The following is a 55,188-nucleotide window of genomic DNA, read 5'->3' as shown; positions in this document are numbered from 1 at the left end:
CAACGCGCCGACCGCGGCGAAACCGACCAGCACGACCTCGGCGACGACGTCGTGCCTACCGCCGGGCCGCAGCGAATCGCCCTGGTCAGTGCCGGGCAGCAGCGTGTCGCCCACCCGGCTGCCGGGCTCGGCGACGAGGTCGATGACCTTGCCGTGCTCGACCACCCGGCCGTCCTCCAGCACCGCGACGTCGTCGGCGATCTTGCGCACCACGGCCATGTCGTGGGTGACCACCAGCACGGTGACGCCCAGTTCGGCGCGGGCGCGGTCCAGCACCGTGAGCACCGAGTCGGTGGTGCTCGGGTCGAGCGCCGAAGTCGGCTCGTCGGCCAGCAGCACCGACGGCTTGGCGGCCAGCGCACGCGCCACCGCGATCCGCTGGCGCTGCCCACCGGAGAGCTGGTCGGGGTAGACGGAGGCCTTGTCGGTCAGGCCCACGAGGTCCAGCAGCTCGCCGACGCGAGTGCGTCGCTGCGGGCCGCTGACACCGGCCGCTTCCAGCGGCAACGCGACGTTGCCCGCGGCGGTGCGCTGGCGCAGCAGCGAATCGCCTTGCGGCACAACGCCGATCTGGCGACGCGCCGCGCGAAGCGCCTTGCCGCCGAGGGAAACGAGGTCGGTGCCGTCGACGCGGATGGCGCCGCCGTCCGGCTTCTCCAGCAGCGCGATGCACCGGGCCAGGGTCGACTTGCCGGCCCCGCTCGGACCGACCACCCCGCACACCGCACCGGCCGAAACCTCCATCGACACGCCGTCGAGGGCGCGGACGGTTCCGTTGTTGTGCTGGAAGGACTTGGTCAGGTTCTCAACTGTGATCACGATCGGCTCCACATCAGCTCGCGACGGCCGCGCGCACGACAGGGCGGCAGGCCAAGGAACTCCGGAAAGGGAGGAAGAGCTGGGTCACATCTCGCGACGACAGGCGGTGGTGGTGCGACGCCCGTGGTCGATGACGCGACGCTGCGTCAGCAGCCTCCGGATGTGGTTCTGCCGGGATCGGACCAGCTGAGCTCGGGTCTGACCCGCAGGCGGGCTGGCTAACAGCGCGTTGGAATCCACAACAACTCCATCGGTCCTGGCGTTAGCACCTGCCCATCGGGTGGTTGCTGCGGCGTCGCGGAGCCAGGTCTCTCGGCCGCTCGGGATGGATTTCCCGAATAGTAGAACCCACTGGCGGATTCCAGCGCAAGTTGATAGTCGTCACTTTCCGAAATCGTCCGTCAAATCACACACCCGGACGAGCGGGAATTTTCCTGGCGCGCCAGGTGTTCTCGGTGACTCCGAGTAGTGGATCGACCTCGGTTGGCAAGCGCCCGGACGGGTGGTTCAGCGACCGCTCTCGGTAGCCGCGGCCTCCGCGATGCGCGCGAAGTCGGCGATCTCCAACTGCTCACCGCGAATCGACGGATCCACCCCGGCGGCCCGGAGGACTTCCTCCGCGCGCGCCGCGGACCCGGCCCAGCCGGACAGCGCGGCGCGCAACGTCTTGCGCCGCTGGGCGAACGCCGCGTCCACCACCCGGAAAACCTCCGCGCGCGGCGCGGTCGACGGCGGTTCGACGCGCTCGAACGACACCAGCCCGGAGTCCACATTGGGCACCGGCCAGAACACCTTGCGCGGCACCGGACCCGCGCGCCGCACGTCGGCGTACCACGCGGCCTTGGCGCTGGGCACGCCGTAGACCCGGCTGCCCGGCTTGGCGGCCATCCGGTCGGCGACCTCGGACTGCACCATGACCAGGCCGTGCCGCAGGCTCGGCAGTTCGGCCAGCAGGTGCAGCACCACCGGCACGGCGACGTTGTACGGCAGGTTCGCGACCAGCGCGGTCGGCGGCGCCGGGAAGTCCGCGGCGGTCACCCGCAGGGCGTCGGCCTCGATCACGGTGAGCCGGCCGGCCAGCGCCGGGGCGAACTCGGCGGCGGTGCGCGGCAGCCGCGCCGCGAGCACCGGATCGATCTCGACGGCCGTCACGGCACCGGCGGCGGGGAGCAGGGCGAGCGTCAGGGAGCCCAGGCCGGGGCCGACCTCCAGCACGACGTCGTCCGCCGTGACCGACGCCGAGGCCACGATGCGGCGCACCGTGTTCGGGTCGTGCACGAAGTTCTGGCCGAGCTTCTTCGTCGGGCGGATGTCGAGCTCCTCGGCCAACCGGCGCACGTCGGCCGGGCCGAGCAGAGTCGCCTGCTGGTCGTCCACACGGAAAAACTACCCGCGCCCCGAAGCCACCGTCCCCGCACCCCGACCAGCAGAACCACGAAAGGCACCTACCACCGGATCAGCCGGCGAGAGGCGCCCTTCATCTCGCGCAGCTCACATGATCGACGCCCGGGCGAAGCCGCTTCGATCATCCGCTCACCCGCGACGCTCAGTCCGCGTGATCGAAAGCCGCCGCAAGCGGCGTAGCCGCTTAGCCCACCTGTGCAACCGGCACCGCCGCGGGTTCTCAGGCGTCGTCTGACGAGGACAGCCCCGACGCGACGTATTGGACATACGTGCGTCGGGGATCCCGGAGTCCAGACGGCGACCGCAATTCCCGCAGGGGGGCCGCCACATGCACCGCCACGCAAAATGCGTCTGGAATACCGCTTGTCAGCCGAGGCCCAGCTTGGAGGAGCAGCCCGGCCAGGCTCCGTAGCCGCCGCCGCGGGCCGCGCGGACCTTCTCCGCGACCGCGATCTGCTGCTCGCGGCTGGCCTGGTGGGGGTACGGCGCGTACTGGTCGCCGCCGTAGGCGTCCCAGGTGGACTTGTTGAACTGCAGGCCGCCGTAGTAGCCGTTGCCGCTGTTGATCGCCCAGTTGCCGCCGGCCTCGCACTGCGCCAGCTTGTCCCAGACCCCGCTGTTCGGCGGCTGCTTCCCGCCAACGCGCACGACCTTGGGCTGCGCTTCCTTGGTGATCTTCTCGCCGACGGCTTCCCGGCCGGTCTCGTCGCCGTTGCGCGTGGTGACCCGGGTGAACACGATCTTCTCGCCGGGCACGCCGGGGAACTCGACCCGCTCCTCGCCCTTGAACATCGTGTTGTCGACGATCTCCTGCACCGGGGGCGCGACCGGCATCGTCACGTTGATGACCGTGCTGCCGGTGCGGTCGATGCGGATCTCGGCGCCGGTGACCAGCCGCTGGTCGCCGCCGGGCGTGATCGTGTCCTCGGGGCCGAGTTCGAGCTTCTGCTCCTTGACCAGCTCGTCGATGTTGACGGCGGTCGTGGTCAGCTGCCGCGGCTCGTTGCCACCGTCGATGACGGTGATGTTCTTGCTGGTCTTGACGACCAGGTCCAGGCCCTGCTCGGGCACGGCCATGGTGCGGTCGGCGGAAAGCCACGCCCCGTCGGCCTGCACGCCGAGCTGGCGCAGCGCCTGGTCCACCGTGACCGAGCGGACCCATTCCTCGCGCGGCTCGCCGTCGACGGTCAGCTTCAGCAGCCGACCGCGGTCGAGGGTGATGGTGTCGCCGTGGCTGACCTTGGCCTGCGGCGAGGGGCTCAGCGCGTCGTGCTGGCCGACGGCGATGCCCTCGTCCTCGAGCACGTCGGCGACGGTGCCCTCGTAGGTGCTGACGGTGCGCTCGTGCCCGTCGACCTCGACGGTCACCGACTTGTCCATCGCGGCGGCCGCGCCGCCGGTGCCGGTGAGGGTGAGCAGCACGCCGGCCACCGCGCCCTTGAGGAAGCGCCGCTTCCAGGTGGCGATCGCGTCGACGACCTCCTGCGGCGGGGTGTCGTCCTCCTCCGCCTCCGGCAACGCGTCCGGGATGACCAGCGGCGGCAGCACCGTGGTCTCGGCGTTGATCAGCCGGATGACCTCGTCGACGTCGATCTCGGCGGTCGCGAGCATGTCCGCGGCGTCCGGGCCGAGAACGTCGTAGATGTCCGCCGGGGTGATCTCGAGCGAGCCCGGCGGGAAGCTCGGGTGGTCCTCGGCCGGGTACCGCTGCGGCTCCGGGCGGTCCAGGAGTCCGACTGCGGTGTGCTGCTCGGCCTGGACCGGGGTGAACCAGTCCGTCGCAGGCTCGAAGGATTCGGCCCAGTAGCCGTCGTCCGACCGGTAGGCATGGCCGGGATAGCTGGGCTCGCCGCGTCCGTTCACAGGGTCGTTACCTCCCGAAGGCGGAAGTCGCGCTCGCGTGATGCGGAGCGGAGGTGGCGTCGGGCGAGACCCATGTCGTCGCTCAACTCCCTCGCTCCTCGCGTGCACACAACCTTCGTGCTTCGTGTCTGTATCCGACTCCCGCAGCCAAGCGCCGTCCTAGCCGACCGAGGCTCCGTTGCCCACGGCCCGCTTCCCCGACGTACACCGGCGAGACTTACGGGCGTTCCCCATGACTGGTTGTCATCGGTTACGAGGCCGAGACTTTAGCGTGATCAATGCAGCCAGCCAAGGACCCCGATCAGGCTTGTGATCTGCGTTACACTGATTTGCCGAGCAACCGAGCACGATCAGTAAGCGAGATCGCCCGCATTTGGTCCGTTCGGGGGTACCGTCGCCGTCCCGTTAACTGGGCGACCAGGCTCTTGGGTGACATATCACACGCCCCCGACACCTGCGGTTTCCATGACCGGCACGCGGTTTCCGGGCCGGGAACCGGACCCGGCCCGAGCACTCAACGCGCTCGGGCCGGGCCTCCCTCCCCTCACCCGAGGGATCTGTGCCCCCGCAGCGAGTTGATCACCTCATCGCGGCAGGCCCAGCTTCCGCGCGCACGCGGGCCAGGCGCCGAAGCCGCCGCGCGCCACGCGCAGCGCCTCCGCGATGACGATCTGCTGCTCCCGCGACGCCCGGTGCGGGTACTTGTGGAACCGGTTGCCACCGTGCGCGGCCCAGGTCCGGCGGTTGAACTGCAGGCCGCCGTAGTACCCGTTGCCCGTGTTGGCGGACCAGTTGCCGCCCGACTCGCACTTCGCGAGCCGGTCCCAGACGCCCGACCGCGCGGCCGGCGGCGCGCTCGGAGACGCCGCCGCCATCGGCGCCGCACCGCAGACCACGATGCTCGCCACTACCGTCGCCTTCGCGAACAAACCGAACTTCATCGCAATCCTGACTGCCGTGCCTCCGGGTAGGAGGTTCTCCGCCCAGCGGGGCGGAATTTCGGGGTGCTGGCCCCCATCCCGGCTTCCGATGTGGACGGTAGGGACGACGTAGCGGACTGCAAGCGGGCGCGATTCGGCGCGCAGTAGCAAAGAACTGCGAGTGAAAGGAATACGGGTGGGGTTACGCCTGATCGAGCCGGAACACTCGCTCGGCCGTGGCCGTGGTCGCCACCACGAGTTCTTCAAGCGTCATTCCACGGAGTTCGGCAAGATCCTGAAGGGTGTAATTGACGCAGTACGGCTCGTTCGGGCGTCCGCGGAACGGGTGCGGGGTCAGGAACGGGGCGTCCGTCTCCACCACGAACTGGTCCAGCGGCACCAGCTGCGCGGCCTCCCGGAGCGCCTTGGCGTTGGCATTGCGGAACGTCGCGGTCCCGGCGAAGGACAGCACGTAGCCGGCGTCCACGCAGGACCGGGCGAACTCGGCGTCCCCGGAGAAGCAGTGGAACACCACGGTTTCGGGGGCGCCCTCTTCGGCCAGGATCCGCAGGATGTCCTGGTGCGCCTCGCGGTCGTGGATCATCAGCGGCTTGCCGACGCGCTTGGCCAGGTCGATGTGCCAGCGGAAGGCCTCCTGCTGCGGCTCCGGCGGCGAGTAGTCCCAGTAGTAGTCGAGCCCGGTCTCGCCGACCGCGACCACCCGGGGGTGCGCGACGAGCCGCTCCAAAACCTGCCGGTCGGCGTCGTCGAAGTCCTTCGTCCGGGTGGGGTGCAGCGCCACCGCCGCGAACACCCGGTCGTCCCAAGTGGACGCCTCGACGGCCCACTCGGCGGAGGAGATGTCGTCGGCGACGGTCACCACCCGGCCGACCCCGGCTGCCTGCGCGCGGTCCACCATGGCGCGCACCTCGTCGAGCGTCTTCGCGCCGCAAGCGTCGAGATGGGTGTGCGCGTCGACCGCGGGCGCGGGCAGCGCCTCCGGCACCGGCGGCAGCTCACGCTTCCGGTCCCGCTTGCTCATCGCACCTCTCCAACGCAGGCAGCACTCGGTTGGGTCGACCGCAGTTTCAATTGAAACTGCGGTCCACCGAGGGTTGGGGCACCGACTGACTCCGTCATGGGTGCCCCAACCCTCGGGTGATCAGCTTTCGATCGGGGCCCATTCCGGGCCGGTCTCGCCGAGCTTCGGGTCCAGCTTGGCGAACAGCGGCGTCGGCTTCTGCAACGGCCGGCCGACCTCGATCTCGGTGGACCGCCACGCAGCCTGCTCGCCGGCGTAGTCGCCCATCAGCACCGGGTACTCGATGCTCGGGTCGTCCAGGTCGGTCACCTCGCGGATCTCCGGCTGGGCCGACCAGACACCGGTGCCGCCGAGCAGCTCGTGCACCTTCTGCGCCGAGTGCGGCAGGAACGGGGTGAGCAGCGTGTTGGCGTCGGAAACCACCTGCAGCGCCGTGTGCAGCACGGCGTCCCGCCGGTCCGGGTCCTCCTTGAGCTTCCACGGCTCCTGGTCGGACAGGTACTTGTTCGCCGCCGACACGACCCGCATGGCCTCCTGCGAGGCGGCCTTGAAGCGGGACCGCTGCAGGTGCCCGCCGACGGTGTCGAAGGCGTTGCGGGACAACGCCTTCAGCTCCTCGTCGGCGGCCTGGGGCGCGGTCGGCGCGGGCACCGCGCCGTTGTTCTTCGCGGCCATCGAGATGGACCGGTTGACCAGGTTGCCCCACTCGTTGGCCAGCTCGAAGTTGGTGCGCCGGACGAACTCGTCCCAGGTGAAGTCGGTGTCCTGGTTCTCCGGCCCCGCGACCGAGATGAAGTACCGCAGGGTGTCCGGGCCGAACTCGCGCAGGAAGTCCCGCACGTAGATCACCGTGCCGCGGGAGGTGGAGAACTTCGACCCGCTCATGGTGAGGAACTCGCTGGAGACGATCTCGTCCGGCAGGTTCAGCTCGCCGTACGGGCCGACCTCGCCGCCGCGGTCGCCCTGGCCGTTGTGGCCCATCAGCAGCGTCGGCCAGATCTGGGCGTGGAAGGTGATGTTGTCCTTGCCCATGAAGTAGTAGCCCTGGGCGGCCGGGTCGGTCCACCACTGCTTCCAGGCGTCCGCGTCACCGGTCCGGCGGGCCCACTCGACGCTGGCCGACAGGTAGCCGATCACCGCGTCGAACCAGACGTAGAACCGCTTCATCGGCTGGTCGCGCCAGCCGTCCAGCGGGATCGGCACGCCCCAGTCCAGGTCCCGGCTGATCGCCCGGGGCCGCATGTCGTCGACCAGGTTCTGGGCGAACTTGAGGACGTTGGGCCGCCAGCCGGTGCGCGTGGACAGCCACTTGCCCAGCGATTCGGTGAACGCGGGCAGGTCCAGGAACAGGTGCTCGGTCTCGACGAACTCCGGCTTCTCGCCGTTGATCCGGGACACCGGGTTGATCAGGTCGGCCGGGTCGAGCTGGTTGCCGCAGTTGTCGCACTGGTCGCCGCGCGCGCCGTCGTAGCCGCAGATGGGGCAGGTGCCCTCGATGTAGCGGTCGGGCAGCGTGCGACCGGTGGACGGGCTGATCGCGCCGGTGGTGGTCTTCGGCAGCACGTAGCCGTTGCGGTACAGCGCGAGGAAGATCTGCTGGACGACCTCGTAGTGGTTGCCCGTGGTGGTGCGGGTGAACAGGTCGTAGGACAGGCCGAGGCCCTGCAGGTCCTCGGCGATCACCCGGTTGTACTTGTCGGCGAGCTGGCGGGTGGTCAGCCCCTCGTTCTCGGCCTGCACCGAGATCGGCGTGCCGTGCTCATCGGTGCCGGACACCATGAGCACCCGGTTGCCGGCCATTCGCTGGTAGCGAGAGAAGACGTCCGAGGGCACACCGAAACCGGAGACGTGGCCGATGTGCCGTGGACCGTTCGCATAGGGCCAGGCCACAGCGGTCAACACAGAGGCACTCATGGTGCTTAGCCTACGGTTCGAGGGGTCGTGACCTCGAACCGGTTCTCGTTAATGAAGGTGTTCCGGGCTCGCCCCGCGCAGCTGTGCCGGTAGCGGTGCGAGTGACGAGGGTGGCGGCCGGCGACGACCGGGATCAGCACCGCACGGGCTGGGCGCCGGCCGGGTCGAGGGCGTTGAGCACCATGCGGCCGACGTGCGGGTTGAACGCCACCGCGACGTGCTCGGAGAAGTCCTGCGGGCAGACGTCCTGGAGCAGGATGTTGGTCGCGTTCGGCGCGTCCAGGTAGCCGCTGGTGTACGGGGTGACCAGCTGGTCGTACTTGGTCATGATCGTCGTGTACTCGATGCCGGGCACCGCGGCGCCGTCGGCGTTGAGCTTCGTCATGAACTCGGAGTCCTTGAAGAACTGGCGGCACGAACCGCACAGCTCGTCCGGGATCTGGCCGACGACCGGCAGCTCCTCGGCCAGCCGGTCCAGCAGCTCCGAGGTGTTCTGCAGCGTGGTGCCGTCGTAGAGCGGCGTGATCGCGACGTAGCGCTGCACCTTCTCGGCACCGCCCAGGAACTTCAGGTAGTACTGCGGCATCACGGTGCCCTCGGAGTGGCCGACCAGGTCGACCTTCTCGGCGCCGGTGGCGGCCAGCACCCGGTCGACGAAGTCGGCGAGCTCGGGCGCGCTCTCCTCCATCGGCGCGAATCCGCCGGTGATCTGCGGGACCCCGGGCGGAAGGCCGTAGGTCAGGGCGAAGGCGCAGTAGCCCTGGTCGGCCAGCACCGGCCCCAGGTACGCCCAGTTCGTGGTGGCGGCACCGCCGAGGCCGTGCACCAGGACCACCGGCGTCGGGTGTTCGGCGCTGGGCTGGCAGCTCCAGTCGTTCACGCCGGACGGCGCGGCGGCCGCCTCGGGCTGGGCCGTCGCGGGCGTCGCCGCCGCGGTGACCGCGAGCAGGGCCGCGAGGGCGGCCAGGACACCTCTGATGCGCATCTTCAACCTCGCCTCGTCGTGCGGTTTTTCGATGCACAACGGGCCCGGAACCAGGAAGTGACGCGGCCGACCGCAACATCATCCCGACGGCCCAGCCGCCAAGAGCACGCGCGACTTCAAGACCCGTGCGCACTTTGTGCTGCTACAGCGGCTGTTTTGGATGTCGTGGTGTGAGGTGCGGTACCGCGGGGTCTTGTCTTTGAAGCGGCGCAGCCGCTCGCAGCTCGCACCGCCACGCAGAGCAAGTTTGGAAACAGGCTCTACAGCGGCAAGAAGTGCGCACGGGTTTTGCGCTGTTCGATGCGGCGGCTGGTCAGGCCAGGTCGGCGCGGAAGAAGTCGACGTTGTACGGGCCCCACTGGGTCAGGGTGAAGTAGATCGCCGGCCGGTCCGCGGCCCACGGGTGCAGGAAACCGCCGTAGAGCCCCGGGCAGTCGGCACCGGACACCACGACCTCGCCGCCGGTCCACGGCCCGGTGAGCTCCGGAGCCGTGCGCAGCACGATCGCCGCGCGCCGCTCGTCGAGGTGCACCGCGAACCACCGGTCGAAGCGCCGGTTGTACTGCACCGACAGCTCGGCGACCGGCGCGGGCAGCACGGGCGCGGCGGCGAGCGGGTCGTCGCCCCAGCCGGTGCCGGTCCAGTACTCGTAGGCCGCTGGGTCGAGCAGGTCGTCGGCGCCGACGCGGGCGAGGTGCCCGGCGCCGAACCGGCCGCTCGGGGTGCCCAGCAGGTGGGCGCGGCCGTCCAGGACTCCGGCGAAACCGATCATCTGGAACGGATGGCCACCGGGGTCGCGGCGCCGGAACCGGCTCAGCCAGGGCTGCCGCGAGTTCCGCCACACCGCCGTCTCCGACTTCGTCCAGGCCGCCCCGCCGTCGTCGGAGTACGCGAGCGCGCCGTAGTTCGTGTGCCACACGCCCGGCATCCCCCACCGCCGCACGGACATGTAGTGCAGGTAGTTGCGGCCGCCGATGGCGATCCCCGCGGTCGGGATCACGGTGTGCTCGCGCACCCCGTTCCGGTCGCCGGGCAGCGCCTGCCCGGCCATGCCGTCCTCGCGCGACAGTACCGAGTCGAACTTCAGGCCCGCGTCCAGATCGGTGTTGGTGGACCGCGCGATCACGTTGTACCGCCAGTCGGCGCTCTTGGGGCCCGCGCCGTGCCCGCCCCAGCCATCGCCGTAGGTGTCGCCGAAAGCCGCGAGCACGCCGCCCCGGCCGTCGTCCCACATGATCCCGAGGTCCGTCGCGCGGATGCCGAACCGGCTGGCCGTGCTGTTGCAGGAGTCCTCGCCGGTGATCCTCGTGAGCCTGGTCGCACCGATCACACTCACCACGCGTCCACCGTACGCACGGCAGACGCGTCGCGCGGGGAAGGCGTTCGCGCAGGTGGCCGCCGCGAGCTCGCGGCGCTGCCCGGCGGCTCGGGATCCTGGCCGGGACATGACCTCGGCCACTCCCCAAACCGCGCCCCACCTGATTGACCAGCGCAAACAGCGGTAGCCGGGGCTGTGGTCCCGGCTCGGTGCGCGGTCATACTGTCGGCGTGCCGCTCTTCACCCGTCCGATTGACGGCGAGGCGAGCGCAGCCCAGGTGCTGCGGCGCCTCGCGGCCCGCGCGCGCCGCCGCGGGCTGCCGCCGCCGGCCGCGCTGACCGGCGACTGGTTCGGCGGCTCCGCCGTCCTCGCCCCGTCCGTGCGGATCGACGCCACCGCGCCGGACCGGGCCTTCACCACCACCGACACGCCTGTCGGCCAGGCCGGACCCGGCCCGGTCGGTGGCGGCTGGATCGGTTACCTCGGCTACGGCCTCACCGACCCGGGTCGGCACGCCGAACCCCGCCGGCTGCCCCTCGCCGCGTGGGGCTGGGCCGATCACGTGCTGCGGCTCGACCCGGACGGGCAATGGTGGTTCGAGGCGCTCGGCGCCGCAGAACCGGGACTGGTCGCGGAGCTCGCCGAGGTGGTCGCCGGAGGCGATCCGCCGCAGGTCTCCTGGGAGGCGGGGCCGGTCGGCAGACCGGACGCCGACCGGCACGGCAAAGCCGTGCGCGGATGCGTGGAGGAGATCGCCGGAGGCGAGATCTTCCAGGCGAACATCTGCAGCCGGTTCGCGGTGCCGTTCCGGGGCGATCCGCTGGAGGTGTTCGCCGCGGGCAGCGCGCGGTTGCAGCCCGCGCGGGCCGCTTACGTGGCCGGGTCGTGGGGCGCGGTCGCGTCCTTCTCGCCCGAGCTGTTCCTGGCCCGGCACGGCCGGGTGGTGCGCTCCAGCCCGATCAAGGGCACGCTGCCGCGGCGGGGACCGCAGGACGACCGCAACGCCGAACTGCTCCGTTCGTCCACAAAGGACGTTGCGGAGAACGTGATGATCGTGGACATGGCGCGCAACGACCTCGGGCGGGTCGCCGAGGTCGGGCGCGTGACGGTGCCCCGGCTGCTGGACGTGCAGCCGCACCCCGGCGTGTGGCACCTGGTGTCGGACGTGCGGGCGGAAATCCCCTTGGAGCTGCCGAATTCGGCGCTGCTGTCGGCGGCGTTCCCGCCCGCGTCGGTGACCGGCGCGCCGAAGGCGCGGGCGCTGGAGCTGATCGCGGAGCTGGAATCGCAGCCGCGCGACGTCTACTGCGGCGTGGTCGGCATGGTCTCGCCCGTCGCGGGCATGGAGCTCAACGTCGCCATCCGCACCCTGGAATTCGCCGACGGCGTGCTGCACCTGGGCGTCGGCGGCGGGATCACCGCGGACTCCGACGCGGACCGGGAATGGCAGGAAGTGCTCACCAAGGCCGCCCCGGTCCTGTCCCTGCTCGACCGCTAGATGTGGTGTCTCGGGACCTTGGTTGCGCGAAGTCCTCGAAGGTGGGCTGCTGCGGGATGTCCGCGAGTGGTTCGGGCGGCTGGTCGCGTCAGCGTGCGAACTTTTCGATGGCCGCTGGGGTGACGGGGGTGAAGAAGTTGACGAGGTTGCCGTCGGGGTCGCGGAACAGCAGCGACCGGTTGCCCCAGGGCATCGTGGTGGGCTCGGTGACGAAGCCGGTGACGAAACCGGTCAGGTTCTGGTGAACGCGGTCCACGTCATCGACGAGGAACTCGGTGATCACGCTGTGGTTGTCCGCCGGGCGGGCAGAGCCCGGGGCGAACAGAGGGACGGTGCTAGTGCCGGCGATCGCGAGGGTGGCGCCCGCGGTGTTGAGTTCGGCGAAGTCTTCGGTGGCCCACGTCGCCCGCACCCCGGTGGCTCGCTCGTAGAACTCGACGAGGCGCGCTACGTCGCTGGTGATGATGCGGATCGAGACGAACTCCATGGGGATCTCCTTGGCTGTGCTGGAGGCGTGCACCGCGCAGGCTAGGAGAAATAGTGGACAGAATCGGTCCTGTATTCGCGTTAGGTTGTGCGCATGCCCCGACCCACTGCCCGCGTGCTGATACTCCTGGAGCTGCTGCAGTCGGGCGGTACCCGGACGGTGGCCGAATTAGCCGACCGGCTCGGCGTCGAAGGGCGCACCGTGCGGCGGTACGTGGACCAGCTGATCGACCTGGATGTGCCCGTGGAATCGGTGCGCGGCCGCTACGGCGGGTACCGGCTCGCTCCCGGGTACCGCTTGCCTCCGCTCATGCTCAGCGACGACGAGGCGCTTGCCGTGCTGCTCGGCCTGGTCGCCGGCCGCCGAGCAGGGCTGACGACGACGCAGCACACGGCAAACGAGACGGCATCGGCGAAGATCCGGCGGGTGCTGCCCGAGCACATCGCCCGCCGGCTCGACACACTCCTGGAATCCCTCGCCTTCACGGACCAGCCCGGAGAGTTCGACACCCCGGACGCCGGGGTCCTGCTCACCATCGCCGATGCGGTGCGCCACCGCCGACCGGTCTCGATCCGCTACACCGACCGCGACGGACGGCGCAGCGAACGCACGCTGCACGCGTACGGGATCGTCGCCCATGCGGGCCGGTGGTACGTCACGGGCAAGGACGCCCAGATCGGCGAGGACCGAACCTTCCGGCTCGATCGCATCGCAGACGCGCGGGCCCTGCCCGGATTTTTCGAAGCGCCTGTGGGTCCCGATCCGGCACAGCGCGTGTTGTCAGCGTTCGCCACGGCCGAGTACCGGCATGAGGTGACCTTGCGGATCCACGGGACAGTTGAGCAGATCCGCGCCCACCTGCCCGCCAGCGTCGCGAGCCTGGAGGAGCACGAGTCCGCGGCAGGCCAGGACCGGGCGACCGAGCGCTGGCTGCGCGTCGATCTGCGGGCGGAGCGGCTCGACTGGTTGCCTCCAGTGCTCGCCTCACTCGACCGGCCGTTCGTCATCGAGCGCCCGGATGAGCTGCGCGACCTCGTCACCGCGCTCGCCGATCGCCTTGCGTCCTACGCTCGCCAAGCCTGACCGCGAGGAACCAATGTCATGAGATGGCACAGCTAGCCGCAGGCGACGCCGTTTTCGCGCGAAAACGCCACCCGGCAGGGGGTGTCAGCCGAGCAGGGCCAGAGCCTCTTCGGCGGTGAGGCAACCCGCCGTCGCCAGGTCGAGGTTCGCCAGGGACGCGGCGTGCACCGCTTCGTCGGCCGCCGCCACGCAGTCGCGCACCACGTGCACGGTGAAGCCGAGGTCGGTGCCGTGCCGGGCCGTCTGCTCGACCGTCAGGTTCGTGGCCACCCCGGTGATCAGCAGGGTGTCGATGCCCTGCTCGTGCAGCCACGGCACGAGGTCGTTGCCCGCCAAGCCGGAGAGCCGCTGGTTGTCCACCACCCGGCCGCCCGAGTCCGCCATCGCCGCGATCAGCCCGGAGCCCGGCGCGTCCGGCCGGAACGCTTCTTGCGCATCGCCGACGGCGCGCATGAACGCCGTGTTGCGCACCAGCTCACCCTCCCCGACGGGCACCGTGAACCGGGTGAACACCAGCTCGGCCCCGGCCTCGCCGGCCGCCCGGTGGAACCGCGCGGCGCGCTCGACCACGCCGCTGCGGGCAACCGGTTCGGCCAGCATCCCGCCGAAGAATCCCTCGGGCTCGATCACGTTGACCTGCCAATGCAGGCCCAGCACCGCACATCGCATCATTCGATCTTGCCCGAGAGCCCGGCCGGGTCTCTACCGCCGGGCGGCGAGGACCGCGTCGTACAGCTCCTTCTTCCGCACGCCCGCGAGCTCCGCGACCTCCGCTACCGCGTCCTTCAGCCGCACGCCTTCGGCGGCGCGCTCCTCCACCTGCGCCACCAGCTCCGCCGGGTCGGTGGCCGCCGGCGGCTCGGCTCCGCCGAGCACCACCGTGATCTCGCCGCGCACGCCTTCGGCGGCCCAGGCGGCGAGCTCCGCGAGGCTGTCGCGGCGGATCTCCTCGTAGGTCTTGGTCAGCTCGCGGCAGACCGCCGCCCGCCGCGAGCCGCCGAGCACCTCGACGGCGTCGGCCAGGGTGTCGGCGAGCCGGTGCGGCGCCTCGAAGAACACGCAGGTGCGTTCCTCGGCGAGCAGCCGGCCGAGCCAGCGGCGGCGTTCGCCCTGCTTGCGGGGCGGGAACCCCTCGAAGCAGAACCGGTCCGACGGCAGCCCGGACACCGCGAGCGCGGTGGTCACCGCGGACGGCCCCGGCAGGCAGGTCACCGGCAGCTGTTCGGCGACGCAGGCCGCGACCAGCCGGTATCCGGGGTCGGACACGCTGGGCATCCCGGCGTCGGTGACCAGCAGCACCGTGCGGCCCTCGCGCAGGGCGTCCAGCAGCATCGGCGCCCGCGCCGCTTCCACGCCCTCGTAGTAGCTGACCACCTTGCCGCCGGGCGTGACGCCCAGCGCGCTGGCGAGCGCGCGCACCCGCCTGGTGTCTTCCGCCGCGATGACGTCGGCCGAGCTGAGCGCGTCGATGAGGCGCGCCGAAGCGTCGCGGGCGTCGCCGAGCGGGGTGGCGGCGAGCAGGAGCGTGCCGGAGTCCATAACCGCACAGCGTATTTCCGCGGGCGCGCCGCCCGGGGCGGCGGGCCACCGACTTCGCGGCTGGTCTCCTACGATCGGGGGCTGTGAGCGTCCTCGTCCCCAATCCGGGTGGCCGCAGCGCCGACGAACTCGTCAACGTCGGCCGCAGGCCACCGGCCCGGCAGCCGGGCGAGACCGACCCGCGTCCGCTGCTCGACGTGACGATGCCCACCGACCGGCTGCGCGGCTGGCTGGTGACGATCGCGGTCACGGTCGTCGCGGGCCTCGTGCGACTGTGGGACCTCGGGCGCGCCACCAACGAGGGCACCCCGGTCTTCGACGAGAAGCACTACGTGCCGCAGGCGTGGCAGATGCTGCGCAACGGCGGCTACGAGGACAACCCCGGCTACGAGCTGGTCGCGCATCCGCCGGTCGGCAAGCAGCTGATCGCGATCGGCGAGTGGCTGTTCGGCTACAACCCGTGGGGCTGGCGGATCATGGCCGCGCTCTGCGGCACGGTGATGGTGCTGCTCGTCGTGCGCATCGCGCGCCGCATGACCCGATCCACGCTGCTCGGCGCGGTGGCCGGCGTGCTGCTGATCTGCGACGGGCTCAGCCACGTGCAGTCCCGGGTCGGGATGCTCGACGTGTTCCAGGCGATGTTCCTGCTCGCCGCGTTCGCCTGCCTGCTGGCCGACCGCGACCAGGTGCGCAGCCGTCTGTGGCAGGTGTGCGTCGAGGGCCGACTGGACGCGAGCGGCTGGGGCCCGCGGCTGGGGTTCCGCTGGTGGCGGTTCGGCACCGGGCTGATGCTCGGGCTGGCCTGCGGCGTGAAGTGGAACGCCATCTACTACATCATGGCGTTCGGCCTGCTCAGCGTCATCTGGGATGCGCTGGCGCGACGCGCGGCGGGGGTCCGGCGGCCGTGGCGGGCGGCGCTGGTGCGCGACACCGCGCCGGCGCTGTGGTCGCTGGTGGCGATCCCGCTGCTGGTCTACTTCGCGACCTGGGCAGGCTGGTTCGCCAGCGAGACGGCGACGGACCGGCACGCCGTGATCACCGCCGACGACGTAGGCTTCGGGTCGCTGCCCGACGCGCTGCGGTCGCTGCTGTACTACCAGCTCAACGTGCTGGACTTCCACACCCACCTGGTCACGCCGAAGAACCCGCACCCGTGGGAGTCGAAGCCGTGGGCGTGGCCGATGGGCATGCGCCCGATGCTCTACTACTACGAGTCCGGGATCTCGGGCTGCGGCCGGTCCAACTGCATCGGGGCGACGATGCTGATCGGCACGCCGGCGATGTGGTGGCTGGCGCTGCCCGTCGCGGGCTGGGCGGTCTGGCGGGCGACCAGCAGGATGGACTGGCGCTACGCCGCGGTCCTGGTCGGCTACGGCGCGGGCTACCTGCCGTGGTTCACCAACCTGGACCGGCAGATGTACTTCTTCTACGCGACGCCGCTGGCACCGTTCCTGGTGCTGGGCATCGTGCTGGTGCTGGGCGAGGTGCTGGGCACGGCGCGCGACCACCTGGAACGGCGCCAGACGGGGCTGCTCGCGGTGTCGCTGTACGTGGGGCTCGTGGTGGCGAACTTCGTGTGGCTGTGGCCGATCCTCAACGGCGAGCCGATCACCCAGGAGCACTGGCAGGCCGAGCTCTGGCTCCCCTCCTGGCGCTGAGCCCGCAGCTGCGAGGCCGTGAGCGTTTTGGGGTGATCTCCACCACACTCACGGCCCGTGACCAGCCGGAACAGGATCAGGCGCGTGGCTCCCAGCGGAACCAGGCGCGGGCCAGCAGGCCCAGCACCGCGGTCCAGGCCACCAGCACGCCGAGCGCCGGAAGCCCGCCCAGCAGGTCCACCCCGGACATCGCGCGGTGCACCAGGTCCCCGAAGGCCCCGCCGGGCAGCAGCACCACGGCCGGCGAGCTGCTCAACGACGCCCACACCGCGCTGCCGAGCAGCACGAGGAGCCACGGCATCGTGGTGATCTGCGCCTGCTCCGCGGTGGACGTCCGGCCGCTCGTCGCCGCCCCCGCCGCGACGGCGAGCGCGACTCCCGGGATCATCGCGAGCACCAGCGCGACCGGGCTCGCCGGCAGCGGCGCGCCCAGGCCCACCGAAATCCCGAACAGCACGATCATCTGGCCGAACCCGAGCAGGACCGCCGGGCTCAGCAGCCCGGTCAGGATCGTCGCGGCCGACTGCTCGCTGCTGCGCAGCCGCTTCAGGTACAGGTCCTCGCGGCGGCTGGTCAGCGCGGTGGTCACCGTGAAGTAGACGGTGAGGCCCTGCACCGCCAGCAGCTGCGTGGTCAGCGTCGCGGACCAGACCCGCAGGTCGGCGCTGCCGGGCACGCTGGTGCCCAGGAACAGGCCGAGCAGCAGCGGCATCAGCGTCGCGCTGAGCGCCACGGTCTTGTTGCGCATCAGCAGCTTCCACTCGGCGCTGCTCAATGCGAGCACGGCTGTGCTCATGGGACGGCCACCTCCTGGCGGACGGATTGGAAGATGTCTTCGAGCGACGCCTGGTGCGCGCGCAGGCCCGCGAGGTCCAGGCGTCCGTCGGCCCAGGACAGCAGCGCGTGCAGGTCGCGCTGCAGGGCCGGGGTCCGGACCTCCACGCGGGTGCCGGTCCACGTCGCCGTCCCGGCCAGCGGCGGGAGCTCGACGCGGTCGCCGGGATCGAAGCTGATCCGCGCCTGCTGGGAGGCCAGCACGTCGACCAGCCTGCCGGACACCGCGATGCGGCCCTGGTGCATGATCGCCAGCCGGTGCGCCAGCCGTTCGGCCTCCTCCAGGTAGTGCGTGGTCAGCAGCACCGTGGTGCCCCGCGCGAGGCGGGCGCGCACCATTTCCCAGGTGGCGCGGCGGGATTCCGGGTCCATGCCGGTGGTCGGCTCGTCCAGGAACAGCAGGTCCGGATCGCCGAGCAGGGCGAGCGCGAGGTCCAGCCGGCGCCGCTCGCCGCCGGAGAGCTGCTTCACCCGCGTCGCGCGCCGGGCCGCCAGCCCCACCGCCGCCAGCGATTCGTCCACATCGGACTTTCGGGCGGTCAGCGCGGCGCCGAGCCGGGCGGTTTCGAGGACCGTCAGATCGCCGGCGAAACCGCCCTCCTGCAACATGATCCCGGTCCGGCGGCGCACCGAGCGATCCCGCCGGGGGTCCTGGCCGAAGACCCGCACCGCGCCCGCGGTGGGCGCCCGGTGCCCCTCGATGGTCTCCAGGGTCGTCGTCTTGCCCGCCCCGTTGGTGCCGAGCAGCGCGAACAGCTCACCGGAGTGCACGTCGAAGTCGATCCCGCGGACCGCCTCGAAATCGCCGTAGCGGCAACGCAGTCCGTTGACGCTGATCACTGGTGTCGTCATGCCGTCAAGGCTCGCCGGATCGCATTCGCGCCGGTAGAGCGTTCCGTCAGCCCCGATCGCGAGTCATGTCAGGGAAATTGATGACTGATGTCATGCCGGAATCGGCGAACGGGGCGGGACGGATGCATGATGCTGGACCGGTGAGCGATCCCGACCCCGTCCAGTTCGATCCGCGCCGCATCGTGCGACTGCGCCGCTACACGTGGTGGTCGCTCGTGCCGCTGATGCCGGTGTACGCGTTGTTCCCGGTGCTCAACCTCATCGCCGGCGCGCGGCAGGGCTTCTACGGCACGCCCCAGATCGTCGCCCTGGCGCTGGCCATGGTCGTGATCGCGGTGGACGGCACGATCCTGTCGATCAGCCTGATGCGTGGTCTCGGCCAGGGCACCTCACGCCCGGTCCTGCACGGTGCGGTCTTCGTGCTCGCCCTCGCCGCCATGGCGTACGCGCTGAGCCAGGACGGCAGCGGGATGACCTGGTCGGTGCTGGTCAGCGGGCTCGCCGCGGCGCACATCGCGGCCAGCCCGCACCGGTTCCGCTGGCAGCTGGCCGTCGCGGCCACGTTGCTGATCAGCACGGTCGCCGGGCTCGCGGCCCTGCCGCGGATGCCGCACCCGATGCTCGCCGTCATCACCGGCTTCACCGCCGTGGTCACCGTGGCCGCGGTGATCTTGCTGGTCTTCGTCGCCGCCTGGTTCTGGGACATCGTGCTGGAGCTGGACCGGGCCCGTGCCGTCAGCGCCGAGCTCGCCGTCGCCAAGGAACGCCTCCGGTTCGCCGCCGATCTGCACGACATCCAGGGCCACCACCTGCAGGCGATCGCCTTGAAGGCGGAGCTGGCCGAGCGCCTGGTCGGCGTCGACGACGACCGGGTGCGCGCCCAGGCCGCCGAGGTGGCCGAGCTCGCGCGGACCGCGCTGAAGGACACCCGCGAGGTCGTGCAGGGCTACCGGCGCAGCAACTTGATCACAGAACTCGACAACGCGCGCGAAATCCTGGAGGCCGCCGGCGTCCGGACCACGGTGCGCGGTGACGCGACGATGGTTCCGCCGCCGCTGCAACCGCTTTTCGGCGCGCTGGTGCGCGAAGGCACCACCAACATCCTCCGGCATTCGCGCGCCGAGAACTGCGAACTCGTCATCGCCGTCGACGGCCCGCGCACGCAGGTCGTGCTGTGCAACGACCGCCCGAACCCGCCGAACGGCGACGCCGGGTCCGGCATCGACGGGCTGCGCCAGCGGTTCGGCACGCTGGGCGGGCGGGTCGACGCGAACCGGGTGGCGGACCGGTTCGAGCTGCGCGGTTCCGCCGACGAACCCGGGAGGACTTCGTGATCCGAGTGGTGCTGGCCGACGACGAGGACCTGATCCGGGGCGCGCTCGCCGCGCTGCTCGACCTGGAGCCGGACCTGGAAGTGGTCGCCCAGTGCAGCAACGGGGCGGAAGCGCTCCGGGCGGTCGGCGAGCACGCGCCGGACATCGCGGTCTTCGACCTGGAGATGCCGGAGCTCGACGGCGTGCAGGCCGCGCAGCGCCTCGACGGACAGCTCCCGATCGTGCTGGTCACCCGGCACGCCCGCCCCGGGGTGCTGAAGCGGGCGCTCGCCGCGGGCATCCGCGGCTTCGTGCCCAAGACCACGCCCGCATCCCGGCTGGCCGTGATCCTGCGCGACGTGCACGCCGGCGCCCGCTACATCGACCCGGAGATCGCGGCCAGCGCGCTGACCGGCGGCGCCTGCCCGCTCACCGACCGGGAACTCGAACTGCTCGGGCACACCCTGCAGGGCGGCACGATCGCCACCATCGCGGCGGCGGTGCACCTGGCGCCCGGCACGGTCCGCAACTACCTGTCGGCGGCGATGACCAAGCTCGGCGTCGAAACCCGGCACGAAGCGGCCCGCCGCGCCTGGGAAGAGGGCTGGATCTAGCGGCGATCTCGCGCGAAATCGCCGCCCGGCCCGGGTGGGTGCCGACGGTTTCGCGCGAAACCGCCGGCGCCCGAAGTGGGTGAAGCCGCGCGTGGTCGCTCCGGGCTGGGACGACCACGCGCGGGTCCCGCCCCTCAGGCCAGGTCGGCCAGGGTCTTGCGAAGCGCGGCCACCGCGTCGACGATCTCCTCCGGCCGGACCGAGAGCGGCGGACGGCAGCGCAGCGCGTCCGGACCCGACGGCAGGAACAGCGTGCGGTAGCTGTCGCGGGCGATCGCCAGCGCGCGGTCGCGCTTGGCCGGGTCGCGGAAGGTGATCGCGCACATCAGGCCGCGGCCGCGCGGGTCGCGGATCACCGACGGGAATTCCGCCGCCAGGTCGCGGAGCTCGCCCAGCAGCAGCTCGCCCATCTGCCTGCTGTGCTCGAACAGGCCCTCGCGCTCGACGACCTCCAGGATCCTGGTCGCGCGGACCATGTCGACCAGCGAACCGCCCCAGGTGGAGCTGATCCGGCTGGCCTCGCGGAAGGCGTTGTCGGCGACCTCCAGCACGCGGCGCCCGCCCATCACCCCGCACACCTGCAGGCGCTTGCCGAAGGCGACCAGGTCCGGCTCCAGCCCGAGCGCCTCGTGCGCCCAGGCCCGCCCGGTCAGCGCGCCGGTCTGCACCTCGTCGGCGACGGTGAGGACGTCGTGCTCCCGGCAAAGCTCCTGCACCGCGTGCAGGAACTGCGGCCGCAGGTGCCGGTCGCCGCCCTCGCCCTGGATCGGCTCGTACACGAAGCACGCGATCTCGTTGCCGTACCGGCGCAGCGCGGCGCGGGCGGCGTCGAGCGCGATCGTCTCCTCCGGCAGCAGCTCGGCGCTGTCCCACCGCTCGCCCGGCTCGATCGCGGGGCTGGGGATGCGCGGCCAGTCGAACATCGGGTAGTCGCGGATCTTCGACGGATCGGTGTTGGTCAGCGAGAGCGTGTAGCCGCTGCGGCCGTGGAAGGCCCGCTCCAGGTGCAGCACGCGGCTGCCGCGCACCGCGATCCCGTTGCGCGCGTTGACCTTGGTCTTCCAGTCGAAGGCGACCTTCAGCGCGTTCTCCACCGCGAGGGTGCCGCCGTCGATGAAGAACAGCAGCGGCAGCTCGGGGACGCCGACCACGCGGCGGAAGGTCTCGGCGAAGCGGGCCTGCTCGGCGGTGGCGAAGTCCGGGTTGGACGGCTTGACGCGCCCGACGCGCACCAGGTCCGCCTCGAACTCGGACGTGCGCAGGCCGGGGTGGCCGTGCCCGAGCGGCGCGGAGCTGAAGAACATCGTCAGGTCGAGGTATTCGGTGCCGTCTCGGGCGTCGCGGAGCCGGCAGCCGTCGCCGGCGTCGAGGTCCACGACGATGTCCATCAGGTCGCCGGTGACGTGCGCTTTCAGCGCCGCGACGACGTCGGTCGCCGCGTCTCGCTGGCTCGGGACTTCGGTCGGTACGACGTCGCGAACGGTCTCGTGCTGAGCGGTCATATTCGGCCTCCCGGCGCCGTGTGGTGCGGTGTCGAGCATCACTTGTCAATAAGAATTACATCAGGATTCCGCAGATAAGCAACATCCTTCAGTAAAGACTGCGCTTCGGAGAAAGATTTTCTTTCGCTGCAGCATGCGTGGGCCGCGTACCGCTGCTGGGTGAGCTCGAACGGTCAGGCGAGGCGGGAGCCGGACCACCAGCCGCGAACGGGCGGCACCGGGTCGAGCAGCGGATCGGCCTCGGTCAGCGGCGCGGCTGTTCCGCACACGTCGGCCAGCCGTTCCGGCGTCAGGCAGTAGGCCCGTTCCGGCGCCGAGACCGCCCAGTCGGCCAGTTCCGCCGCCGGGAGGCGGCTCTCCGAAGCGACAACGACGACGTTGCCGGACTGACGGCGCGCCAGCACGCGGGGGTGGGCGAAGACCAGCACGTGCGCGAACACCTCGCAGGCCGCGGCGATCGCGCGCAGGGCGAAACCGAGCTCGGCGGCATCCCACAGGTTCGCCGCGAACAACCCGCCGGGCCGCAGCACCCGCGAAACCTCGGTGAAGAATTCGACGGTGGCCAGCCCGGTGACGACGTCCCCGCCTTGGAAGGCGTCCAGCACGACGAGGTCGGCACTGCCGTCCAGCGCGCCCTCAACGCCGGCCCGACCGTCCTGCACCCGGACCTCCAGGCCAGGCACCTCGTCGAGTCCGAGGTGCTCGCGCACCAGCTCGACCAGCTTCCCGTCGAGCTCGAACACGAGCTGCTCCGAGCCAGGTCGCGTCACGGCGAGGTAGCGGGGCAGCGCGAAACCACCGCCGCCCACGAACAGTGCGGACACCGCACGCGGCGGCCAGTGCCGGTCGATCGCCTGGGCGATCCAGTCCGTGTAGGGCATCTTCAGGTGGGCCGGATCATCGAGATCCACATAGGACTGGGAGACGCCGTCGACGGAAACGGTCCACCCGCCGGCCCGGAGGCCATCTGGGATCAGCTCGGCGACACCGAACCGGACGGCCGCCTTAACCCGTTCGCGCGTCCCCACGGAAGCCTCCCCTCGGCTGAGCCCGCCAGCCGGAAGCAGCACCTCGATCCTAGCCCCGCCGCGACGACACCCGGCGCCATCGAGCCCGGGCTGCGACGGCGGGGCGGCCGGACGAAGCAGCGCGGGCGGCATGGTGGAGCCATGCGAAACGTGGTGCGAAACGGGGAGATTCGGCGGCACCCCGGGGCGCTGACGCCGCCGAGCTCCCGAAAACGGCGCCGGCAATCTTCGCCACATATGCCGGAACCACCCAGCGCATTCCCGATAAGCTCCGCGGTCGAATTTATTCAGCCGGATGCACACGCGAAACACGCCCCCGGGAAGCAATGCCGTTAAAGCCAGCTGCTCCGTTCGGGTACGCGTGGCGACGGCAATGGATTCCTTTCCGCACGGCGCGGTAGATTGCACGACGGCCAACTCGTGGGGGTTCCACAGGAAAGGGTGGTCCCATCATACTCACCGCTCATGAAATGCGTATCGCCGAGTCGATCGTCAACGGCAGGTCGAACCGCGAGATCGCCGGCGAGATGCGGGTAGCACAACGAACCATCGAATTCCACATCACAAATATCTACCGCAAGCTGGGAATATCGCGCCGGGTGCAGCTGCCCGACGCGTTGACCCGGCTTTCGGAACGAGATTCGAACCCGCGGTGAACCGCGCGTAACGCAATCCCCGGCTCATCGCCCTTCACCGCAACCGAACCCGCCACCCAACGCCGAGCGGCGGGTTCGCCGCATTCTCCGGACGCCACCGGGAGAGATTCGCCGACTCCTGCGGAATACCGTAGGGACACGCTGTTGCGGCGGTCCTACGTTGAATTCCGGCCGCAGTGGCGCGGTCGGATCGAATCCTGATCGCACTTCGATCGGCCGCGTTCCGGAAATCCGGTGATTTCTCGTCGGCGCGGCCGTCACGGTGCACCCCCTGCGCGAGTCGGATGGTCGTCGCGCGTGCACAACCTTGGATTCCGGAGTTCGGCGGAACATCGTTGGCGACGAACATTGGAGCGGCCCGGCGAGGTGAACCGCGCGCTCGTCCAGCGGCTGCACTACGGGCGACAGATCAAGAGACCGTCCCGGATGCGGTGGGCGGCCGCTGAGATTCGGCCACGCAGAACGAGCCGTCAAGCGCCGTCGGCGCGGCGGCGGGCGCGGTAGCTCCGGGTCTTCATCCGGTTCCCGCAGCCCGCCGTGGCGCACCACCTGCTGTTGCGGGCCTTGGCGCCGTCGTAGAACACGATGCGGCAGTCGGGTGCCGAGCACATCTTGACCCGGCACCAGGAACCTTCGGCCTCGGCGATCACGATCGCCGAGGCGATGTCCGCCAGCGCCCCGCACACGCCGTCCTCGACGGCCCGCAGCCGGATCGCGCCGCTCTCGTCGAGGCTGGGGCACAGCGGGAAGTCGAGCGCGGCCGACAGCTTCGGCCCGTCGCCCCGGACGGGAACGCCGGGCTGGTGGGAGGCGGCGATCTCGCGGATCGCCGAGCGCAGGGCCAACGCCCGCGCGAAGTCCTTCTCGGAGCACGCGTTCACGGCGAAGCCGCGGTCCCGCAGCCAGTCGGCGAGGTCGCCGGGGGTGACGAGGAACTCCTGCGGCGTGAACCGGCCGAAGTCCCGCTGGTCGACGGTGTTCGCGAAGTCCACCGCGAGCGCGACCTCCGCCGGAGCACCGCGGTGGACGGACCAGTCCTCGAACGCATGCGTGCTCACGGCGTCCCTCCACTCCCGATGGTCGGCCGATCCTAGCCGCCGCACCTCCCCACGACGGCGCCCGTCGCGGCGCGCACCCGCGCGACGGACAGCCTTCGTTCGCGTGCCGATCTGCTCGGGCTGCGCCGCGTGCTCGTCGTGGGCATGGTCGTGTTCGGGCTGGCGTCGATGGCCAACGCCGCGGCGACGAGCTTCGCGGTGATGCTTCGTCCTGCTGGTCTCGATCGCCGGCACCCGCACCAGCGGGCTGATGAGCGGCGGAACCGACGCCGCCGCCGCGACGGCCGACGGCTACGGATTCGCCTTCACGATCGCCGCGGCCGCGTACGCCGCGGCGATCGCGCTCAACCTGCCCGCCCTGCGGCGGAGATGAGAACTCGTACCCCGGATTCCCCCAGGGACGCACGGACAGACCGTGGCGGAAGACGTCGTATAGGAGGCCAGCAGCAGCGCGTCCGGGTTGCGGTAGTCCGATGTGGTCAGATGGCGGTAGATCGTGGCGACCTGCTCCGGCAGCGACGGAGGAAGGGAGTCGGATCGCCAAAAAGCCAGGACCCGACCACACCAGCAATCAGCCGCAGCCCAGCGAGTCTCGGAGTCGACATCGGACGGCTGGTAGGTGAGCAAGCCGGGAACGCTCCCACCGCAAGGAGCCGGCGCGAAGAATCCACCGCACCGTGGGGGGTTTGGGGGGGTCGGCCCCTAGCAAAAAAGGAAGATCCCCATCTGCGCCTTCTGCAGATGGGGATCTTCCAGATCGTCCGTGGAGCTGAGGGGAATCGAACCCCTGACCTTCTCGATGCGAACGAGACGCGCTACCAACTGCGCTACAGCCCCTTGTTGAGTGCTGACGAAAGCTTAGCAAGGCCCGAAATCAGCCTTCGCAGCACCCCCCTCTAAAGGGTCACGGCCTACTCGCCGGAGGCTCGCCGGTAGGGCTCCCAGGTGCGTTCGTCCAGCTCATCGAACATGGGGTCCTCGTCGTCGATCTCCACGCGCACGGCGTTCGAGTCCGGTCGGCGGTCCGCGGGGCGGCCGTCTTCGCGGTCGTCTTCCTCGTCGTACTCGTCGACCAGCTGGTCGTCGACCTCGGCGTCGTCGTACTCGTCGTACTCGCCGTGCTCACCGCTCATCCGGGCCAGCCGCCGGCTGCGGACGTCCTCTTCGATGCGGACCTGGCGGCGCAGGTACGTGAGGTAGCCCACGGTCGACAGGTCGGTGATGCCGTGCACCCACCACAGGACCGGCCACACCATGGCGGCCAGCAGCGCGGTCGTCACGGCCAGCAGCAGCATGACGAGCACGATGCGCTGCCGACGGGCGTACTTCACGCGCGCGGCCAGCGCGGCGGCTTCCGGATCGAAGCCACCGCGGCCAGGGCGGTACCGGCGCCCGGCCCGGACGTCGTCGCTGTGCACGCGTCGCCACGAGCCGTCGGCCTCGTGCTCTTCGATCCCTTCGAGGGCCTCGTCCCGGTCGGTGTCAGGCATCCCGAAAGCCTCCTCCACCTCGTCGGTTGTCGCGGCTCCGGGCGTCGCCGGTCGCCGCCCGCTGCCTCGCCGCACAACTCGTGCGGCGAGCGCGGAATCGGTGGTCTTGGACACTTCTTGGCGACGGCGGGCGAACATCGGAACCAGTACCACCAGCCACGCCGCCGCCAGTGCAGCGAAGATCAACGAGCTGGGCATGCCTCGCCACCTCCCCCTGGCCACCGGCAGCACACAAGTCTGCGATCGCCACGCTAATCACATCAGCCCACTTCTGTCTCGGAGCCACGCCGAGTCACAGTGGTTCCCCAGGGACAAGAAAACCGCACGTTCAGAGCAGCCAGCGGCAACATCGACACCGGCGTGTCGGCTTCCGCACCGCCGAATGCCTACGATCTTGCGTCCATTCGGGTCAATTTCGGCCGGTAATCGCGGGTTCCGCGGTGACGGTGCGTGATCAAGATCTCGGCGTTCAGGGCCGCCTCGCGCCGCCGGACTCGATCAGCCGGTGCACCGCGCCGCCGGGGATCTCCTCGATGGTCAGGGCGTACACGTAGTGGTCCCGCCAGGCGCCCGCCACGTCCAGGTACCGGTGGAACAGCCCTTCGCGGCGGAAACCGGACTTCTCCAGGACCCGCACGCTCCGCTGGTTCTCGGGCCGCACCGTGGCCTCCAGCCGGTGCAGTCCGACCGCGCCGAAGCAGTGGTCCACGGCCAGCGCGACGGCAGCCGTGGCGATCCCGCCGCCGGCCAGCTGCGCGGCCACCCAGTAGCCGATCCACCCGGAGCGCAGCGCGCCGCGGACGATGTTGCCGACGGTCAGCTGGCCGGCGAAATCGCCGTCGACGGTGATGCTGAACGGCAGCGCCTGGCCGCGGCGGGCCATGCCGCGCAGCGCGCTCCACTGCGCGGGCCAGGCCATCCGCGCGTTCCGCTCCTGCCAGCCGCCGACCGCGGTGGGCTCCCATTCCTGCAGGTAGACGCGATCTTGCAGCCTGATCCGGCTCCAGGCGGAGCCGTCGCGCAGCCGAGGCGGGCGCAGCGCGACGGCGCCCCGCGCGGTGATCAGCGGGCCGAGGCGCGCCGGCCAGCCGGGGTGGCGGCCGATCGGGAACCCATCGGCGTCGGCGGGCTGCATCGGTGGCTCACGCGCGCTGCGAGAGGAACCGGACCTGCACGTCTTCGCCTGCCGCGACTTCGGTGGTGTCCTCGTCGACCACCACCAGGCAGTTCGCCTCGGCCAGCGACGCCAGCAGGTGCGAGCCGGAGGTGCCCAGCGGTTGCACCAGGTAGGAGCCGTTCTTCGGGTCGCGCAGCAGCTGGCCGCGGAGGAAGCCGCGGCGCCCCTTCGCGGAGCCGATCGGGGTGAGCAGCTCGGCGGACACGGTGCGGCGGTGCGGGTTGATCTTGCCGAGCGCGGCGCGGATCAACGGCCGCACGAGCACCTCGAAGACGACCAGCGCGCTCACCGGATTGCTGGGCAGCACGAAGGTCGGGATCTCGTCCGGGCCGAGCCGGCCGAAGCCCTGCACCGAGCCGGGCTGCATGGCCACCCGGGTCGCGTCGAGCTCGCCCAGGTCGGCCAGGGCCGCCCGGACCTCGTTGCCCGCCGCGCCGCCCGCGCCGCCGGCGATCACCACGATCTCGGACAGCAGCAGCCGCCCTTCCACGACCTCGCGCAGCCGGCGCGGGTCGCTGTTGACGATGCCGACGCGGGTCACCTCGGCGCCCGCATCGCGGGCGGCGGCGGCCAGCGCGTAGGAGTTGACGTCGTAGACCTGACCCTGCCCGGGCGTGCGGTCGACGTCCACCAGCTCGTCGCCGACCGAGATCACCGACACCCGCGGCCTAGGGTGCACCAGCACCTTGTTGCGGCCCACCGCCGCCAGCAGCCCGACCTGCGCCGCGCCGATCGGTGCGCCGCGGCGCACCGCCACGTCGCCGGTCTGCACGTCCTCGCCGGTGCGGCGGACGAACGCCGCCGATGGCACCGCCTGCCGCACCGTGACCTTCGCCGGGTGCTCGTCGGTGTACTCCAGCGGCACCACCGCGTCGGCCAGCGTCGGCAGCGGCGCACCGGTGACCACCCGCACCGCCTGCCCCGGCTGCAACCGGCGCGGCTGCCGCGACCCGACCGGGATCTCCCCGACGACCGGCAGCACTGTCGACTCGTCGACGGCCGTCTGCACGTCGACGCTGCGCACCGCGTAACCGTCGACCGCGGCCTGGTCGAATCCGGGCAGCGCCTGCTCGGCGACGACCTCTTCGGCGCACAGCAGGCCCTGCGCCTCGGAGATCGCGACCCGGACGGGCGCGGGCCGGACGGCCGCCGTGAGTACGCGTGCGAGCTGCTCGTCCACTGACCTCATGGCTGACCTCTTCCCGCGTGCCCGAGCCGTGGCCTGGCGCAGCGTGTTAGCTCCTGCTCATCCGTTGGACGAGCCAGTCTCGCAAGTCCGGCCCGTACTCGGGATCCTCCAGCGCGAAGTCCACCGCAGCTTTGAGGAAACCGCCAGGATTTCCCAAGTCGTGTCGCCCACCGCGATGAACCACCACGTGCACCGGGTGCCCTTCGGAGATCAACAACGCTACGGCATCGGTGAGCTGGAGCTCGCCTCCGGCACCTGGCTCGATGCGCTTGAGCGCGTCGAAGACCGCGCGGTCCAGCAGGTAGCGACCGGCGGCGGCGAAGGTGGACGGGGCCTCGTCGGGCGCCGGCTTCTCGACCATGCCGCGGACCCGCTTGACATCGTCGTCATCGGTGTCGGTGACGTCGAAGATGCCGTAGGCGGAGATCTGCTCGCGCGGCACGTCGAACGCGCACAGCACGCTGCCGCCGAAGCGGGCGCGCACCTCGGCCATCCGCGTGAGCACGCCGCTCGGCAGCACGAGGTCGTCGGGCAGCAGAACCGCGACCGCGTCGTCGTCATCGGTCAGGTTCGGTTCCGCGCAGCCCACGGCGTGGCCGAGGCCGAGCGCCCGCTCCTGCACCGCCGTCTCCGCAGCGATCAGCGCCGGCCCGCGGCGGACCTTCGCCAGCAACTCGTCCTTGCCGCGGTCCTTCAGGGTCTGCTCCAGCTCGGGTTGCGGCCGGAAGTACTCGGCGACCGCCCGCTTCTCCGGCGAGGTCACGATGACCAGGCGTTGCGCACCGGCTTCGGCGGCCTCGGCAGCCACCAGTTCGATCCCGGGGGTGTCGACGACCGGGAGCAACTCCTTCGGCACCGCCTTCGTCGTCGGCAGGAACCGGGTTCCCAGGCCGGCTGCGGGCACGATGGCGGTCCGGAACGCTTTGGGCGTGCTCGTCGGGCTGCTCATGGCCAGGGAGCCTATCGGGCAGCCCTAGAGTGGACTTGTGAGCTCACTGGACGAATCGCTTACTACCAAGTCCGAGTGGCGCCGCGCGTTGCTCCAAGCGCGCCGGAACGTCGCCGAGGACGCTCGATCGTCCGAGGCCACGGCGCTGCAGGAGGCGCTGCTGCGCTGGCTGGACGGACAGCAGGTGCGGACCGTCACGGCGTACGTCCCGGTGGGCGGCGAGCCGGGGGCGCCCGGCACGCTCGACGCGCTGCGCGACGCCGGGCTGCGGGTCCTGCTACCGGTCGTGGTCCGCGACGGGCCGCTGGAGTGGGCGGAGTTCACCGGCCCGGACTCGCTGCGACCTGCGGGTTTCGGCCTGCTGGAACCGGCAGGCGAGCGGTTGGGCCCGGCCGCGATCGGCGAGGCGGACGCGCTGCTGGTGCCCGCGCTGGGCGTGGACCACCGGGGTGTTCGGCTGGGACGTGGCGCCGGTCACTACGACAGGTCGCTGCCGCTGGCCGCGCCGAACGCGCCGCGCATCGGCATCGTCCGGGACGATGAGTTCGTCGCCGAACTGCCCGGGGAACCGCACGACGTGCGGATGACGGGCGTGCTGACACCCGGTCGTGGGATCGTGGCGCTACCCATGTGACATAGGAGTATTTGCGCTGGGCACCCAACGTGACGCATTATCGTATTAGCACTCCTGCAGTTCGAGTGCCAGGACAAGATGTCGGAGGTTCACGGCCGTGCCCACTTACCAGTACGCCTGCACCGAATGTGATCACCGGTTCGAGGCGGTGCAGTCGTTCAGCGAGGACTCCCTCAGCGAGTGCCCGAAGTGCACCGGCCGGCTCCGCAAGCTGTTCAACGCCGTGGGCATCGTGTTCAAGGGCTCGGGCTTCTACCGCACCGACAACCGGTCGAACTCGTCGTCCTCGACCACGAGCAGCGGCTCGTCGTCCTCCTCGTCGTCGAGCAGCAGCAAGTCCTCCGAGTCGAGCTCGTCGTCTTCGAGCAGCAGCTCCTCGACCACCACGGCCGCCGCTTCCTGATCCCCGCCTCCGGTTCGCCGACCGCAGTCACGCGGTCGGCGATTTTCGTGTGCGCGCAGTGTGATCCCCTCCGCCGGGAGGGCAATCCGTCCGGGTGAACCGAGTTGTCCACAGAGGACCGGTTTGTCCACAGATTTCCGCTTCCCCCTCCCGCCCGGGCCGGCGACTCCTTAACTTCGGAGTTCGTCGACCGCCGCGAGCGAGGAGTGGATCATGGCAACGAAGGACCGTCTCAACTCGACAGTGCCGCACCGCATCGGCGCGCTTTTCCTCGGCCGGCCGGGCTTTCGCCTGCACGCCTTGCGCAGGGCGGCCGCCGTGGCCCTGCTGCTGCTCGCCGCCGGGCTGTCCGTGCAGCCACGTCATGGACCGCCGGAGTCACGCGTCGCGGTTCTCGTCGCCGCCCGCGATCTGCCGCCCGGCCGGATCCTGTCGAAGGCGGACGTGGCGCGCCGCGAGCTGCCCGCCGACCTGGTGCCGGACGGCGCGTTGCGCGACATCGCCACCGCCGAGGGCCGGGTGCTCGGCAGCGCCGCGCGCAGCGGCGAGCCGCTGACCGACGCCCGGTTCAACGGTCCCGCGGTGGCCTCCGGCGGAGGCGGGACGGCGGCCGCGCCGATCCGCCTCGCCGACCCCGAGGTAGCGGACTTCCTGGTGCCTGGCAGACGAGTGGACCTCGTCACAAACCTCACTCGATCGGGTGCGGCTTCGGTGCTTGCGGAGGACGTACGGGTCGTCGCGGTGCAAGCCCCGCAGGGCCATCGGGACCAGGGCAGACTCATCTTCGTGGGGCTGCCGGAGCAGGCCGCTGCGACAGTCGCCGCGGCCGCTCTGAGCCAATCGGTCACCGTTACCCTCCGCTGAGTACACGTCACGCGCCGATCTCTATCGATTCGGCGCGTCATCCATCCGTGCCGCAGACGTCGCACCTTTCGAACCGGCGTTCGCCCGGACAACACCCATGATGTGGAGAGGAGCTCCCAGCGTGCTCAAGGGCTTCAAGGACTTCCTGATGCGCGGCAACGTGATCGAGCTGGCCGTGGCCGTGGTCGTCGGTAGCGCGTTCACCGCGCTGGTCACGTCGTTCACCACCAGCATCATCAAGCCGGTCATCGCCGCTACCGGGGGCGGCAACGTCACCGGCCTGAGCATCCAGCTGCGCGTCGGCAACGAGGCGTCGATCATCGACTTCGCCGCGGTGATCAACGCGGTGATCACGTTCTTCATCACGGCGGCGGTCGTGTACTTCCTGTTCGTGCTGCCGATGAAGAAGCTCACGGAGCGCCGCAAGAAGGGCCAGGAGGAGGCCCCGGTCGACCCGACCGACGTCGAACTGCTGCAGGAGATCCGCGACCTGCTGCGCCGCGAGCAGGGCCTGCCGAAGATCGAGGGCCTCGCCGTGAGCGAGGAGAAGACGAGCGCCTCGGGCAACGGCCAGCAGAAGTAAGCCGGCCGCCGGGCTCAGCGCGCGTCGTGGTGCGGCGGCCGGTTCTCCCGGTACCAGCGCTCGTCGTCGCCCGCGGGGGCCCGGTCCGGGCGGTCGTCGGAGGTGGTCTCGGGGAGGACGTCGCCGAAGATCTCGGCGAGCTTGCGCCGCCGTTCCCGCTCGGCGGGATCGGAGGTCTTGCCGGAATCGTTCGCGGTCACGCCCCCATCGTCCCCCATCGCCGCGAGTGCGCGTGCGGACCGCAGGACGCAGGTGTGAAGTCGGTTACAGTTAAGACTGCTAGACGTCGAGGCGGCGGGAGCGGCGCCAGGCGTGGCTCACCGGGTGTCGAAGCCACGGGAGGCGAGAGATGAGTTTCCTGGACAAGGCCAAGGAACTGGCCAACCAGGCCAAGGGCAAGGCCGAGGAACTGGCCGAGAAGGCGGGTCCGAGCGCGGCGAAGGGGCTCGACGCGGCCAAGTCGAGCCTGGACAAGGCCACCGGCGGGAAGTACCACGACAAGATCGAGAACGTCAGCCACAAGGTCGAGGGCATGATCAAACGGGACCACCACCCGGACGGCCAGCCCCCGAAGGGCCCCGACGAGAAGGGCCCGGAAGGCGGCGCGGAACCGCCGAAAACCCCCTGACCCGAACGAAAAGCCCGTGAAACACGACGGTGGCGGCCCCCAACGGGAGCCGCCACCGCCGTTCTCACCCGGCTCAGGCCGTTTCCAGGCCCGAGAGTTGTTCGATCACGTGGGTCACCAGGGGCGTCAGGGTGGCCATGCCGTCCCGGACCGAGGCCCGGGAACCCGCCAGGTTCACCACCAGCGTGCTGCCGGAGACCCCGACCAGGCCGCGCGACACGCCCGCCTCGACCGCGCCCGCCGCCAGGCCGGAGGCCCGCAGGGCCTCCGCGATGCCCGGGATCGGGCGGTCCAGCACGCCCGCCGTCGCATCCGGCGTGACGTCCCGCGGCGACACCCCGGTGCCGCCGACCGTGATCACCACGTCGACCCCGCCGATCACCGCGGTGTTCAGCGCGTTGCGGATGTCCACTGTTTCCCCGGCCACCGCGACGGTGCCGTCGACGATGAAACCGGCTTCCTCCAGCAACTCGGTCACCAGCGGACCGATGTTGTCTTCCTGCTCGCCCTGGGCGACCCGGTCGTCCACCACGACGACGAGGGCCCGGCCCAACCGCTGCGCGCTGCGTTCCATGCCGGTAACCGTAGTGCCAAGGAGTGCCCCGTTCAGATCCAACGAGCCGGTGAGATCGACCATTCGCACGGCCCGTCGCGGAACCACGGTGCCTGTTTCGTCGGACATGTTCCTCCCAGTTCTGCAATGCCCCCGAGCGGTTTTCGACCGTTTTGCGAAGCCTGCGCCGCCGACCGCGCCGAGCCGCCCGGAGGGGGCAGAGCGGCCCCGGCACGGCCGACGCGGAACGCGGCCGGCGAACGGCCGCGCGTTCGGATCACCCCTTCTGGCCGGCCAAGGTGGCGTCCACGGTCCGGTCCCCGCCCGGGCCGGTGACGGTGATCGGCAGCCGATCACCGGGCGCGTGGGAGCGGACCGCGGCGATCAGCGAGTCGGTGTCCAGGACCACCCGGTCGCCGATCCTCGTGATGACGTCGCCGGACCGGATCCCGGCCTGCTCGGCAGGCCCGCCAGGGGTGACGTCGCGGACCTGCGCGCCCGCCTGCTGCTGCGAGTTGGTGATCACCACTCCCAGCGTGGTCTGGGTGGCCGAGCCGGTGTCCTTCAGCTCGGTGGAGATCCGCTTGGCCTGGTCGATCGGGATCGCGAAGCCCAGCCCGACCGAGCCGGCCTGCTCCTGGCCCGACCCCGGGCTGTAGATCGCGGAGTTGATGCCCACCACGTTGCCGTCCATGTCCACCAGCGGGCCGCCGGAGTTGCCGGGGTTGATCGCGGCGTCGGTCTGCAGGGCGTTGAGCACGGTGTCCTGGCTACCCGACTCGCCACCGGCTCGCACCGGGCGGTCCTTGGCGCTGATGATGCCGCTGGTCACGGTGCCGGAGAGGCCGAACGGCGAGCCGATGGCCACGACCGGCGCGCCGACCGGCAGGTCGTCGCTGCGGCCGAGATCGGCCGCGGTGAGGCCGGTGATGTCGGCCTTCACCACCGCGAGGTCCGACTTCGGGTCGGTGCCGACGACCCGCACCGGCGCCGAGCGGTTGTCGTGGAACAGCGCCGTGAGCCGACCGTTCTGGCCGCCCTCGACGACGTGGTTGTTGGTGAGGATGTAGCCGTCGCTGCTGATCACGATCCCGGAACCCTCGCCGCCGCCGCGCGCGGTCACCAGCTGCAGCTGGACGACGCTGGGCAGCACCTTCTCCGCGACCTGCTGCACCGAGCCCGCCGGTGCGGTGCTGGCGCTGCGCGCCGGACGCGACTGGTCCAGCGACGTCACGGCGCCCTTGTCACCGCCGAGCTGGTATCCGACGAATCCGCCGATGCCACCGCCGACGAGGCCCGCCACCAGCGCGAGGACCGCTGCGCCCGCGATCAGCCCGACGTGCCGGTTCCGCTGCTGCGGCACCGGGGCGGCAGCGGTGTAGCCGCCGGACGGCCAGGGCTGCCCGTGCGAGAACTGCTGCGTCGCGTGCGGCGGCTGCGCAGCGTGCTGGGGCTGCTGCGCGGCCTGGGCGTGCGCTTGCTGCTGGGGCTGTTGGTAGGGCTGCTGCGGAACCCCGGCAGGCGGCGTGTCGCCGGTGCCCGCGACAGGCCCGTCCGCCTGCGGCTTCGGTTCGTCCGGCTGATCGCCGGAGTAGCCCGGGGGGTGATCGGTCATGACTCCACTCTGCTCCAGACGTCTGAGAAGTGCCTGAGACTAGGCTGTGCGACAGCCTGAAAACCGGCCGGGGAACTGTGATCTGCGACTGGCCGAGGGCCAGCGCTCACCGCAGCCGGGCGGCGATCTGCTCCGGCGTGACGTCGTTGATCCACACGCCCATGCCGGATTCCGAGCCCGCGAGGTACTTCAGCTTGTCCGCCGAGCGCAGCACCGAGAAGACCTCCAGGTGCAGCCACGAAAGCTCCCGGCCGGTGCGCACCGGCGCCTGGTGCCAGGCCGCGATGTAGGGCAGCGGGCGGTCGTAGAGGCCGTCGAGGCGGCGCAGGACGTCCAGGTACGTCACGGCGAAGTCGTCGCGCTCGGCGTCGGAGAGCGCGGCGATGTCCGGCACCTGGCGGTGCGGCACGAGGTGCACCTCGACCGGCCACCGCGCGGCCGCGGGCACGAACGCGGTCCAGTGCTCGGAGTCGGCGACCACCCGCTCGCCCGCGGCGCGCTCGGCGGCGAGCACGTCGCCCTGCACGTGCCGCCCGTGCTGCGCCAGGTACTTCTCGGCGACCTGCAGCATCTTCTCCGTCTTGGGCGTGACGAACGGGTAGCCGTAGATCTGGCCGTGCGGGTGGTGCAGCGTGACGCCGATCTCCTCGCCGCGGTTCTCGAAGCAGAACACCTGCTCCACGCCGGGCGTTCCGGCCAGCGCGGCGGTGCGGTCCGCCCAGACGTCCACCACGGTGCGCACCCGGGCCGGGCTGAGCGCGCCGAACGACGAGTCGTGGTCGGCGGTGAAGCACACCACCTCGCAGCGGCCCCGCGCGGGCGCGACCGGCACCATCGGCATGCCATCCACAGTGGACTCATCGCCGGGAATGCCTTGCGCGAACGACGGGAACTGGTTCTCGAAGACGACGACGTCGTAGTCCGGTTCCGGGATCTCGGTGGGCCGTCCGGGCACGCTCGGGCACAGCGGGCAGAGCTCGGCCGGCGGCTTGTAGGTCCGCGCCTGCCGGTGCGCCGCGATCGCCACCCACTCGCCGGTCAGCGGGTCGCGCCGCATCTCCGAAGCCGGGGCCTGCGGCGGCAGCGCCCTGGTGTCCTCGGCCACCCGCTCCGGCGCCGGGTCGGCGTCGAAGTAGATGATCTCCCGGCCGTCGGCCAGGCGTCGCGCCGTCCGCTTCACCGCTCCTCCTCCACATCCCGCTGATCGGCCAGCAGGAGTTCGACGTGCTCGGCCAGCAGCTCGCGCGCGTCGGCCGGCAGCCCCTGGTCGCTGATCAGCAGGTCGACCTCGTCGAAATCGACGATCGTGGAGATCCCGACGGTCGACCACTTGGCGCTGTCGGCGACCACGATCAGCCGCCCGGCCGCCTCGGCCAGCGCCCGGTTGGTCTCGCTCTCGTTGAGGTTCGGGGTGGTGAAGCCGGCCCGCGGCGCCATCCCGTGCACCCCGAGGAACACCAGGTCCAGGTGCAGGGAGCGCAGCGCCTGCACGGCGACCGGCCCGACCAGCGCATCCGACGGGGTGCGGACGCCGCCGGTGAGCACCACGGTGCGGTCGGTGCGGCCGCGCTGCTGCAGGGCGTCGGCGACCCGCACCGAGTTGGTCACCACCGTCAGGTCGGCGACGTCGTCGAGGTGGCGCGCGAGCGTCCAGGTGGTCGTGCCGGCGGACAGGCCGATCGCGGTGCCCGGCCGGACCTGCTCGGCGGCCAGTCGCGCGATCGCCTCCTTCTCGGCGAGCTGGCGCACCGACTTGGCCTCGAAGCCCGGCTCATCGGTGCTGCGGCCGATCGTCGAGGTGGCGCCGCCGTAGACCTTCTCCACCAGACCGCGCCGGGCGAGCGCGTCGAGATCGCGGCGGATCGTCATGTCCGACACGCCGAGCCGCAGCACCAGCTCGCCGACCTGCACCGCTCCGGTGCGCCGCACCTCGTCGAGGATCACTTCCTGGCGTTGCCGCGCGAGCACAGCACCGTCCCCTCAGACCGTCGAGCGGCCGCGCGGGGCTCGTGGGTGTTCGCTCCGGTTCTTATCGGAACGAACACTCACGAGCCCACCCGCGCGACCCAAGCAAACAAGAACCAACACTACCCGAACGGGCTTTCGGCGCATGTCGCTTGCTCCGAAGCAGCGCCCGGGGCATTGCTGTTCATTGCTGTTCGATGTACTGGGGACTGCCCGGCAGCGTCATGCGCAGCAGCGCGCCGCCTTCGGGGGCCTCGCCGGCCCAGACCGTGCCGCCGTGCCGCTCGGCGACCTGCTTGACGATCGACAAGCCCAACCCGGAGCCCGGCAAGGTCCGGGCGTCGGAGGACCGGTAGAAGCGCTCGAACACGTACGGCCGGTCCCCGGCCGCGATGCCGGGCCCGCTGTCTGCGACCTCCAGCACTGTGGTGCCGCCGGCCGGCTCGGGATGCAGGTCCACCCGCACCCGGCCGCCGTCCGGGCTCCACTTCGCGGCGTTGTCCAGCAGGTTCAGCACCGCGCGCTCCAGCGCCGTCGCGTCGCCCATCATCACCCACGGCTCCAGGCGGACGTCGAACTCGATGCGCGGGGCGCGGCGCCGCGCGCGGTTCAACGCGCGCTCCACGACGTCGACCAGGTCCACCGGCTCGTGCACGGCCTGCGGGGTGTCCTCCCTGGCCAGCTCGACGAGGTCGCCGACCAGCGCGGACAGCTCCATCACCTGGGCCTGCACGTCGGCGAACATCTCCGCCCGGTCCTGCTCGGACAGCTCCGGCGCGTCCGGCCGGGCCGAGGCCATCAGCAGCAGCAGCTCCAAGTTGGTGCGCAAAGACGTCAGCGGGGTGCGCAGCTCGTGCCCGGCGTCGGCCACCAGGCGCCGCTGCCGCTCCTGCGACTCGGCAAGGGCGCCGAGCATCCGGTTGAAACTGGTGGTCAACCGGGCCAGCTCGTCATCGCCGCCGACCGGGATCGGCCGCAGATCGCCGGTGAGCGCGACGCGCTCGGTGGCCGCCGTGAGCCGCTGCACCGGCCGCAGCCCGGCGCGGGCCACCGCCGTCCCGGCGGCCGCCGCGAGCAGGATCCCGGCGCCGCCCATCACCACCAGCACCACGCTCAGCTGCGCGAGCGTCCGCTGCGTCGGGTCCATCGACGTGGACATCACCAGCGCGGCGTTCTGCCCGGTCGGCACCGCCACCACCCGGCTGTTGGTGCGCTGATCGGTGCGCAGCGATTCCCGGGACTCGCCCTTGGCGACCGCGAGCTCGTCGATGCTCATCGGCGGCCGGTCGGCCGGGCCTACCACGACGCCGTCCGCGGACAGCACGCTGATCTTGAAGTTCTGGGCGACGAAGAACGCCACCGGCACCTGCTGCAGGTCGGCGGTGCGCACCAGCGGGCCCTCCGCAGCCTCCACCGCGCGCTCGACGAGGTTGTCGTCCAGCTGCTGGTAGAGGCTGTCCCGCACGGTGACGAAGGCCGCGACGGACACCAGCGCCACCGCGCCGGCGACGCAGACCGCCGCCAGCCAGGTGACGCGGTTGCGCAACGAGACGCGCTGGAACCGGCCTTTCGGACGCTCGTGCGGCTCCAGGTCCGGCGGGGGTGGTGCGGGAACCGTCACGGCGGCGTCTCGCGGAGCACGTAGCCGACGCCGCGGACGGTGTGGATCAGCCGCGGCTCACCCTCGGCCTCGGTCTTGCGGCGCAGGTACCCGATGTAGACCTCCAGGGCGTTGCCCGAGGTCGGGAAGTCGTAGCCCCACACGTCCTCCAGCAGGCGGCTGCGGGTCAGCACCTGCTTCGGGTGCGCCATCAGCAGTTCCAGCAGGGCGAACTCGGTGCGGGTCAGGCTGATCGGGCGCTCGCCGCGGCGGACCTCGCGGGTGCCCGGGTCCAGCTCCAGGTCGGCGAAGCGCAGCGCGGGCGGCAGCTCGTCCAGGCCCGCATCCGGCGGGCTGGCTCGGCGCAGCAGGGCGCGGAGCCGGGCCAGCAGCTCTTCGAGCGCGAACGGCTTGGGCAGGTAGTCGTCGGCGCCCGCGTCGAGCCCGGCGACCCGGTCGGACACGGCGTCGCGCGCGGTGAGCACCAGGATCGGCAGATCGTCGCCGGTGCTGCGGAGGCGGCGCGCGACCTCCAGCCCGTCCAGGCGGGGCATCATCACATCGAGCACCATGGCGTCCGGGCGGTTGCCCGCCAGGAAGTCCAATGCCTGTTGACCGTCCGCAGCGAGCTCGACCTGGTACCCGTTGAACTGCAACGACCTTCGCAGGGATTCCCGCACGGCACGATCGTCGTCGACGACGAGGATGCGCATGGGCACAGTGTTACCCCTGGCCCTGAGAAGCAGCTGAGAACCCGCCGTGCGTCGCGGCACTGCGTGACATCCATCTCCACCCGAGTGCCATTCCGGCGCGCACCATCACCCTGGGTGATCGCGCGCGCCGGTTCGGTCACCGCTGTTGGAAGTGCCGGATGAGCGCGCGCGGCACCAGCTTGCGCTCCCCGTCGACGACGATCGGCACCAGGTCGGGCGCGGTCGCCTTCCACTGCGATCGGCGGTGGCGGGTGTTGCTGCGGGACATCTTCCGCTTGGGGACGGCCATGTCGGTCCTCTCGTGGTTCGGGTGGGGTGAACGGCCTGTTCACCTCTGCTACCGAGGCGAACGGGCCGTTCACCTCGGAACGGCTCGGGCGCGAGGCCGCCGGTCAGCGGGTCCGGTCGCCGTAGCGGCGGCGGAACTTCTCGACCCGGCCCTGGGTGTCGAGCACCCGCTGGTTGCCGGTCCAGAACGGGTGCGAGTAGGCGGTCACGTCGATCACGATCAGCGGGTACGTGTTGCCGTCCGCCCACTCCGTCCGCACGTCGGACGTGGCGGTGGAGCGGGTCAGGAAGCGGTCGCCGGTGGTGCGGTCCTGGAACACGACCGGCCGGTATTCGGGATGGATCCCGGGTTTCACGAGTTCTCCTCCAAGGTCGTTCGAAATCGGTCCCCTGCGGCACGAGCCCCGTGCGGGGTGGGGCGGTTTCGCGCGAAAACGCCGTCCCGGTGATGCGCCCAGCGGGCGCTACGCCTTGCCGGTCTCGCCGGTGGCGTCCGCGGTGGTCTCCGCCGGGTCGTCCCCGCACGGATCGGTGTGCCATTCGCCGAACGGGTCGTCGTAGCTCGCCCACGCCCGCTGCCCCGCCGCGAGCTCGTCGTCGGTGAGCAGGGCGCGGCGCAGGGCGTGGACGATGTCCCGCGGATCGGCCTCGTGGACGATCACGACGAGCTCCTGCATCCGGTCGCCGTAGTAGTCATCCCAGGTCAGCGAGGCCCTGACCTGCCGCTCGGCCGAGACGTCCGCCCAGTCGCCGGGCTCCAGCGCGGCCAGCCACGGCCCGGCGTGCGCGACGCCGAGCCCGCCGCCGGCGGACTCCAGCCACAGCGCGACGTCCGGCTGGCTGGCCACCCAGACCCGGCCGCGGGTGCGCACCACGCCGTCCAGCAGCACGTCGATCGCCTCGTGCAGCCGCTCCGGGTGGAACGGCCGCCGCTCCTCGAACAGCACCACCGACACTCCCGCGTCGGTGTCCAGCGACGGCTGCCCGCGCAGCAACCGCCCCTGCGGCCCGTCGACCGCACCGCGCCGCGCGTCGGCGGGCACCTTCCCCAGCAGCGCGGAAACGTCCAGGTCGTCCAGGTGCGCGGCGGGTGCGTTGGGCGTGAGCCGGGCGATCACCGCCTCGGTGCGCACCCGGTTCCACTGGTCGCCGGAGCGGCCGGCGAGCACGATGGCGTCGGCGAACTCGACCTGCCCCACCGCGACCTGGGCGACGGTGCGCTCGTCGTCCGCGCTGCCGCCGAGGCCGCGCTCGACGAGTTCCTCCTCGCCGGTCGCGTCGGCCAGCCAGGTGGCCAGGTCGACGGTGGTGACCACGGCCCGGACCTCGACGTCGTCGACCAGCGGGTGGTCGTCCACCAGGACGTTCTGCAGCGCCCAGCAGATCGTTTCGGGTTCCAGCGCCGGATCGAGCTGCACGACGACCCGCGTCACGTCAGGCGCGGCGGACAGCCTGCGCAGCAGCGGCAGCATGTCGAGGCGCAGCGTGCAGGACACGCAGCCGTGCGCCAGCTCCAGCACCTCGGTGGTCTCGGCGTCTCCGTGCCGGACCAGGCGCCGGACCACGCCCTGGGTGACTTCGCGCAGGTCGTGGTGCACGAGCGCGGTGCCCGCCGGGTCTTCCCGCCACGCCGCTCCGGCCGCCGCCGCGACCTGCTCCGCGCGGATCCCGGCCACCATGATCAGCGGAGTCCGCCGGTTCGCGGACGACTCGGTTCCCATCCCCACCTCAATCGACAACGGTTTTCATCTGACGCGAACACACGCTACCCTCGTCGGCGACGAAATGAAAATGGATGTCATTATCGAAAGGAAGGTCATGTCCATCCGCTGCCAGGTGACCGGGAAGAAACCCGGCTACGGCAACCAGGTCTCCCACTCCCACCACCGAACCCGCCGCCGCTGGCTGCCCAACGTGCAGCGGAAGCGCTACTGGCTGCCGTCCGAAGGCCGCTGGATCCGGCTGGGGGTGTCGACGAAGGGGATGAAGACGATCGAGAAGCAAGGCATCGAGGCCGTGGTGGCCGCGATGCGAACGCGAGGGGAACGCGTCTGATGGCCAAGAGCACCGACGTCCGCCCGGTGGTCAAGCTGCGATCCACGGCAGGCACCGGCTTCACGTACGTGACCACCAAGAACCGCCGGAACAACCCGGACCGCCTGGTCCTGCGCAAGTACGACCCGGTGGCCCGCAAGCACGTCGAGTTCCGCGAAGAACGCTGAAGGAATCAAGCGTCGCGGTGGCGATTGCGCTCGTGGAAGGCAGCGGCGGCTGCGCAGCTTGCTCGACGGGAGTCATGGTCGAGCGCGCTCGCTGCCGATCTTCCTATCCCCTTACCCCCTGCTCGTGAGCGGTCGCTCCGGTTCTTACCGGAACTTTCGCTCACGATCTTCGAGCAGTGAAAGGAACGGCCGAGTGGCCAAGAAATCCAAGATCGCGCGCAACGAGCAGCGCCGCGAGATCGTCGCCCGGTACGCGCAGCGGCGGGCCGAACTGAAGCAGATCATCGTCGCGCCCGGCAGCAGCCCCGAGGAACGCGTGGCCGCTCAGCGCGAGCTGCAGCGCCAGCCGCGCGATGCGAGCCCGGTTCGCCTGCGCAACCGGGACGCCGTCGACGGGCGTCCGCGCGGCTACTTCCGCAAGTTCGGCGTCTCCCGGGTGCGGCTGCGCGAGCTGGCGCACGCCGGCGAGCTGCCCGGCGTGACGAAGTCGAGTTGGTGAGCCGTGGTGTACAACGACCGGCGCAGCGTGCGCCGCAAGCCGAACCTGCTCCAGCGCGAAGGCGTCGTCCAGGTGGACTGGAAGGACACCGCGCTGCTGCGGAAGTTCATCTCCGACCGGGGCAAGATCCGCTCCCGTCGCGTCACCGGCCTGACCACGCAGGAGCAGCGCGAGGTGGCGCGGGCGATCAAGAACGCCCGCGAGATGGCCCTGCTCCCCTACCCCGGGAACGGCCGGAAATGAACCATTTGCCCAGGTAGATGCTCGTGAGCGTTTTGGATCGCCAGAGCGCTCCAAAACGCTCACGACACCTGATCAGGCAAAACCCTCCGCCGGTGCCCCTCGCCCCGCGACCCTCGGCGCCAGCGGCAGGATGGTCGGCGATGACGATCGCCGGACGAGCCTCCAAGTTGACCGACACCGCCCCCGCCGCCGACCTCTACGACGTGATCAACCGCCGCCGCGACGTGCGCCGGGAGTTCACCGGCGGCGAGCTCCCCGAACCGGTGCTGCGTCGCGTCCTGACCGCCGCGCACAGCGCGCCCAGCGTCGGACTGTCCCAACCGTGGGACTTCGTCCTGGTCCGCGACGACGCCACCCGCCGCGCCTTCCGCGAACATGTGCTGGCCGAGCGCAGCGTCTTCGCCGCCGGGCTCGACGGGGAACGCGCCGAGACCTTCGCCAAGATCAAGGTCGAGGGCATCGTGGAATCGTCGCTGGGCATCGCCGTCACCTACGACCCGAACCGCGGCGCACCGCAGGTGCTCGGCCGCCACGCGATCGCCGACGCCGGCCTGTACTCGGTGTGCCTGGCCATCCAGAACCTGTGGCTGGCCGCCACCGCCGAGGGCCTGGGCGTCGGCTGGGTCAGCTTCTACCGCGAGGAGTTCCTCCGCCGGCTGCTGGGCATTCCGCAGGGAGTGCGTCCGGTGGCATGGTTGTGCGTGGGGCCGGTGCGATCCCTGGCCGACACGCCGGACCTGGAGCGGCACGGCTGGCGACAGCGGGTGCCGCTGGAACAGGTCGTGCACTACGACAAGTACGGGCAGGGTCGCAGCCGGTAGCCTGGACGGCACGAAACCGTCGGCACGCGGTTCCACTACAAGTTGCGCTCCCTGCGAGGACGCGGTGCAGCAGGATGATCCGCTGATGGTCGGCCACCTGCCGGCCCACGACCGCCATGTGCGGCTGTTGCTGGACTCCGGCCGCTTCGCCGAGGCGAACGCGGCGTTCGACGAGCTGATCAAGGCCGGGACCAGCGACGTCGGCGAGCACTGGAACCGCCCGACCGTGCTGGTGCACCGGGCGTCGCTGGCGTGGCGGCTGGGTCGCATCCCGCTCGCCTTGGAACTGATCGCCGAGGGCTGGACCGATCTCGACGTCGACCGCCCGGAAGGCCCGGCGGCCGCGCACACCATCAGCATGCTCGGCTACCTGCTGGAGACCATCGGCCACCGCGGCCCGGCGCTGGAGCTGATGGCGCTGTCGGTGCAGATCGCCCGCGACTCCGACGACCAGGCGGCGCTGGCGCACTGTCTGAACCGGGAGGGCAACGCGCGGGTGTTCCGCGCCGTGACCCGACCCGACGAGACCAGCAGAGCGCAGTTCGAGCTGGCCCGCGGCCTTTTCGACGAGGCGCAGGGGCTGGCCAAGCCCGGGCAGGTGAAGCGCTCGGCGCTGGCCGGGTTCGCGCGGTCGCTGGCCGGCGTCGGCGAGACGGCCGCCGCCGAGCGGGCCGCCCTGGAGGCGCTGGCGCTGGGGCGCGGCGCCGACGACTGGTTCACCACGGCGATAGCGAACTGGGTGCTGGCGGTGGTGCGCCGCGAGCAGAACCGGCTGGAGGAAGCCCGCACGTTCGCCAGCCGTGCCCTGGAAGGCGCCGAAACGATCCGCGACACCATGCTGATGATGCAGTTCTCCCTGGACCTCGCGGCGATCTGCGAGGAGCTGTCCGACTCGGTCGGCGAATCCGCCGCGCTGCGACGAACGGTCGCCGCGAGCAGCACGGCGGTGGACGTGCTGCAGGAGGGGCTGGGGCAGGCGCTGGAGCAGCGCCGGGTGGCGGTGCAGGCCCAGCGCATGGCGGTGGCCGCCCGCGAAGCCGCGCTGCGCGACCCGTTGACCGGCCTCACCAACCGCCTCGGGCTGGAGCGGCGCGCACCTGTGCTGCTGGAGAGCACCGCGGTGGCCGGCCGGGTGCCATGGCTGTTGCTGCTGGACGTGGACTGGTTCAAGGACGTCAACGACCTCGCCGGGCACACCGCGGGCGACGTGGTGCTCCAAGAGGTCGCGAACCTGCTGCGCCGCGAATGCCGCAGCGACGACCTCATCTGCCGCTGGGCGGGCGACGAGTTCGTGGTGCTGCTCGTCGACGCCACGGAGGAGTCCCGCGACGCCGGGCCGATCGTCGCCGAGCGGATCCGCGCCGCGGTGCAGCGGCACGACTGGCGGCTGGTGCTCGGGCGGCTCACCAAGGCGCCGACGGTGAGCATCGGCGTCGCGGCGGGTCCGGCGAACCTGGAGCACCTGTTCGCCGCCGCCGACATCGCGCTGTACCGGGCGAAGCGGGCCGGGCGCAATCGGTGGGAGATCGATGGGGACCGGCCGACCGCGGACAGCTCGACCACGAGTTGAGGCGCACCCGGCTCGATTAGGATCGATCGCCATGTCCACCGCGCTGCGATCTCCTATTGACGGGTTTCCCCTGCGCAGCAAGGTAGAATCGACACCGGAAGCCCGGAAGCCCGGAAGCCCGGAAGCCCGGAAGCCCGGAAGCCCGGAAGCCCGGAAGCCCGGAAGCCCGGAAGCCCGGAAGCCCGGCGCTGAGCCGCAGCGGGCGGAGCGCTGGGACACCGCACCGGTCGAGCGGCGGGTGCTCGGCGTCGTGCGAACCCTGACGACGCTGGATCGCCTGCTGGACGTGCTCCCGGTGCTCGCCGACGACATGCGGGTGGAGACGCGCTTCGCGGTGGCGGCGGGTTCGGAGTTCGCCGCGAACCTCGCCGACCAGCTGCACCGCTCGCAGGCCCGGGTCGCGGACTGGGAGCAGGCCGCTGGCAAGGACTTCGACCTCGCGATCTCGCCGAGCGGCAACGGCCGGCTGCACGAGCTGGAGATGCCGGTGCTGACGCTGCCGCACGGCGCCGGGCACCACAAGCTCCGCGCCACGGAATCCGGTGTGGCGGAGGAAGTTTCGGGCCTGTCCGCCGCGCAGCTGATGCACGAGGGCCGGGTGGTTCCGGCGGTCGTCGGCCTCTCCCACCCGAGCCAGCTGGTCGCACTGCGGCGCGACTGCCCGGAGGCGGTCCCGCGCGCCGAGGTGATCGGCGATCCCTGCTTCGCGCGGCTGCAGGCCAGTCTGCCGATGCGCGAGCACTACCGCGCGGCCCTCGGCACCGGCAGGCGAAAACTCGTGGTCCTCGCCTCGACCTGGGGCCCGCATTCGCTTTTCGGCAGACAAGGTGGGCTGGCCCGGGATCTGGTCGCCGCGTTGCCCGCCGACTACCAGGTCGCGCTGGTGCTGCACCCGAACATCTGGAGCAGGCACGAGGGCCTGCAGATCCGGACCTGGTTGCAGACCGCCCTGCGCGACGGGCTCGTCCTGGTGCCCAGGCTGCGCAAGTGGCAGGCCGCGCTGGTCGCCGCGGACGTGGTGATCTCGGATCACGGCTCGCTGTCGTGCTACGCCACAGCGCTGGGAAAGCCGCTGCTGCTAGCGGCTTTCGGCACCGACGAGGTGGTGCCCGGCTCCCCGATGGCGCTGCTGGGCGAGCGGGCGAAGCGCCTCGACCCGACCGGAGACGCGCGGGCGCAGATCGACGCGGCGCGACCGGTCCCCGACCACCAGCAGCTCGCGGACCTGGCCTTCCAAGACCGCGCCTGCGAACGGCTGCGCAGCCTGATCTACCGGCAGCTGGACCTCCCGGAGCCGCCGTGGCCTGCCCAGGCGGCGCCGGTGGATCTGTTCAGTCCCGGCTGACGCACCTCACCCGTCACCGAGCTTGCGGGCCACCCGATCCGCCTTCGGGCTCTCCGCCTGCTCGTAGATCTCCAGCGCTTCCGCCAGGCATTCCCGCGCGCCCGGCTGTCCGGTCGCGGTGAGCGAGTCGGCGAGCAGCTCCAACGGTTCGGCGAGGTCGAAAGAGGCCTGCCGTTCCCGCGTCTCGGCGATGACCTCGCGAAGCGCCGAAACGGCCTGCTCGTGCTGCCCGAGCGCCTGGTGCGCCCGAGCCGTCGCGACCGCGATCCGGCCGGGAGTCCGCTTGTCCTCGGGGAATTCCGCGAGCCGGTCCAGGGCGGTCCGCAGCACGGCCAGGGCCTCATCGTGCCGGCCGAGCCCGGACAGCGACTTGCCCATCAGGTATTCCTGCAGAGCCATGCCGCGACGCCGCCCCAGCTCCTCGTTGAGCCGCCGGGCCCGCTCGAAGTTCCCGATGGCCTCGGCGAATTCGTCGCGCGCGTGCAGCACCTTGCCCTGGAACTCCAGCGCGGAGGCCAGGATTCGCCGGTGCCCGGCCCGCTCGGCCGCGGCGACCGCCTTCGCGCACTCCTCGTGCGCCTCGTCGAGCTCGCCGCACTCCATCAGCAGCTGACCGCGCAGGCTCCGCATCCGCGCTTCCGCGACGGGGTCCTCGATCGCAGCCGCGGACGCGATGGCCGATGCCAGCGCCGGCAACGTGTCGGAGTAGTGCTTGTGCCGGTTGTGCAGTGCCCACAGTGGACCGTCGCAGAGCGCGATCACGTCGACGTGCATATCGTTTTCGCTAGCCAGATCCACCATGCCGAGGATGTTGACGCGCTCGCGCTCCAACCATTCCAGCGCTTCTTCCCACGTGCCGAACGGGTTCTCCCCGTCGACCTCGTCGTCGACGACGCGGAGCCGACTGGGTTCCATCACCATCCGATCGGCGAACGCGCCCTGCCGCCGGTACCACCCGACGAGGCGCCGCAACGCATCGTCGCCCTGCCTCGCGGCGTCTAGCTTCTCCGCGGCTTCGCTAGGAGTTTCGGAGGCGTGCTCGCGGACGAGGTCGTGAAGGAAGTACTGATCCTGATCGTTCTTTTCCACCAGACAAGTCCTGTGCAGTTCGTCGAGACGGAGTTCGGCATCGATCTCAGCGAGATCGGCTAACGCCGCCACCGCCCCCGCCGAGAACACCGGCCCGGGGAACACCCCCAGCCACGCATACAGCTCCACTTCGGCCCTGGAGAGCTGCTCGACCGCCAGGTCGAGCGCCGCGAACGCCTCGTGGAGGTGATCGCGCCGCCTCCTCTTGTCGGACAGTTCCCGAACCGCCCGCGCGATGCTCCAGGACGTCCGGCGCCGGAGCATCCCGGCCACCAGGCGAAGGACGTGCGGCAGCCTGCCGCACCGGCCCACGAGCTCCGCGGCAGCGACCGGCTCGGCGTCGATCCGCTCCCCGAGGCCGCTGCGCCGCAGGTAGTCGAGGGCATGCCCGGGTTCGAGCGCGGCCAGCCGGATGGGCCGAACGCCGTCCAGCACGAGGTCTGCGGCGTCGTGGTGGCTCGTGCAGAGCACCACGCTCTCCGCCGAGGCGGGCAACAGCTTCGCAACGTGCGCGAGGTCGCCCACGTTGTCGAAGAAGAACAGCAGCTTCCGGCCTTTGGTCTTCGTGCGCAGCAGGGCGATCTTGTCGTCGTCCGACAGCGGAATCCGGTCCCCGGCCACGCCGAGCGAACGCAAGCAGTGCTCCGCGGCCTCACCGAGCGACCGCTGTCCAAGCCCGAAGTCGAACCGAACCTGGCCGTGCTCGAACGAGTCGATCGCCCGATGCGACCAGTAAGTGCCCAGGGCGCTCTTGCCGACCCCGCGAATCCCGCTGATCACGGCGCACCCGGCCCTAGCCCCGCGCGCCTCGGCGAGCAGCGCGTCGAGCGCCTCGCGCTCCGGCTCCCGGTCGACGAAGTTGACCGGCTCCGGCAACAGCTGCCCGGGCGCCTCCGGCGCCTGCGGCTCGTGGAAGTGCACGCCGCCGTGAATGGCCCCGGCCTGCACGAGGTTGCGCACCGGACCGCTGTTCTCGTTGCCCATACCCACCCCAGTGGCGCCGAACGGTAACGATCACCTGACGATACGCGACGGAAGCCTGCGACAGGCGGGACGTAGGGGACGCCAACCGGGTGTCAGACGACCCCGGCGAGCCAGGTACGCTCCGAGTGAGGTCGAAGACCAGGCCCTCGTAGCTCAGGGGATAGAGCACCGCTCTCCTAAAGCGGGTGTCGCAGGTTCGAATCCTGCCGGGGGCGCAACACCAATCAGCCTGCTGACCTGCGGCGGGACGCCAAGTGGATGATCTTGGCGCTCCCTTCGGATCCCCCCGAAGGGAGCAAAATGGGAGCAGAAATCGGAGCCTGCTCCCCGTCGAGGGCTGCAGCGACCGCCGCCCACCGCTCGGGTTCTGCCTCGGCCAGTGCGCGCACCGCCGCGGCGATCGCATCGGAACTCAGCCCGTCCGAAGTCGGTTCCGGACCCCCGATGATGTCGCGTACCTTCGCCCAACTGGCATCCGCCAGGTGCGCATATCGCATGGTCGTCGTCCACGACTTGTGGCCCAAAAACGCCGACCGCCAACGCCCTACATAGCGATCGTTCGCAGTGCCTAATCAGCGGTCAGGACAAGGTGGTGGGACCGGCGACCAAGCGACCTAAGCCATCAAGGGCAGCCAGCATGAAAGCCATGCCGGCCCCACCTGCACACCCCGATCTTTCCGGACGACCGGAGGCGCATCAGAAAGGTAGGGCAGCATGAGCGACCAACTCACCGCCTGGTTGCGCACGATCGTTCCCGCCGCCTGGTCCGCGCTCGTCGCGTACCTGGTCACGCTCGCCCTTCCCCGGACTGGCTCGTCAACGCGCTCGGCGACGCCGGGCCAGCCCTGGTCGTGCCGCTGATCCTCGGGGCCGTGTACTCAGGGCTCCGCGCGCTCGAACCACGCATGCCCGCGTGGCTGACGCAAATCGTGCTCAGCTCCAATAAACCGCCTGAGTATCAGCAAGACCGTAACCGCAAAGCCCCGCACCGTTAGCCAAGTAGTATTACTCAACTAACAGTGCACTATCCGTCAAAATTGTCGAGATTGACCCAACTAAAGTTGGTTGCCAGGTGAAACCATGCAGCATCAAGCTGGCACACGTTAGCCATTTCGGGTGACGATCAGTGAGTTCCACTGAATCCGATCCGACCTCCGAGCTAACGTCCAAGCCATGAGATCAGCTCGTAAGGTAGTGGTCGCTCTCGCGGCAGCGTCCATGTCGCTCTCCTTCTATCCGGCCGCCGCCGCAGCAGACGAGAATACCGCCAAGCCGCGCACCGCCGGAGAGATTGCCGAATGCCTGGCGAATTCAGCGATCCCCAATGAGGCCATCGTTGACAGGGTTCCCGTAAACAGGCCAGATACCCCACAAAAAGAGTTCCAGCTCGAATGCGGACCTATGGAAATCGCCGGGGCTCGCCACATTCATGCAGACCATCGAATTAACAACGCGGTGACCTTTCAGCGCTGTTACTCCGCCGCTTTGAGATTTGGCGAAAAAATCAACCAGCAGTACTCGTCACTTTATCGCTACACACCTGTGGGTGGGCCGACGGTTGAGGTTGCCACTGATGACTTCTCCCCGTTCGTCCTAAGCGCCTGGACCAAGGGACCCAACAGTGCCGACTGGGACGGGTGCTCAGCGGCCATCCCGTGACGAACTCGCGTGGCGCACCCTCCGCATCCATGGAGGGTGCGCCATACTCGACGGCATGAGCGCAAACACAACCACCTATCCAGCTCCGAATGCTGACCAGGTTCGAACGCTCTGGGACCAAGTTCGATTCACTGACGTGGACCGCACCGTCGCCCATGCGAAACCAGTCTTGAACTGGCTGCAGCACGATCGCCCAAAAGGCGGGGCACACCTGCAGGGCTTCAAAATTCACGGATCCAGCGAGTTTGAGTGGTTTGCGCGAGACCATCTCCCCGGAATGATCGCGTACGTACTTCCTCATCCGGATCTGCGTACGTTGCTGCCCGGTTCGTTTGATGTTACCGATCCGCTCAGCTACACAAGTTCGCGTCACCTGCGGGGCTGGCACTACGGGACGTCACTGGAGCTCGCGGCCCAGTGGGCCCGAGCCATGTATTCAGGCGGCCTTCAATCTGATCTGCCCAATCTTTCCGACGAGGAGCAAGATGCCCGCGCCCACCGAGCCCTGGAGAGCGCGAGTAGCCTATACTTCGAGTTGTTCGGAAACCGCTACAGCACGATCTCTTTCGCGACGAGCCCAGATCCTTGGTGTGCATGGTTCCCAGGGCTTTTCAATATCACATGGGCAGTTCACGATCGACAGGAACAGGTGTTGTGGCTACTTGCGGTCGCCGACATGGATTGAGAGTGCAACACCAACGTGTCCTCACAGCCTTCACCGGGTGCGGGGGGCGCGTTCGTCGTTTCAGGCGCGGCTATGCGGTCAGGCTCCATTGGTGCTCGCTGGTCGGCTGATCGATCCACACCCCAGCGCTTCGGACGCCGAGCTGCTAGGAACGATCCTCGCTCGTCGAGTTCCGTGGCGATCAAGTGCCGGAAGGCGTACGGGTGTAGCCCCTCCCAGGCCGTCTCCCCCGCGACATCCCGGATGTGGGAACGGGTGTTGTCCGGGTCCCGCAGTGCCCCCGTTGACGTTCGCTCGGTGACACTTGCTCGCTTGAACCACACCACGGATGTCCCGACTCCATTGGCCGCCTGGGCGAGCCGTCGAAGAACGGTGCTGCACGCTGCCGGGGTGATCGGCTTGCCAGTTCCTGCGGGCGCGCCAACACAGCGGCGGCGTAGTGGGGTGCCTGGCTGCGGTCGGCCTACGAAGCGAGCCGGGCCCCTGCGGTTGTGATCAAGATGTGGTGTCAGATCACTTGCAGGGGCCCCTCCTCGTGCACGTCACCGAGATCAAAGACAGGCTCTTAGACCTGGCGCAGCCTGAGGTGCTGCCGTACTTCTGGTCCAGCCAGATCCTGTTGTCCTTGGACTTCGATTCCAAGATCGGATTGTCGAAGGTGTGCTTCGTGACGCCCTGGGCGTTCTCCGCGTACACGTTCACGATGACCCGCTCCACGCACCACTCCGGATCCGTGTCCGCAGGCTCCATACGGATGTACGCAGGGAAGTCTTCGAGATCCGAGGTGCTGAGCTGTGGCCGACGCGGGTCGTTGTAGTCGGCTTGCTCGACGTTGGCGCCCTCACCCAGGACAAACTCGTCTTTCGCTCCCTGCGCGAAGTCGGTCTTGTCGGTGTCCAGGGAGAACTCGCGGCCGGCGAGCCCCAGGTAGACCCAACTACCGGTCCCCGCGTACTTGACGTCCGCAGTCTCTACCGTGGCGACGATCCTGTTGATACTTGCCATGTCTTCCCCCAGTCTGTCCAGCCCCCATCGGGCTACGTTCCGGACGGCTTCTCGTTGGCACGTCGCACCACATGCCGCACTCCCGATCGCGCCGTAGTCGACCACGTGCGGATAAGCCCGGCTTACGCGCTGGGCTGCTGCAGGCAGGGTCGGGCCTGCCCTCTTCTGGGCATGAGTGGTTCGGCGGGAGAGCCGCAAGGCGACTGCCTTGCCGCTGATACGAGCCCCCACTTTACCCCCATGAATCAACGGGAAACATTCGTCGCGGACACTGATCAACCGGCGTTCACAATCGGAATCCGTTGAGATCATGGGAAAACTCCGCGACTGTCCGAAAAGGACCAGAAGCGAGATCTCCTGAAGCGGGTGCCGCAGGTTCGAATCCTACCGGGGCGCAAGCCAGATCAGCCTGCTGACCTGCGGCGGGACGGCACCACGCCACCTGAACCAACGCGCCCCGGCACCCGATTGAAGTTCCTTGGCCAATGCACACTTGCCTACCAAGTCGATCCCGCGCACGCGCGGCAAAGGCCACCAACGGGCGGCCACGGCAACCTTCCGGTGTGCCCCTGACCGACCGTCCGTCTCGTCGAGCACCCGCCGGAGCTTCGGAGGCCGATGCTCCGGCTCATCGTCGACCAGCTCGCATCGACACCACTTATCCCATCGGCCACGCTGGCACTGAGCGTCTTGCGACGTTCCGTTCAAATTCAGGTTCGAGGGGGAGCCATGCTCACTTGGACGACCATCGCCTACGGGGCCATCCTTTCCGCTCTGCTCGCAGGTATCGCGGTCGTTCTCGCCGCCCGCGAGCTGCGGGTGCGTGCCGCCCTCGGCGCTGCTGCGGGAGCGTTCATCGGGCCATTCGCGTGGAACGCGATCCTGCACGCCACCAGCGCACACCAGTTCTTCGTCGACGCTCCTGTGCGCGTCATTCCGGCCAGCTGGCAGGACACCGGCTCCGGCGTGTTCTCGATCGCCGCGACCGCGCTTCTGCTCGGGCTGGGGCCGCTCGGATCGCGCCCGGCACGCCCCACCATGGCGCTGGCGCTGCTCGCCGGAGTCGCTGCGTTCCTCGTAGACGTCTACCTCTACTGACAGCCCACGGTGAAGGCGGCTTGCGGCGTAGTGCCTACAGCGTGAGCTCGTCGGCCAGGCGCCGATGGTGCGGCGAGTTCGGGGTGGTCGCCCATGCCGATGCGGCGCAGAGCTCACAGGGGAAATCCGCGACCACACCCAGGAAGTTCCACGACGCGGATAGTTTCGTGGGCGAACTCGTCGGCGGTCACCAGGATCGGCCCGGTCGGGGCGAAACCCGGAAACGACTTGCCCAGCGAGAACTGCGGGACCAGCCCCATCGACTGCACGACTCGCTCGGAGAAGTCCTGCCCTGCGGTCAACCCCGCCACATGGCGCCAAGCGTCTTCGGCCGTCACCTTCTCTGCCCGGCGGCCGATTACGACCACGAGTTCCGCTTCCCAATCGACGAACGCGCTGGGCAGCGTCAGCTGGGTGTCCGGGCCGGTGAGGGAAGTGACGAACTTGGTGAAAGTGGCAGGCGAATCCGGAAGTCCGAGCCTGGCTTCCTGTGCGTGATCACGGTAATTCAACCCGATGGCGATCAAGAAGCTGCTGCTCGACGAGTACCGAGATCGGGGGCAACGAGGCGGATGACCCCGCATGACCGGGTAGCACCGCGGGCCCGAGCGATGGCGAACGCGCGCATTCAGCCGTGCGCGATGCGCAGAAACACCTCGGTGGACATGTGCTCTTCGACCGCGATGACCCTCATGCCCGCCGCCCGCCGTCGACCGACATCGCGATCCCGGTGATGTAGGCCGCGGCGTCCGCGCAGAGCCAGACCGCGGCCGCCGCAGCCTCCTCCGGGGTGGCCAATCGGCCGAGCGGCGTGATCGCCTCCTGCATCGCGATCATGTCGGTGTCGGCTGCCACCTTTTCGAACCCGGGAGTGCGGGTCGGGCCGGGGCAGACGGCGTTGACCCGGATGCCGTCGGCCGCGTAGTCGACCGCGGCGGCTTTGGTGAGCCCGACGATGCCGTGCTTGGCGGCTACGTAGGCGGGCGCGTGCGGGATCGCGCACAGGCCGCCGTTGGAAGCGACGTTGACGATCGCGCCGCCGCCTTTGAGCAGGGGCAACTCGTACCTCATGCACAGGAAGGTCCCGGCCAGATTGACGTGGACCACGCGCTCGAACTCGTCCAGGGTCATCTGGTCGAGCTGCCGGTGGTGCGAGGCCATACCGGCGTTGTTCACGGCGAAATCGAGGCCGCCAAAGGCCTCGACCGTGCGCTCGACGGCCGACCGCACGGAGTGTTCGTCGGCGATGTCGACGACGATGGCCAGCGCTTCGCCGCCGTCCTCCTCGATCATCTCCGCGGTCTCGGCCGCCGTCGTCTCGTCGACGTCGAGCACGGCGACCGCGGCGCCTTGCCGGGCGAACTGGATCGCCGCCGCGCGGCCGATCCCGCTGCCCGCGCCGGTGACCAGACCCGTCTTCCGGGTGTTGTCGCGCATGAGGGCCACGTCGCTCATGCCAGCGGCTCGTGGTTCGCCCAGGCGACCTTGTACGGGTGCCGCGACTGCCAGTGCTCGATGACCTCGTGCATACCGGGCGCGGCGAACGCCTTCGCCAGCGTGTCGGTGTCGGCCACGGCGACCTGCACGATCGCGGTCGCGATCAGCGCCGGGATGGCCTCCTCGCCGGGGATCGGAAGGTGTCGCCGGGTCGTGACCGACCGGGTGAGACCAGTGTCGATCATGATCCGTTCGATGTCTGCCAGATATTGATCGAGCTCGCTTTCCGGCAAGGGCTGATCGAAGGAAACGATCATCGTGTGGTTGATCATGCCTCAATTCTCGACGGCGCTCTTGGCCGATGTCCAAGATCTGTTCGGTATTCGGCGATAACCTGGAGGCATGATTGAACTGGAGACCCGCGAGCTCGAGTACTTCATCGCGGTCGCCGACGAGCTGCACTTCGGCCGGGCCGCCACCCGGCTCTCGATCGCCCAGCCGGCGCTGTCGAAGGCGATCCGGCGGATCGAGACCCGGCTCGGCGTCCCGCTGTTCATCCGCTCCAGCCGCCACGTCGAACTCACCCCGGCCGGGCAGGCATTGCAGGAGCACGGGCGGCACGCGCTCAACGCGGTCAGCGCCGCCGTCCGCAACGCCCGGCGCGCCGGCGACGCCGAAGCCCACCTGCGGCTCGTGATCAAGCCCGGCGGCGACGCCGGCCTGCTGTCACCGGTCCTGGCCGAGTACGCCCACCAGCCCGACGCCCGCCAGGTGGACATCCTGTTCAGCGGCCCGGCCGACCGCACCGACTTCCTGCGTGACGGCCGGGCCGACGTCGGCCTGCTCTACGCGCCGTTCGACGATCTCAACGGCCTGGCCCACGAGACGCTGCACACCGAGGACCGCGTGGTCATCGTCCCGCACGGCCACCGGCTGGCCGGGCACGCTGCGGTGCGAATGTCCGACCTGGACGGCGAGACACTGCCGCGATGGAAAGGCGTCCCCGGAGGCGACGGCACCGGCCCCGAAGTCGCCGACGTCATCCAGCTGCTCCACATGATCACGGTGAACCGGATGATCGGAGTGCTGCCCCGCTCCCTGGTCGAACCGGCCCCGACCGGCCTGATCTGCATCCCCGTCACCGACGCACCACCCAGCCGCCTCGTGCTCGCCTGGAACGAGCAGGACCGCCGACCGCTGGTCGCGTCGTTCGTGGCCGCCGCGGTTCGCAATCGGAATCGGTTGAACGCACAGGGAAAATTCCCGACTGTCCAGAAGGGACCGTGAGCAAGGTCTTTTGAGCCCGCGGAGGTAGCCGCGGATGCTTTCCGCCGTGGGCTTGCCGCCTTCCGTTCCAGTGAGCGTTTTTCATCCTCTGTGCGGAATGCCTGTGTCTCTGGGATGCTCCTATAGATGTCAAGCGGCAGGAGCAAGGTCGTTTTGACTGGTTCGTTCGGTTGGTGTGGTGGTCAGGGCGCGGTAGACCTCGCGG

Annotated in this window: 59 protein-coding genes, 2 tRNA genes and 1 riboswitch (1 of these 62 only partly in view); of the genes, 25 read left to right on the top strand and 36 right to left on the bottom strand. The window is 70.3% G+C overall.

Annotated elements, in window-relative coordinates:
- The 8 genes from AC07FN_RS31935 to AC07FN_RS31900 form a co-directional block, all read right to left on the bottom strand.
- Nucleotides 1-819 carry the 5' portion of a methionine ABC transporter ATP-binding protein gene (locus tag AC07FN_RS31935; protein ID WP_132492852.1) on the bottom strand. It extends 198 nt beyond the left edge of the window, so 819 of the gene's 1,017 nt are visible here — the first part of the coding sequence; the start codon lies at nt 817-819; its stop codon lies off the left edge, out of view.
- A gap of 244 nt (nt 820-1,063) precedes the next feature.
- Nucleotides 1,064-1,151, bottom strand: a riboswitch (SAM riboswitch).
- Nucleotides 1,152-1,326: 175 nt separating this feature from the next.
- Entirely contained in the window at nt 1,327-2,196 is an 870-nt protein-coding gene (gene rsmA, locus AC07FN_RS31930; protein ID WP_478398952.1) for a 16S rRNA (adenine(1518)-N(6)/adenine(1519)-N(6))-dimethyltransferase RsmA, read from the bottom strand.
- 393 nt (nt 2,197-2,589) lie between these two features.
- Complete coding sequence (locus AC07FN_RS31925; protein WP_478398951.1) at nt 2,590-4,086, bottom strand: transglycosylase family protein; 1,497 nt, start codon at nt 4,084-4,086, stop codon at nt 2,590-2,592.
- A 584-nt stretch (nt 4,087-4,670) separates the two neighbouring features.
- Entirely contained in the window at nt 4,671-5,027 is a 357-nt protein-coding gene (locus AC07FN_RS31920) for a transglycosylase family protein (RefSeq protein ID WP_478398950.1), read from the bottom strand.
- Nucleotides 5,028-5,208: 181 nt separating this feature from the next.
- Nucleotides 5,209-6,048, bottom strand: coding sequence for a TatD family hydrolase (locus tag AC07FN_RS31915; protein WP_478398949.1), 840 nt, complete (start codon nt 6,046-6,048; stop codon nt 5,209-5,211).
- A 120-nt stretch (nt 6,049-6,168) separates the two neighbouring features.
- Nucleotides 6,169-7,962, bottom strand: a complete 1,794-nt coding sequence (metG, locus tag AC07FN_RS31910) for a methionine--tRNA ligase (protein WP_132492860.1) — start codon at nt 7,960-7,962, stop codon at nt 6,169-6,171.
- Between the two features lie 133 nt (nt 7,963-8,095).
- Complete coding sequence (locus tag AC07FN_RS31905) at nt 8,096-8,947, bottom strand: esterase/lipase family protein (RefSeq protein WP_478398948.1); 852 nt, start codon at nt 8,945-8,947, stop codon at nt 8,096-8,098.
- Nucleotides 8,948-9,260: 313 nt separating this feature from the next.
- On the bottom strand, nt 9,261-10,286 hold the full coding sequence (locus AC07FN_RS31900; RefSeq protein ID WP_478398947.1) for a DUF4185 domain-containing protein: 1,026 nt from the start codon (nt 10,284-10,286) through the stop codon (nt 9,261-9,263).
- 209 nt (nt 10,287-10,495) lie between these two features.
- Here AC07FN_RS31900 and AC07FN_RS31895 point away from each other — a divergent pair, with 209 nt between their 5' ends.
- On the top strand, nt 10,496-11,764 hold the full coding sequence (locus AC07FN_RS31895; RefSeq protein WP_478398946.1) for an aminodeoxychorismate synthase component I: 1,269 nt from the start codon (nt 10,496-10,498) through the stop codon (nt 11,762-11,764).
- 88 nt (nt 11,765-11,852) lie between these two features.
- Here the strand turns inward: AC07FN_RS31895 and AC07FN_RS31890 are convergent, their stop codons facing one another.
- Nucleotides 11,853-12,251: a VOC family protein gene (locus AC07FN_RS31890; RefSeq protein ID WP_478398945.1), complete on the bottom strand. Its 399-nt coding sequence runs from the start codon at nt 12,249-12,251 to the stop codon at nt 11,853-11,855.
- 93 nt (nt 12,252-12,344) lie between these two features.
- Between AC07FN_RS31890 and AC07FN_RS31885 the strand changes: the two genes are divergently transcribed.
- Nucleotides 12,345-13,334 carry a helix-turn-helix transcriptional regulator gene (locus tag AC07FN_RS31885; RefSeq protein ID WP_478398944.1) on the top strand — a complete coding sequence of 330 codons (990 nt, stop codon included), beginning with the start codon at nt 12,345-12,347 and terminating at the stop codon, nt 13,332-13,334.
- Between the two features lie 84 nt (nt 13,335-13,418).
- Here the strand turns inward: AC07FN_RS31885 and AC07FN_RS31880 are convergent, their stop codons facing one another.
- Nucleotides 13,419-14,006: a cysteine hydrolase family protein gene (locus AC07FN_RS31880; protein WP_478398943.1), complete on the bottom strand. Its 588-nt coding sequence runs from the start codon at nt 14,004-14,006 to the stop codon at nt 13,419-13,421.
- Between the two features lie 30 nt (nt 14,007-14,036).
- Nucleotides 14,037-14,873, bottom strand: coding sequence for a 16S rRNA (cytidine(1402)-2'-O)-methyltransferase (rsmI, locus tag AC07FN_RS31875; protein WP_478398942.1), 837 nt, complete (start codon nt 14,871-14,873; stop codon nt 14,037-14,039).
- Between the two features lie 83 nt (nt 14,874-14,956).
- Here rsmI and AC07FN_RS31870 point away from each other — a divergent pair, with 83 nt between their 5' ends.
- A complete protein-coding gene (locus AC07FN_RS31870; RefSeq protein ID WP_478398941.1) occupies nt 14,957-16,531 on the top strand; it encodes a dolichyl-phosphate-mannose--protein mannosyltransferase in 1,575 nt (524 codons plus the stop codon).
- A 76-nt stretch (nt 16,532-16,607) separates the two neighbouring features.
- Here AC07FN_RS31870 and AC07FN_RS31865 read toward each other — a convergent pair whose 3' ends face one another.
- A complete protein-coding gene (locus tag AC07FN_RS31865; RefSeq protein ID WP_478398940.1) occupies nt 16,608-17,327 on the bottom strand; it encodes an ABC transporter permease in 720 nt (239 codons plus the stop codon).
- Nucleotides 17,324-18,217 carry an ABC transporter ATP-binding protein gene (locus tag AC07FN_RS31860; protein WP_478398939.1) on the bottom strand — a complete coding sequence of 298 codons (894 nt, stop codon included), beginning with the start codon at nt 18,215-18,217 and terminating at the stop codon, nt 17,324-17,326. The genes AC07FN_RS31865 and AC07FN_RS31860 overlap by 4 nt, the downstream gene beginning before the upstream one ends.
- A gap of 140 nt (nt 18,218-18,357) precedes the next feature.
- On the opposite strand from AC07FN_RS31860, the gene AC07FN_RS31855 reads away from it, so the two are divergent.
- Both AC07FN_RS31855 and AC07FN_RS31850 read left to right on the top strand, forming a co-directional pair.
- Nucleotides 18,358-19,551 carry a sensor histidine kinase gene (locus AC07FN_RS31855; RefSeq protein ID WP_478398938.1) on the top strand — a complete coding sequence of 398 codons (1,194 nt, stop codon included), beginning with the start codon at nt 18,358-18,360 and terminating at the stop codon, nt 19,549-19,551.
- Nucleotides 19,548-20,144 carry a response regulator transcription factor gene (locus AC07FN_RS31850; protein ID WP_478398937.1) on the top strand — a complete coding sequence of 199 codons (597 nt, stop codon included), beginning with the start codon at nt 19,548-19,550 and terminating at the stop codon, nt 20,142-20,144. Before AC07FN_RS31855 ends, AC07FN_RS31850 begins: the two co-directional genes overlap by 4 nt.
- 134 nt (nt 20,145-20,278) lie before the next feature.
- On the opposite strand, the gene lat is transcribed toward AC07FN_RS31850, so the two are convergent.
- Nucleotides 20,279-21,646: an L-lysine 6-transaminase gene (gene lat / locus AC07FN_RS31845; RefSeq protein WP_478398936.1), complete on the bottom strand. Its 1,368-nt coding sequence runs from the start codon at nt 21,644-21,646 to the stop codon at nt 20,279-20,281.
- Nucleotides 21,647-21,819: 173 nt separating this feature from the next.
- A complete protein-coding gene (locus tag AC07FN_RS31840) occupies nt 21,820-22,674 on the bottom strand; it encodes a spermidine synthase (protein ID WP_478398935.1) in 855 nt (284 codons plus the stop codon).
- Between the two features lie 401 nt (nt 22,675-23,075).
- On the opposite strand from AC07FN_RS31840, the gene AC07FN_RS31835 reads away from it, so the two are divergent.
- A complete protein-coding gene (locus AC07FN_RS31835) occupies nt 23,076-23,330 on the top strand; it encodes a response regulator transcription factor (RefSeq protein WP_397526261.1) in 255 nt (84 codons plus the stop codon).
- A gap of 470 nt (nt 23,331-23,800) precedes the next feature.
- Here the strand turns inward: AC07FN_RS31835 and AC07FN_RS31830 are convergent, their stop codons facing one another.
- Nucleotides 23,801-24,388, bottom strand: coding sequence for a CGNR zinc finger domain-containing protein (locus AC07FN_RS31830; protein WP_478398934.1), 588 nt, complete (start codon nt 24,386-24,388; stop codon nt 23,801-23,803).
- 250 nt (nt 24,389-24,638) lie between these two features.
- Here AC07FN_RS31830 and AC07FN_RS31825 point away from each other — a divergent pair, with 250 nt between their 5' ends.
- The gene (locus tag AC07FN_RS31825; RefSeq protein ID WP_478398933.1) at nt 24,639-24,761 is read left to right on the top strand and encodes a hypothetical protein; all 123 of its coding nucleotides are present in this window, start codon (nt 24,639-24,641) and stop codon (nt 24,759-24,761) included.
- Nucleotides 24,762-25,152: 391 nt separating this feature from the next.
- Here AC07FN_RS31825 and AC07FN_RS31820 read toward each other — a convergent pair.
- The 5 genes from AC07FN_RS31820 to AC07FN_RS31800 form a co-directional block, all read right to left on the bottom strand.
- A tRNA-Ala gene (locus tag AC07FN_RS31820) sits at nt 25,153-25,225 on the bottom strand.
- 74 nt (nt 25,226-25,299) lie between these two features.
- Complete coding sequence (sepX, locus tag AC07FN_RS31815) at nt 25,300-26,076, bottom strand: divisome protein SepX/GlpR (protein ID WP_478398932.1); 777 nt, start codon at nt 26,074-26,076, stop codon at nt 25,300-25,302.
- Between the two features lie 271 nt (nt 26,077-26,347).
- On the bottom strand, nt 26,348-27,013 hold the full coding sequence (locus tag AC07FN_RS31810; protein WP_478398931.1) for a GNAT family N-acetyltransferase: 666 nt from the start codon (nt 27,011-27,013) through the stop codon (nt 26,348-26,350).
- 7 nt (nt 27,014-27,020) lie between these two features.
- A complete protein-coding gene (glp, locus tag AC07FN_RS31805; protein ID WP_478398930.1) occupies nt 27,021-28,244 on the bottom strand; it encodes a molybdotransferase-like divisome protein Glp in 1,224 nt (407 codons plus the stop codon).
- A 46-nt stretch (nt 28,245-28,290) separates the two neighbouring features.
- Nucleotides 28,291-29,193 (bottom strand): UTP--glucose-1-phosphate uridylyltransferase, encoded by a 903-nt coding sequence (locus tag AC07FN_RS31800; protein WP_478398929.1) that lies wholly within the window; start codon nt 29,191-29,193, stop codon nt 28,291-28,293.
- 37 nt (nt 29,194-29,230) lie between these two features.
- Here AC07FN_RS31800 and AC07FN_RS31795 point away from each other — a divergent pair, with 37 nt between their 5' ends.
- The 4 genes from AC07FN_RS31795 to mscL all read left to right on the top strand — a co-directional run bounded on the left by AC07FN_RS31795 (nt 29,231) and on the right by mscL (nt 31,677).
- The gene (locus tag AC07FN_RS31795) at nt 29,231-29,827 is read left to right on the top strand and encodes a 5-formyltetrahydrofolate cyclo-ligase (protein WP_478398928.1); all 597 of its coding nucleotides are present in this window, start codon (nt 29,231-29,233) and stop codon (nt 29,825-29,827) included.
- A gap of 97 nt (nt 29,828-29,924) precedes the next feature.
- On the top strand, nt 29,925-30,230 hold the full coding sequence (locus AC07FN_RS31790; protein WP_478398927.1) for an FmdB family zinc ribbon protein: 306 nt from the start codon (nt 29,925-29,927) through the stop codon (nt 30,228-30,230).
- A 213-nt stretch (nt 30,231-30,443) separates the two neighbouring features.
- A complete protein-coding gene (locus tag AC07FN_RS31785; RefSeq protein WP_478398926.1) occupies nt 30,444-31,094 on the top strand; it encodes an SAF domain-containing protein in 651 nt (216 codons plus the stop codon).
- A 121-nt stretch (nt 31,095-31,215) separates the two neighbouring features.
- On the top strand, nt 31,216-31,677 hold the full coding sequence (mscL, locus tag AC07FN_RS31780; protein ID WP_478398925.1) for a large conductance mechanosensitive channel protein MscL: 462 nt from the start codon (nt 31,216-31,218) through the stop codon (nt 31,675-31,677).
- 14 nt (nt 31,678-31,691) lie between these two features.
- Here mscL and AC07FN_RS31775 read toward each other — a convergent pair whose 3' ends face one another.
- A complete protein-coding gene (locus AC07FN_RS31775) occupies nt 31,692-31,877 on the bottom strand; it encodes a hypothetical protein (RefSeq protein ID WP_358578788.1) in 186 nt (61 codons plus the stop codon).
- Between the two features lie 149 nt (nt 31,878-32,026).
- On the opposite strand from AC07FN_RS31775, the gene AC07FN_RS31770 reads away from it, so the two are divergent.
- Entirely contained in the window at nt 32,027-32,305 is a 279-nt protein-coding gene (locus AC07FN_RS31770) for an antitoxin (RefSeq protein WP_132492908.1), read from the top strand.
- Between the two features lie 73 nt (nt 32,306-32,378).
- Here AC07FN_RS31770 and AC07FN_RS31765 read toward each other — a convergent pair whose 3' ends face one another.
- The 9 genes from AC07FN_RS31765 to mrf all read right to left on the bottom strand — a co-directional run bounded on the left by AC07FN_RS31765 (nt 32,379) and on the right by mrf (nt 40,760).
- The gene (locus AC07FN_RS31765; protein WP_132492910.1) at nt 32,379-32,879 is read right to left on the bottom strand and encodes a MogA/MoaB family molybdenum cofactor biosynthesis protein; all 501 of its coding nucleotides are present in this window, start codon (nt 32,877-32,879) and stop codon (nt 32,379-32,381) included.
- 256 nt (nt 32,880-33,135) lie between these two features.
- Complete coding sequence (locus tag AC07FN_RS31760) at nt 33,136-34,473, bottom strand: S1C family serine protease (RefSeq protein ID WP_478398924.1); 1,338 nt, start codon at nt 34,471-34,473, stop codon at nt 33,136-33,138.
- Nucleotides 34,474-34,579: 106 nt separating this feature from the next.
- Nucleotides 34,580-35,653 carry a galactose-1-phosphate uridylyltransferase gene (galT, locus tag AC07FN_RS31755; protein WP_478398923.1) on the bottom strand — a complete coding sequence of 358 codons (1,074 nt, stop codon included), beginning with the start codon at nt 35,651-35,653 and terminating at the stop codon, nt 34,580-34,582.
- A complete protein-coding gene (locus tag AC07FN_RS31750) occupies nt 35,650-36,441 on the bottom strand; it encodes a DeoR/GlpR family DNA-binding transcription regulator (RefSeq protein WP_478398922.1) in 792 nt (263 codons plus the stop codon). Before AC07FN_RS31750 ends, galT begins: the two co-directional genes overlap by 4 nt.
- A gap of 181 nt (nt 36,442-36,622) precedes the next feature.
- Nucleotides 36,623-38,059 carry a HAMP domain-containing sensor histidine kinase gene (locus AC07FN_RS31745; protein WP_478398921.1) on the bottom strand — a complete coding sequence of 479 codons (1,437 nt, stop codon included), beginning with the start codon at nt 38,057-38,059 and terminating at the stop codon, nt 36,623-36,625.
- On the bottom strand, nt 38,056-38,751 hold the full coding sequence (locus AC07FN_RS31740; protein ID WP_132492948.1) for a response regulator transcription factor: 696 nt from the start codon (nt 38,749-38,751) through the stop codon (nt 38,056-38,058). Before AC07FN_RS31740 ends, AC07FN_RS31745 begins: the two co-directional genes overlap by 4 nt.
- 136 nt (nt 38,752-38,887) lie before the next feature.
- A complete protein-coding gene (rpmF, locus tag AC07FN_RS31735; protein ID WP_132492918.1) occupies nt 38,888-39,040 on the bottom strand; it encodes a 50S ribosomal protein L32 in 153 nt (50 codons plus the stop codon).
- 103 nt (nt 39,041-39,143) lie between these two features.
- A complete protein-coding gene (locus AC07FN_RS31730; RefSeq protein ID WP_358309302.1) occupies nt 39,144-39,395 on the bottom strand; it encodes a type B 50S ribosomal protein L31 in 252 nt (83 codons plus the stop codon).
- Nucleotides 39,396-39,503: 108 nt separating this feature from the next.
- Nucleotides 39,504-40,760 carry a ribosome hibernation factor-recruiting GTPase MRF gene (mrf, locus tag AC07FN_RS31725; protein ID WP_478398920.1) on the bottom strand — a complete coding sequence of 419 codons (1,257 nt, stop codon included), beginning with the start codon at nt 40,758-40,760 and terminating at the stop codon, nt 39,504-39,506.
- 97 nt (nt 40,761-40,857) lie between these two features.
- Here mrf and rpmB point away from each other — a divergent pair, with 97 nt between their 5' ends.
- The 7 genes from rpmB (at nt 40,858) to AC07FN_RS31690 (ending at nt 45,739) form a co-directional block, all read left to right on the top strand.
- On the top strand, nt 40,858-41,094 hold the full coding sequence (rpmB, locus tag AC07FN_RS31720) for a 50S ribosomal protein L28 (protein ID WP_478398919.1): 237 nt from the start codon (nt 40,858-40,860) through the stop codon (nt 41,092-41,094).
- The gene (gene rpmG, locus AC07FN_RS31715) at nt 41,094-41,261 is read left to right on the top strand and encodes a 50S ribosomal protein L33 (protein WP_132492926.1); all 168 of its coding nucleotides are present in this window, start codon (nt 41,094-41,096) and stop codon (nt 41,259-41,261) included. The genes rpmB and rpmG overlap by 1 nt, the downstream gene beginning before the upstream one ends.
- 193 nt (nt 41,262-41,454) lie before the next feature.
- Nucleotides 41,455-41,760, top strand: a complete 306-nt coding sequence (gene rpsN, locus AC07FN_RS31710) for a 30S ribosomal protein S14 (RefSeq protein WP_132492928.1) — start codon at nt 41,455-41,457, stop codon at nt 41,758-41,760.
- A gap of 3 nt (nt 41,761-41,763) precedes the next feature.
- Nucleotides 41,764-42,003 (top strand): 30S ribosomal protein S18, encoded by a 240-nt coding sequence (rpsR, locus tag AC07FN_RS31705; protein WP_478398918.1) that lies wholly within the window; start codon nt 41,764-41,766, stop codon nt 42,001-42,003.
- Between the two features lie 140 nt (nt 42,004-42,143).
- A complete protein-coding gene (gene bluB, locus AC07FN_RS31700) occupies nt 42,144-42,824 on the top strand; it encodes a 5,6-dimethylbenzimidazole synthase (protein WP_478398917.1) in 681 nt (226 codons plus the stop codon).
- 85 nt (nt 42,825-42,909) lie between these two features.
- Nucleotides 42,910-44,394, top strand: a complete 1,485-nt coding sequence (locus AC07FN_RS31695) for a GGDEF domain-containing protein (RefSeq protein WP_478398962.1) — start codon at nt 42,910-42,912, stop codon at nt 44,392-44,394.
- 31 nt (nt 44,395-44,425) lie between these two features.
- Entirely contained in the window at nt 44,426-45,739 is a 1,314-nt protein-coding gene (locus AC07FN_RS31690; protein WP_478398916.1) for a hypothetical protein, read from the top strand.
- A 6-nt stretch (nt 45,740-45,745) separates the two neighbouring features.
- Here AC07FN_RS31690 and AC07FN_RS31685 read toward each other — a convergent pair whose 3' ends face one another.
- Complete coding sequence (locus AC07FN_RS31685) at nt 45,746-47,812, bottom strand: tetratricopeptide repeat protein (RefSeq protein ID WP_478398915.1); 2,067 nt, start codon at nt 47,810-47,812, stop codon at nt 45,746-45,748.
- A gap of 142 nt (nt 47,813-47,954) precedes the next feature.
- Here AC07FN_RS31685 and AC07FN_RS31680 point away from each other — a divergent pair.
- The 4 genes from AC07FN_RS31680 to AC07FN_RS31665 all read left to right on the top strand — a co-directional run bounded on the left by AC07FN_RS31680 (nt 47,955) and on the right by AC07FN_RS31665 (nt 50,156).
- A tRNA-Arg gene (locus AC07FN_RS31680) sits at nt 47,955-48,027 on the top strand.
- Nucleotides 48,028-48,526: 499 nt separating this feature from the next.
- Entirely contained in the window at nt 48,527-48,673 is a 147-nt protein-coding gene (locus AC07FN_RS31675) for a hypothetical protein (protein WP_478398914.1), read from the top strand.
- A 357-nt stretch (nt 48,674-49,030) separates the two neighbouring features.
- Nucleotides 49,031-49,471, top strand: coding sequence for a hypothetical protein (locus tag AC07FN_RS31670; protein WP_478398913.1), 441 nt, complete (start codon nt 49,031-49,033; stop codon nt 49,469-49,471).
- Nucleotides 49,472-49,607: 136 nt separating this feature from the next.
- Nucleotides 49,608-50,156 (top strand): hypothetical protein, encoded by a 549-nt coding sequence (locus AC07FN_RS31665; RefSeq protein WP_478398912.1) that lies wholly within the window; start codon nt 49,608-49,610, stop codon nt 50,154-50,156.
- A gap of 513 nt (nt 50,157-50,669) precedes the next feature.
- On the opposite strand, the gene AC07FN_RS31660 is transcribed toward AC07FN_RS31665, so the two are convergent.
- Nucleotides 50,670-51,161 carry a hypothetical protein gene (locus tag AC07FN_RS31660; RefSeq protein ID WP_478398911.1) on the bottom strand — a complete coding sequence of 164 codons (492 nt, stop codon included), beginning with the start codon at nt 51,159-51,161 and terminating at the stop codon, nt 50,670-50,672.
- Nucleotides 51,162-51,890: 729 nt separating this feature from the next.
- Here AC07FN_RS31660 and AC07FN_RS31655 point away from each other — a divergent pair.
- Entirely contained in the window at nt 51,891-52,259 is a 369-nt protein-coding gene (locus AC07FN_RS31655; RefSeq protein WP_478398910.1) for a hypothetical protein, read from the top strand.
- 113 nt (nt 52,260-52,372) lie between these two features.
- On the opposite strand, the gene AC07FN_RS31650 is transcribed toward AC07FN_RS31655, so the two are convergent.
- The 3 genes from AC07FN_RS31650 to AC07FN_RS31640 all read right to left on the bottom strand — a co-directional run bounded on the left by AC07FN_RS31650 (nt 52,373) and on the right by AC07FN_RS31640 (nt 54,028).
- Nucleotides 52,373-52,786: a fumarylacetoacetate hydrolase family protein gene (locus AC07FN_RS31650; protein WP_478398909.1), complete on the bottom strand. Its 414-nt coding sequence runs from the start codon at nt 52,784-52,786 to the stop codon at nt 52,373-52,375.
- Between the two features lie 163 nt (nt 52,787-52,949).
- Nucleotides 52,950-53,714, bottom strand: coding sequence for an SDR family NAD(P)-dependent oxidoreductase (locus AC07FN_RS31645; protein WP_478398908.1), 765 nt, complete (start codon nt 53,712-53,714; stop codon nt 52,950-52,952).
- Nucleotides 53,711-54,028, bottom strand: a complete 318-nt coding sequence (locus AC07FN_RS31640) for a hypothetical protein (RefSeq protein ID WP_478398907.1) — start codon at nt 54,026-54,028, stop codon at nt 53,711-53,713. The genes AC07FN_RS31645 and AC07FN_RS31640 overlap by 4 nt, the downstream gene beginning before the upstream one ends.
- 70 nt (nt 54,029-54,098) lie before the next feature.
- Between AC07FN_RS31640 and AC07FN_RS31635 the strand changes: the two genes are divergently transcribed.
- A complete protein-coding gene (locus AC07FN_RS31635) occupies nt 54,099-54,983 on the top strand; it encodes a LysR family transcriptional regulator (RefSeq protein WP_478398906.1) in 885 nt (294 codons plus the stop codon).
- Nucleotides 54,984-55,188 lie beyond the last annotated feature (205 nt).

The organism is Saccharopolyspora sp. NPDC045941 (assembly GCF_056431445.1).
The sequence above is the reverse complement of the archived record's forward strand: the minus strand, read 5'-3'. Positions and strand labels throughout refer to the sequence as shown.

Coding starts and splice junctions, on each gene's coding strand:
- AC07FN_RS31785 (WP_478398926.1), top strand. CDS start 30,444: ATGGCAACGAAGGACCGTCTCAACTCGACAGTGCCGCACCGCATCGGC.
- AC07FN_RS31885 (WP_478398944.1), top strand. CDS start 12,345: ATGCCCCGACCCACTGCCCGCGTGCTGATACTCCTGGAGCTGCTGCAG.
- AC07FN_RS31760 (WP_478398924.1), bottom strand. CDS start 34,473: ATGACCGATCACCCCCCGGGCTACTCCGGCGATCAGCCGGACGAACCG.
- AC07FN_RS31770 (WP_132492908.1), top strand. CDS start 32,027: ATGAGTTTCCTGGACAAGGCCAAGGAACTGGCCAACCAGGCCAAGGGC.
- metG (WP_132492860.1), bottom strand. CDS start 7,962: ATGAGTGCCTCTGTGTTGACCGCTGTGGCCTGGCCCTATGCGAACGGT.
- AC07FN_RS31880 (WP_478398943.1), bottom strand. CDS start 14,006: ATGATGCGATGTGCGGTGCTGGGCCTGCATTGGCAGGTCAACGTGATC.
- AC07FN_RS31920 (WP_478398950.1), bottom strand. CDS start 5,027: ATGAAGTTCGGTTTGTTCGCGAAGGCGACGGTAGTGGCGAGCATCGTG.
- AC07FN_RS31640 (WP_478398907.1), bottom strand. CDS start 54,028: ATGATCAACCACACGATGATCGTTTCCTTCGATCAGCCCTTGCCGGAA.
- AC07FN_RS31695 (WP_478398962.1), top strand. CDS start 42,910: ATGGTCGGCCACCTGCCGGCCCACGACCGCCATGTGCGGCTGTTGCTG.
- AC07FN_RS31635 (WP_478398906.1), top strand. CDS start 54,099: ATGATTGAACTGGAGACCCGCGAGCTCGAGTACTTCATCGCGGTCGCC.
- mrf (WP_478398920.1), bottom strand. CDS start 40,760: ATGGGAACCGAGTCGTCCGCGAACCGGCGGACTCCGCTGATCATGGTG.
- AC07FN_RS31810 (WP_478398931.1), bottom strand. CDS start 27,013: ATGCAGCCCGCCGACGCCGATGGGTTCCCGATCGGCCGCCACCCCGGC.
- AC07FN_RS31765 (WP_132492910.1), bottom strand. CDS start 32,879: ATGGAACGCAGCGCGCAGCGGTTGGGCCGGGCCCTCGTCGTCGTGGTG.
- AC07FN_RS31655 (WP_478398910.1), top strand. CDS start 51,891: ATGCTCACTTGGACGACCATCGCCTACGGGGCCATCCTTTCCGCTCTG.
- AC07FN_RS31865 (WP_478398940.1), bottom strand. CDS start 17,327: ATGAGCACAGCCGTGCTCGCATTGAGCAGCGCCGAGTGGAAGCTGCTG.
- AC07FN_RS31675 (WP_478398914.1), top strand. CDS start 48,527: ATGAGCGACCAACTCACCGCCTGGTTGCGCACGATCGTTCCCGCCGCC.
- AC07FN_RS31890 (WP_478398945.1), bottom strand. CDS start 12,251: ATGGAGTTCGTCTCGATCCGCATCATCACCAGCGACGTAGCGCGCCTC.
- AC07FN_RS31740 (WP_132492948.1), bottom strand. CDS start 38,751: ATGCGCATCCTCGTCGTCGACGACGATCGTGCCGTGCGGGAATCCCTG.
- rpmF (WP_132492918.1), bottom strand. CDS start 39,040: ATGGCCGTCCCCAAGCGGAAGATGTCCCGCAGCAACACCCGCCACCGC.
- AC07FN_RS31685 (WP_478398915.1), bottom strand. CDS start 47,812: ATGGGCAACGAGAACAGCGGTCCGGTGCGCAACCTCGTGCAGGCCGGG.
- AC07FN_RS31915 (WP_478398949.1), bottom strand. CDS start 6,048: ATGAGCAAGCGGGACCGGAAGCGTGAGCTGCCGCCGGTGCCGGAGGCG.
- AC07FN_RS31660 (WP_478398911.1), bottom strand. CDS start 51,161: ATGGCAAGTATCAACAGGATCGTCGCCACGGTAGAGACTGCGGACGTC.
- lat (WP_478398936.1), bottom strand. CDS start 21,646: ATGACCGCTCAGCACGAGACCGTTCGCGACGTCGTACCGACCGAAGTC.
- rsmI (WP_478398942.1), bottom strand. CDS start 14,873: ATGGACTCCGGCACGCTCCTGCTCGCCGCCACCCCGCTCGGCGACGCC.
- AC07FN_RS31800 (WP_478398929.1), bottom strand. CDS start 29,193: ATGAGCAGCCCGACGAGCACGCCCAAAGCGTTCCGGACCGCCATCGTG.
- rpmG (WP_132492926.1), top strand. CDS start 41,094: ATGGCCAAGAGCACCGACGTCCGCCCGGTGGTCAAGCTGCGATCCACG.
- AC07FN_RS31860 (WP_478398939.1), bottom strand. CDS start 18,217: ATGACGACACCAGTGATCAGCGTCAACGGACTGCGTTGCCGCTACGGC.
- AC07FN_RS31825 (WP_478398933.1), top strand. CDS start 24,639: ATGAGCGGCGGAACCGACGCCGCCGCCGCGACGGCCGACGGCTACGGA.
- bluB (WP_478398917.1), top strand. CDS start 42,144: ATGACGATCGCCGGACGAGCCTCCAAGTTGACCGACACCGCCCCCGCC.
- AC07FN_RS31905 (WP_478398948.1), bottom strand. CDS start 8,947: ATGCGCATCAGAGGTGTCCTGGCCGCCCTCGCGGCCCTGCTCGCGGTC.
- AC07FN_RS31670 (WP_478398913.1), top strand. CDS start 49,031: ATGTCGCTCTCCTTCTATCCGGCCGCCGCCGCAGCAGACGAGAATACC.
- glp (WP_478398930.1), bottom strand. CDS start 28,244: ATGAGGTCAGTGGACGAGCAGCTCGCACGCGTACTCACGGCGGCCGTC.
- AC07FN_RS31690 (WP_478398916.1), top strand. CDS start 44,426: ATGTCCACCGCGCTGCGATCTCCTATTGACGGGTTTCCCCTGCGCAGC.
- rpmB (WP_478398919.1), top strand. CDS start 40,858: ATGTCCATCCGCTGCCAGGTGACCGGGAAGAAACCCGGCTACGGCAAC.
- sepX (WP_478398932.1), bottom strand. CDS start 26,076: ATGCCCAGCTCGTTGATCTTCGCTGCACTGGCGGCGGCGTGGCTGGTG.
- AC07FN_RS31645 (WP_478398908.1), bottom strand. CDS start 53,714: ATGAGCGACGTGGCCCTCATGCGCGACAACACCCGGAAGACGGGTCTG.